The sequence below is a fragment of the Micromonospora sp. BRA006-A genome, from assembly GCF_033433935.1.
GTDB lineage: Bacteria > Actinomycetota > Actinomycetes > Mycobacteriales > Micromonosporaceae > Micromonospora > Micromonospora aurantiaca.
In genome coordinates, this window is record NZ_JANCLW010000001.1 from 2318998 (window position 1) to 2376668 (window position 57671).

General features: G+C 73.9%; 46 protein-coding genes (2 of these 46 only partly in view). 20 read left to right on the plus strand and 26 right to left on the minus strand.

The window, feature by feature from the left end:
- Positions 1–378, plus strand: partial view of a glycosyltransferase gene (locus tag NMK34_RS11100; RefSeq protein ID WP_318333311.1) — the 3' end only. It extends 1215 nt beyond the left edge of the window; 378 of the gene's 1593 nt are visible here — the last part of the coding sequence; its start codon lies off the left edge, out of view; the stop codon is at positions 376–378.
- Between the two features lie 61 nt (positions 379–439).
- Here NMK34_RS11100 and NMK34_RS11105 read toward each other — a convergent pair whose 3' ends face one another.
- Genes NMK34_RS11105 through wecB form a run of 3 tightly spaced genes read right to left on the minus strand, consistent with a single transcriptional unit; the run spans position 440 to position 5092 of the window.
- Positions 440–2563: a glycosyltransferase family 1 protein gene (locus NMK34_RS11105; RefSeq protein ID WP_318333312.1), complete on the minus strand. Its 2124-nt coding sequence runs from the start codon at positions 2561–2563 to the stop codon at positions 440–442.
- The gene (locus NMK34_RS11110; RefSeq protein ID WP_318333313.1) at positions 2560–3972 is read right to left on the minus strand and encodes a glycosyl transferase; all 1413 of its coding nucleotides are present in this window, start codon (positions 3970–3972) and stop codon (positions 2560–2562) included. Before NMK34_RS11110 ends, NMK34_RS11105 begins: the two co-directional genes overlap by 4 nt.
- Before the next feature lie 34 nt (positions 3973–4006).
- Complete coding sequence (wecB, locus tag NMK34_RS11115) at positions 4007–5092, minus strand: non-hydrolyzing UDP-N-acetylglucosamine 2-epimerase (protein ID WP_318333314.1); 1086 nt, start codon at positions 5090–5092, stop codon at positions 4007–4009.
- A gap of 439 nt (positions 5093–5531) precedes the next feature.
- On the opposite strand from wecB, the gene NMK34_RS11120 reads away from it, so the two are divergent.
- Positions 5532–7442 carry a hypothetical protein gene (locus tag NMK34_RS11120; RefSeq protein ID WP_318333315.1) on the plus strand — a complete coding sequence of 637 codons (1911 nt, stop codon included), beginning with the start codon at positions 5532–5534 and terminating at the stop codon, positions 7440–7442.
- Here NMK34_RS11120 and NMK34_RS11125 read toward each other — a convergent pair.
- Positions 7432–8622, minus strand: coding sequence for a hypothetical protein (locus NMK34_RS11125; protein ID WP_318333316.1), 1191 nt, complete (start codon positions 8620–8622; stop codon positions 7432–7434). The two genes, NMK34_RS11120 and NMK34_RS11125, sit on opposite strands and share 11 nt — an antisense overlap.
- A gap of 289 nt (positions 8623–8911) precedes the next feature.
- Here NMK34_RS11125 and NMK34_RS11130 point away from each other — a divergent pair, with 289 nt between their 5' ends.
- The 4 genes from NMK34_RS11130 to NMK34_RS11145 all read left to right on the plus strand — a co-directional run bounded on the left by NMK34_RS11130 (position 8912) and on the right by NMK34_RS11145 (position 15277).
- Positions 8912–10480: a glycosyltransferase family 4 protein gene (locus NMK34_RS11130; RefSeq protein ID WP_318336320.1), complete on the plus strand. Its 1569-nt coding sequence runs from the start codon at positions 8912–8914 to the stop codon at positions 10478–10480.
- Positions 10477–12045: a glycosyltransferase family 2 protein gene (locus tag NMK34_RS11135; RefSeq protein ID WP_318333317.1), complete on the plus strand. Its 1569-nt coding sequence runs from the start codon at positions 10477–10479 to the stop codon at positions 12043–12045. The genes NMK34_RS11130 and NMK34_RS11135 overlap by 4 nt, the downstream gene beginning before the upstream one ends.
- A gap of 3 nt (positions 12046–12048) precedes the next feature.
- Positions 12049–13332, plus strand: coding sequence for a nucleotide sugar dehydrogenase (locus tag NMK34_RS11140; RefSeq protein ID WP_135239225.1), 1284 nt, complete (start codon positions 12049–12051; stop codon positions 13330–13332).
- Between the two features lie 196 nt (positions 13333–13528).
- A complete protein-coding gene (locus NMK34_RS11145) occupies positions 13529–15277 on the plus strand; it encodes a CDP-glycerol glycerophosphotransferase family protein (RefSeq protein ID WP_318333318.1) in 1749 nt (582 codons plus the stop codon).
- Between the two features lie 54 nt (positions 15278–15331).
- Here NMK34_RS11145 and NMK34_RS11150 read toward each other — a convergent pair whose 3' ends face one another.
- Both NMK34_RS11150 and NMK34_RS11155 read right to left on the minus strand, forming a co-directional pair.
- A complete protein-coding gene (locus tag NMK34_RS11150) occupies positions 15332–15874 on the minus strand; it encodes an acyltransferase (protein WP_135239227.1) in 543 nt (180 codons plus the stop codon).
- Between the two features lie 67 nt (positions 15875–15941).
- Complete coding sequence (locus NMK34_RS11155; RefSeq protein ID WP_135239228.1) at positions 15942–16280, minus strand: DUF952 domain-containing protein; 339 nt, start codon at positions 16278–16280, stop codon at positions 15942–15944.
- Between the two features lie 84 nt (positions 16281–16364).
- Between NMK34_RS11155 and NMK34_RS11160 the strand changes: the two genes are divergently transcribed.
- Both NMK34_RS11160 and NMK34_RS11165 read left to right on the plus strand, forming a co-directional pair.
- On the plus strand, positions 16365–17021 hold the full coding sequence (locus NMK34_RS11160) for a response regulator transcription factor (protein WP_318333319.1): 657 nt from the start codon (positions 16365–16367) through the stop codon (positions 17019–17021).
- Positions 17022–17031: 10 nt separating this feature from the next.
- Complete coding sequence (locus tag NMK34_RS11165; RefSeq protein ID WP_318333320.1) at positions 17032–18420, plus strand: HAMP domain-containing sensor histidine kinase; 1389 nt, start codon at positions 17032–17034, stop codon at positions 18418–18420.
- A 6-nt stretch (positions 18421–18426) separates the two neighbouring features.
- Here the strand turns inward: NMK34_RS11165 and NMK34_RS11170 are convergent, their stop codons facing one another.
- The 4 genes from NMK34_RS11170 to NMK34_RS11185 all read right to left on the minus strand — a co-directional run bounded on the left by NMK34_RS11170 (position 18427) and on the right by NMK34_RS11185 (position 22603).
- Positions 18427–19350: a TAXI family TRAP transporter solute-binding subunit gene (locus NMK34_RS11170; protein WP_412098948.1), complete on the minus strand. Its 924-nt coding sequence runs from the start codon at positions 19348–19350 to the stop codon at positions 18427–18429.
- Between the two features lie 71 nt (positions 19351–19421).
- On the minus strand, positions 19422–20069 hold the full coding sequence (locus NMK34_RS11175) for a hypothetical protein (protein ID WP_318333322.1): 648 nt from the start codon (positions 20067–20069) through the stop codon (positions 19422–19424).
- Positions 20070–20178: 109 nt separating this feature from the next.
- Positions 20179–20982, minus strand: coding sequence for a peroxide stress protein YaaA (gene yaaA, locus NMK34_RS11180; protein ID WP_318333323.1), 804 nt, complete (start codon positions 20980–20982; stop codon positions 20179–20181).
- 16 nt (positions 20983–20998) lie between these two features.
- Positions 20999–22603, minus strand: a complete 1605-nt coding sequence (locus NMK34_RS11185; RefSeq protein ID WP_318333324.1) for a hypothetical protein — start codon at positions 22601–22603, stop codon at positions 20999–21001.
- Positions 22604–22685: 82 nt separating this feature from the next.
- Between NMK34_RS11185 and NMK34_RS11190 the strand changes: the two genes are divergently transcribed.
- Positions 22686–23762, plus strand: coding sequence for an App1 family protein (locus NMK34_RS11190; RefSeq protein ID WP_396880618.1), 1077 nt, complete (start codon positions 22686–22688; stop codon positions 23760–23762).
- A 435-nt stretch (positions 23763–24197) separates the two neighbouring features.
- Here the strand turns inward: NMK34_RS11190 and glgB are convergent, their stop codons facing one another.
- The 4 genes from glgB to glgA all read right to left on the minus strand — a co-directional run bounded on the left by glgB (position 24198) and on the right by glgA (position 30662).
- The gene (glgB, locus tag NMK34_RS11195) at positions 24198–26300 is read right to left on the minus strand and encodes a 1,4-alpha-glucan branching protein GlgB (RefSeq protein ID WP_318333326.1); all 2103 of its coding nucleotides are present in this window, start codon (positions 26298–26300) and stop codon (positions 24198–24200) included.
- On the minus strand, positions 26288–28408 hold the full coding sequence (locus NMK34_RS11200; protein WP_318333327.1) for an alpha-1,4-glucan--maltose-1-phosphate maltosyltransferase: 2121 nt from the start codon (positions 28406–28408) through the stop codon (positions 26288–26290). Before NMK34_RS11200 ends, glgB begins: the two co-directional genes overlap by 13 nt.
- 218 nt (positions 28409–28626) lie before the next feature.
- A complete protein-coding gene (locus NMK34_RS11205) occupies positions 28627–29355 on the minus strand; it encodes a class I SAM-dependent methyltransferase (protein WP_318333328.1) in 729 nt (242 codons plus the stop codon).
- A gap of 113 nt (positions 29356–29468) precedes the next feature.
- Positions 29469–30662, minus strand: coding sequence for a glycogen synthase (gene glgA / locus NMK34_RS11210; protein WP_318333329.1), 1194 nt, complete (start codon positions 30660–30662; stop codon positions 29469–29471).
- Positions 30663–30755: 93 nt separating this feature from the next.
- Between glgA and glgC the strand changes: the two genes are divergently transcribed.
- The gene (gene glgC / locus NMK34_RS11215; protein ID WP_318333330.1) at positions 30756–31988 is read left to right on the plus strand and encodes a glucose-1-phosphate adenylyltransferase; all 1233 of its coding nucleotides are present in this window, start codon (positions 30756–30758) and stop codon (positions 31986–31988) included.
- Between the two features lie 35 nt (positions 31989–32023).
- Positions 32024–33667 carry a phosphoglucomutase (alpha-D-glucose-1,6-bisphosphate-dependent) gene (pgm, locus tag NMK34_RS11220; protein WP_318333331.1) on the plus strand — a complete coding sequence of 548 codons (1644 nt, stop codon included), beginning with the start codon at positions 32024–32026 and terminating at the stop codon, positions 33665–33667.
- Between the two features lie 6 nt (positions 33668–33673).
- Here the strand turns inward: pgm and NMK34_RS11225 are convergent, their stop codons facing one another.
- A complete protein-coding gene (locus NMK34_RS11225) occupies positions 33674–34603 on the minus strand; it encodes an NAD(+)/NADH kinase (protein ID WP_318333332.1) in 930 nt (309 codons plus the stop codon).
- Positions 34604–34752: 149 nt separating this feature from the next.
- On the opposite strand from NMK34_RS11225, the gene NMK34_RS11230 reads away from it, so the two are divergent.
- From NMK34_RS11230 to NMK34_RS11255, 6 genes are all read left to right on the plus strand, one after another.
- Positions 34753–35481 carry a sugar phosphate nucleotidyltransferase gene (locus tag NMK34_RS11230; protein WP_318333333.1) on the plus strand — a complete coding sequence of 243 codons (729 nt, stop codon included), beginning with the start codon at positions 34753–34755 and terminating at the stop codon, positions 35479–35481.
- Complete coding sequence (locus NMK34_RS11235; protein WP_318333334.1) at positions 35478–36416, plus strand: NAD(P)-dependent oxidoreductase; 939 nt, start codon at positions 35478–35480, stop codon at positions 36414–36416. The genes NMK34_RS11230 and NMK34_RS11235 overlap by 4 nt, the downstream gene beginning before the upstream one ends.
- Positions 36413–37420, plus strand: a complete 1008-nt coding sequence (locus NMK34_RS11240; protein WP_318333335.1) for an SDR family NAD(P)-dependent oxidoreductase — start codon at positions 36413–36415, stop codon at positions 37418–37420. Before NMK34_RS11235 ends, NMK34_RS11240 begins: the two co-directional genes overlap by 4 nt.
- Positions 37421–37458: 38 nt before the next feature.
- Positions 37459–38739, plus strand: a complete 1281-nt coding sequence (locus NMK34_RS11245) for an O-antigen ligase family protein (RefSeq protein ID WP_318336321.1) — start codon at positions 37459–37461, stop codon at positions 38737–38739.
- 23 nt (positions 38740–38762) lie between these two features.
- Complete coding sequence (locus NMK34_RS11250; protein ID WP_318333336.1) at positions 38763–40061, plus strand: oligosaccharide flippase family protein; 1299 nt, start codon at positions 38763–38765, stop codon at positions 40059–40061.
- A gap of 61 nt (positions 40062–40122) precedes the next feature.
- Positions 40123–41457 carry a glycosyltransferase gene (locus NMK34_RS11255; protein WP_318333337.1) on the plus strand — a complete coding sequence of 445 codons (1335 nt, stop codon included), beginning with the start codon at positions 40123–40125 and terminating at the stop codon, positions 41455–41457.
- 54 nt (positions 41458–41511) lie between these two features.
- Here the strand turns inward: NMK34_RS11255 and NMK34_RS11260 are convergent, their stop codons facing one another.
- Genes NMK34_RS11260 through NMK34_RS11270 form a run of 3 tightly spaced genes read right to left on the minus strand, consistent with a single transcriptional unit; the run spans position 41512 to position 45067 of the window.
- A complete protein-coding gene (locus NMK34_RS11260; RefSeq protein ID WP_318333338.1) occupies positions 41512–42732 on the minus strand; it encodes a glycosyltransferase in 1221 nt (406 codons plus the stop codon).
- Entirely contained in the window at positions 42732–43940 is a 1209-nt protein-coding gene (locus NMK34_RS11265) for a glycosyltransferase family 4 protein (RefSeq protein WP_318333339.1), read from the minus strand. Before NMK34_RS11265 ends, NMK34_RS11260 begins: the two co-directional genes overlap by 1 nt.
- Positions 43937–45067: a DegT/DnrJ/EryC1/StrS family aminotransferase gene (locus NMK34_RS11270; RefSeq protein WP_318333340.1), complete on the minus strand. Its 1131-nt coding sequence runs from the start codon at positions 45065–45067 to the stop codon at positions 43937–43939. The genes NMK34_RS11265 and NMK34_RS11270 overlap by 4 nt, the downstream gene beginning before the upstream one ends.
- 180 nt (positions 45068–45247) lie before the next feature.
- Between NMK34_RS11270 and NMK34_RS11275 the strand changes: the two genes are divergently transcribed.
- Entirely contained in the window at positions 45248–46258 is a 1011-nt protein-coding gene (locus NMK34_RS11275) for a DUF389 domain-containing protein (protein WP_318333341.1), read from the plus strand.
- Here NMK34_RS11275 and NMK34_RS11280 read toward each other — a convergent pair.
- Positions 46221–46655 carry a hypothetical protein gene (locus NMK34_RS11280; RefSeq protein WP_318333342.1) on the minus strand — a complete coding sequence of 145 codons (435 nt, stop codon included), beginning with the start codon at positions 46653–46655 and terminating at the stop codon, positions 46221–46223. The two genes, NMK34_RS11275 and NMK34_RS11280, sit on opposite strands and share 38 nt — an antisense overlap.
- An 85-nt stretch (positions 46656–46740) precedes the next feature.
- Complete coding sequence (locus NMK34_RS11285; protein ID WP_318333343.1) at positions 46741–49158, minus strand: Tex family protein; 2418 nt, start codon at positions 49156–49158, stop codon at positions 46741–46743.
- Between the two features lie 210 nt (positions 49159–49368).
- On the opposite strand from NMK34_RS11285, the gene NMK34_RS11290 reads away from it, so the two are divergent.
- Both NMK34_RS11290 and NMK34_RS11295 read left to right on the plus strand, forming a co-directional pair.
- A complete protein-coding gene (locus NMK34_RS11290) occupies positions 49369–50829 on the plus strand; it encodes a D-glucuronyl C5-epimerase family protein (RefSeq protein WP_318333344.1) in 1461 nt (486 codons plus the stop codon).
- 49 nt (positions 50830–50878) lie between these two features.
- Positions 50879–52390 carry a dGTP triphosphohydrolase gene (locus NMK34_RS11295; RefSeq protein ID WP_318333345.1) on the plus strand — a complete coding sequence of 504 codons (1512 nt, stop codon included), beginning with the start codon at positions 50879–50881 and terminating at the stop codon, positions 52388–52390.
- Between the two features lie 7 nt (positions 52391–52397).
- Here NMK34_RS11295 and NMK34_RS11300 read toward each other — a convergent pair whose 3' ends face one another.
- The 6 genes from NMK34_RS11300 to NMK34_RS11325 form a co-directional block, all read right to left on the minus strand.
- Complete coding sequence (locus NMK34_RS11300; RefSeq protein WP_318333346.1) at positions 52398–53042, minus strand: NeuD/PglB/VioB family sugar acetyltransferase; 645 nt, start codon at positions 53040–53042, stop codon at positions 52398–52400.
- Positions 53039–53716, minus strand: a complete 678-nt coding sequence (locus NMK34_RS11305) for a sugar transferase (RefSeq protein WP_318333347.1) — start codon at positions 53714–53716, stop codon at positions 53039–53041. Before NMK34_RS11305 ends, NMK34_RS11300 begins: the two co-directional genes overlap by 4 nt.
- A 109-nt stretch (positions 53717–53825) precedes the next feature.
- Positions 53826–54971 carry an MBL fold metallo-hydrolase gene (locus tag NMK34_RS11310; protein ID WP_318333348.1) on the minus strand — a complete coding sequence of 382 codons (1146 nt, stop codon included), beginning with the start codon at positions 54969–54971 and terminating at the stop codon, positions 53826–53828.
- 102 nt (positions 54972–55073) lie between these two features.
- Positions 55074–56018, minus strand: coding sequence for an SDR family NAD(P)-dependent oxidoreductase (locus NMK34_RS11315; protein ID WP_318333349.1), 945 nt, complete (start codon positions 56016–56018; stop codon positions 55074–55076).
- The gene (locus NMK34_RS11320) at positions 56015–57199 is read right to left on the minus strand and encodes a zinc-dependent alcohol dehydrogenase (protein WP_318333350.1); all 1185 of its coding nucleotides are present in this window, start codon (positions 57197–57199) and stop codon (positions 56015–56017) included. Before NMK34_RS11320 ends, NMK34_RS11315 begins: the two co-directional genes overlap by 4 nt.
- Positions 57200–57273: 74 nt before the next feature.
- A protein-coding gene (locus tag NMK34_RS11325; RefSeq protein ID WP_318333351.1) for an isoquinoline 1-oxidoreductase crosses the window boundary here: on the minus strand, positions 57274–57671 show its 3' portion. The gene runs 175 nt beyond the window's last position; the window shows 398 of its 573 coding nt (coding positions 176–573); its start codon lies off the right edge, out of view; the stop codon is at positions 57274–57276.

Genomic DNA, 57671 nt, shown 5'->3' on the forward strand with positions numbered 1-57671 from the left:
CACAAGCCGAACCACGAGATCGCGCTGATCACCAAGTTCTTCGAGTACGCCCACGGCGGCCTGCCGATGGTGGTCAGCGACGTGCGGACGATGGCCGAGGCGACCCGGGCCACCGGGCACGGCGAGGTCTTCCGGGCCGAGGACCTGGACGACTACGTCCGGGCGGTGCGTACCGTGCTGGCCGACCCGCAGCGCTACCGGGCCGCGTACGACCGGCCGGGTGTGCTGGAGCAGTGGACCTGGGAGGCGCAGGCCCGGGTGATGGACGAGGTCTACACCCGGCTGCTGCCGAACCACCCCGGCCCGCTGCGGCCGGTGGCGGCGGACACCGCCGCCACGGCGGTGCCGAACCAGCGGACGGCGGTGCCGGTGCGCTGACCGGCGGGAAACGACAGCGGGGCCCGGCCGACCGGCCGGGCCCCGCACTCGTTGTGCCTGCTCAGTCGCCCAGCAGCAGCCGGTCGTAGTCGGCCTGGGTGACGGCCCAGTCCCAGGTCTTCAGCACGTGCTCCGAGGCGGCCCGGCCGGCCTCCGCCCACGCCTGCTCGGTGGCGGTGACCGCCAGGATCCGCTCCGCCGCCTCCGCCGGGGTGTCCGCCATCCAGTCGGCGGGGAAGAGGGTACGGGCGCCGTGCGGCTTGCCGGCGAAGAACGGCCAGTCCCGCACCACCGGCACCGCGCCGCTCGCCGCGCCCTCCACCAGACCGCAGTGGAAGCTCTCCCGCACCGAGGTGCTGAGGATGACGCCGACCTCCTGGAGCGCACCCGGCACGTCGTCGGTCTGCCCGTAACGCCGGACCGCGCCCAGCGGCTCCAGCTCGGCCAGGTCCTTGGCGAGCAGCCGGCCGTAGTCCTTCGCCGGCTTGCTGGTCCGGTTGTTGAAGTTGCTGCCGATGAGCGTCAGGTTGTACCGCTCGTCGTGCTCCCGCAGCTTCCGCAGGACGTCGATCGCCCACCGCGGATCCTTCGCCACCGAGCTGAACCCGACCAGCCCCAGCGTGAACCGGGCGTCGGCCGGCTTGGCCCGGGGATAGCGCTGCAGGTCCATCGCGTTGTCGACCACCCACAGCCGGGGGGCGCGTTCGCCGGTGAGCTGCGGCAGCACCGCGGTGGACAGGTCGCGCAGGTGCTCGGAGACGAAGACGACGTCGTCGACCCGGGAGAAGTCCACCAGGTGCGGCCAGAAGTTGAACGCCTCGAAGCTGTGCAGCCGGACGATGATCCTGGCCGTCCCCGGGTCGTGCAGCGTGAACAGCGCGGCGGTGGCCTGGCACCAGTCGACGAACACGGTGTCGGCCCAGTCCAGGTGCGGCCGCAGCCACTCCTCGATCTTGGCCCCGTACGTCGACTCGGCGCCGAGCAGGTGCTCCATCACGGTGCTGCCGCTGAGCGCCAGCGGACGGGTCACCGGATCCTCGTACAGGTCCAGGAAACGGACCTCCACGTTCGGCATGCCCCGGTAGCGCTCCAGGATCTCCTGGAGGAAGTTGTCGTTGATCAGCGTGGTGACCAGCAGCCGCAGCGGCCGGTCGGCGGGTGCCGGGGCGGCCGGGGCGAGCCGGCCCCGCGGCTCGGACAACTTCCGCGCCGCCGCGCTCTCCCGGAACGGCGCCAGGAAGGCGCCCGGGTCGTCGCTCATCGGCGAGGAGAGCCGGTCGAAGTGCAGCACCCGGTTGGACGCCAGGCTCCACGCCCGCGACACCGCCGCAGCGGCCTTCTTCGGATCCTTCGCCAGCCGGGCGTCGGCCAGCGTGAGCTGGGCGCGGATCGCGTCGTGCAGGCCGGACGGGACGTGCCCGAGGGCCAGCTCGCCCTGCGCGGCCTTGGTGAGCACGTCCGCCCGGGTGGCGGCGCTGTTGATCCGGCTGACCGCGGCCGCGGCGGTCCGGGCGGCGACCGCCGGGCGGCCCGCCTTGACGGCGCTGTCGTGCAGCCGTACCGCGAGCTTGCTGCGCAGCCGGTCCGGTACGCGGGGCGCGGCCACCGCGCGGGACCAGAACCAGGCACCGGCCGGATTGCTCATGATCCGCTGGCCGGTCGCCTTCTGGACGGTGGTGCGCACCGTCTCCACCGCCGCCCGCTTGGCGCCCCGGGTGCCGATGCCGGCAGCCGCCGCGACCTGCCGCTCCAGCCGCTTGCCGACCGGCTCGGTACGCGGCGCGTCGAGCGCCCGCTGCGCCGGCACGAGCCCGAAGTGCGCGCCGGCGCGGGTGTTGCGCTGGGCCATCTCCCACACCGTGTAGACCGACCGGGGGTCCAGGGCCACCAGCAGGTCGGCGGACCGGAAACGCTGCCGCAGCCAGGCGTGGCGCTGCGCGTGCAGCCAGATCTTGCGGTTGGCCTGCGCCCGGCCGAGCGCCCGCCGCAGCCGGGCGTCGCGCTTCTCGGCGGGTACGACGAACGACCGCACCTCGGCCAGCGCCGGGTCGACGGGGAGTTCCTCGCTGTCGAAGAAGCACGCCACCGTGACGCGGGCGCCGCGGCTGCGGAGACGTTCCAGCGCCTCGATCAGCACGGCCGGCTGCTTCGGTGCGGCGGCGGCCACGATGAGCACTGTGGTCACTGTCGGGCATCTCCCGTCGAGGAGGTCGTGGCCGGGGTGGCCGCGCCGGCGCCGGTGGGCCGGACGAGTTCGGTGAGGCGGCGGACCGCCGGGGCGAGCACAGCGGGCCGGGCGAAACGGCGGGCCAGATCCCGGGCGGCGGCCCGGTCCGCGTCGGTGGCCTTCAGGGCGAGCCGGCCGGCCTCCACGAAGGAGCCGGCGAGGCGGTGCGGGTCGAGCCCGACCGCACCGGTCCACAGCGGATGGCCGGCGAGCACGTTGCTGGCGTCGTGGTCGACGTCGTGGGCGGAGAGCACCGGCAGTCCGCTGGCCATGAACTCGTACACCTTGCCGGAGGTGACGAACCGTCCACCGACGAGCATCAGCACCAGCGCGTCCCAGGAGCCGTACGTGGCCGCCAGTTCCGCCTTCGGCACCGGGCCGCCGAAGCTGACCCCGTCGACGGCGGCCTCCTTGAGCAGGTCCATGTGCCGGTTGGCCTCACGCGACGCGCCCGCGCCGATGTGCCCGCGCACCTCGAACCGGGAACGGGCCAGCAGCGGGTCGTCGCGCCGGGCGATGCGCCAGGCGTCCAGCACCGACTCCAGGAACGCCGGGCTGAAGTTGACCGAGCCCAGGTAGCCGAAGGTCAGCCCGGCCGCCGGGTCCGGCGAACGGCCGGAGATGTCCGGCAGGCTGTCCTCGTCGTAGCCGTTGCGCACCACGTGCACCCGGTCGGCCAGGTGCGGGTACCGCTCCCGGTAGAAGCCGGCGATCGGGTCGTTGACGCACCAGACCGCGAGCGCGTTCTCCAGCACTGTGGACTCCCACCGGCCGGAGACCGAGTCGCGGGTGAACGCCTCGCCGCCGCCGATCACGTCGAGCGACCAGCCGTCGCGGAAGTCGACCGCGTACGGGACCTTGTGCTCCTCCCACAGCTTCCGGGTGGCCGCCAGGTTCACGTACGGGGCGCAGGAGGCGAGCAGCAGGTCGGCCGGGTGCTCGCGGTGCAGCCGCAGCACCGCCTTCTCCAGCTCGTACCGCCAGCCGCCGAACACCGGCTCCGGGAACGCCTGCTGCTCGCGCTTGCGCAGCCGCTTGATCCAGCCCGCCGGGTCCAGCGAACGCTCCTCGGAGAACGCCCTGATGTCGGTCTCCAGGTCCTCCCGGATCAGCGGCAGCTCGACCACCCGCACCCGCGGATCGACCTTCTCCGACAGCGTGTGGTCCAGGCCGTACTCCCGCTCCCACGCCTGCTGGCAGATCGTGATGACGGTGATGTCCCAGCCCTGGGCGACGAACTGGTTCGCCGTCTCGCGCAGCCGGTACGCGCTGCTCTTCGCCGCGGGCGGGAAGCCGATCGCGAGGTAGATGGCGTGCGGCCGCCTCCCGCCGCGCGAGCGGGGGAGCGGGACGGTGTGGTTGGTCATCGCTGATAACCGATCGTGAGGAGGGGGCGCGTCGTCATGCCAGGTGCCGTCGCAGCGTCTCGGCGACCCGCCGGGCCGCCCGGCCGTCACCGTACGGGGTGCCGCGCGGCGCCTCCGGGGCGGGACGCGTCGCGGTGGCCGCCCACCGGGCGCCCAGCTCGCGCGGATCCGGCACCAGCACGTTCCAGCCGTCGGCGAGCGTCTCGACCCACTCCGTCTCGGTGCGCAGCGTGGTGCACGGCCGGTCCAGCAGGTACGCCTCCTTCTGGAGGCCGCCCGAGTCGGTGACCACGCCGGCGGAGCCGGCCACGGCGGCCACCATCGCGGCGTACGGCAGCGGCCGGCCCGCGTGCAGCGCGCCCCGGGTCAGCTTCAGCCCGTGCTGATCGGCGCGGGCGACCAGCCGCGGGTGGGCCAGCAGCGCGACTGGCACGGGCAGGTCGGCGAGCGCGTCGAGCAGCGCGGCGAGCCGCTTCGGGTCGTCGGTGTTCTCCGCGCGGTGCAGCGTGGCGAGCAGGTACGGCGCGTCCGGGTCGATGCCGTCGGGCAGCGCCGGGCGGGGCTGCCCGGCCCGCGCCACGTCGTCGCGGACCCGGAGGCAGACGTCCACCATCACGTCGCCGACCAGTTCGGTACGGGCGGCCAGGCCCTCGGTGGCGAGGTGCCGGACGGCCTCCTCGGTGGGGGCGAGCAGCAGATCGGCGGCGTGGTCGGTGAGCACCCGGTTGTGCTCCTCCGGCATCCGCCGGTTGAACGACCGCAGCCCGGCCTCCAGGTGCGCCACCCGCAGGTGCTGCTTGACCGCCGACAGCGTGCCGGCCAGCGTCGAGTTGGTGTCGCCGTACACCAGCACCCAGTCCGGCGCCTCGGCGGCGAGCACCGGGTCCAGGGCGGCCAGGGTGTTGCCGGTCTGCACGCCGTGGCTGCCGGAGCCGATCCCCAGGTGCACGTCCGGGTCGGGGATGCCGAGGCCGGAGAAGAAGACGTCGGACAGGTCGGCGTCGTAGTGCTGGCCGGTGTGCACGATCACGTGCTCGCACCCGTCCTCGGCGAACGCCGCCGCGATGGGCGCCAGCTTCACCAACTGCGGTCGGGCGCCGACGATGCTGACGACCTTCACACGTGACTCCTCGTGATCTGCGACGGATTCTCGGTGCGGACCGGCCGCCGCCCGAGGCGGAAGGCCGTGGACCCCGGCCGGGTGGCCGGGCCGGTGCCCGCAGGCCCTAGGAATAGTAGTGCCCCACCCGCCGCCGGACGACGTACGCGGACGCGGCCGGTACGCGATGGTGGGCCGGGCCACCCGCCGTCACCGGACGCCGCCGCCCCGACGGGGAGCACGGTGACCGGTGGCGTGGAACGGGACACGAGGGACCAGCCTAACCGAACCGGCCGGATCACCCCGGTCCGGCGGGCGTCGGCCCGTCGGCTCGCGGCCGCCGCGGCACCGCCCGGTCACCGCCGGTACGTCCCGCCGCCGGGGGATCGTCGCCGAGTCTTCACCGGGCCGGGCGAGCCTGGCCCGGCGCCGCAGCCCGGCTTGCGTACACTACGGCGCCATGACCGCCCCCGGGCCCGAGACCCGTACCCGCACCGCAGACGCCGGTGGATCGGTGGCCGACGCCACCGACGAGACCGCGAAGCCGCCGGCCGCCGACGGCGCGGACCGGCCCGCCGACGCGCCGCAGCAGCAGGCGCAGCCGGAGACCACCGTGGCGGAGCGTGCCGACCGCCCCGGGCGGTGGCACCGGATGCGGCCGGATCTGCTGGTCGCGGCGATCTACCTGGCCGGCGCGTTCTGGGTGACCGCGCGGGGCTGGGTGAACCCCGACGGGCGGCTGCTCGGCAGCCGCCCGAACGACCAGGGCTTCAACGAGTGGATGCTGGCGTACGCCGCGCACGCGGTCAGCAACCTGGAGAACCCGTTCTTCACCTCGTTGCAGAACGCCCCGGACGGCGTGAACCTGATGACGAACGTCGGCATGCAGCTACCAGGGCTGGTGCTGTCCCCGGTCACCCTGCTGTTCGGCGCGCCGTTCGCGTACCTGCTGTTCATCACGCTCAACCTGGCCGGCACCGCGTACGCCTGGTACCACGTGCTGTCCCGCAACCTGGTCTCGTCCCGGGCGGCGGCCTTCGCCGGCGGCCTGTTCTGCGCGTTCGCGCCGGCGTTGGTGTCGCACAGCAACGGCCACCCGCACATCACCGCCCAGTGGCTGGTGCCGTTCATCCTCTGGCAGGTGATCCGGCTGGCCCGGGACGGCCGCCCGGTGCGTAACGGCCTGGTGCTGGGCGCGCTCGTGGTGGCGCAGTTCTTCGTGAGCCTGGAGATCCTGTTCCTGACCGCGCTCGGCTGCCTGATGATGGTCGTCGGCTACGTGATCTTCCGGCCGCGGGAGGCGCTGCGCCGGGCCGGGCCGATGCTCGGCGGGCTCGCCATCACCGGCGTGCTCGTCGGTGCGGCCTCCGCGTACCCGCTGTGGATGCAGTTCGCCGGCCCGCAGCACCGGGTCGGTCACCCGGGCGATCCGGACGTCTACGCGCTGACCCTCGGCTCGTTCGTGCGGTACGCCACCGAGTCCGTGGCCGGGAGCCCCACCAGCGCTCTGCGCTGGGGCCCGAACACCACCGAGCAGGCCAGCTTCTACGGCTGGTCGGTGGTGATCCTCGCGATCGGCGCCGCGCTGTGGCTGCGCCGCGAGATCGTGGTCCGGGTGCTCGCCGTGGTCGGGCTGATCTCGGCGGTCTTCTCGATCGGCACCACCTGGACCGTGGGCACCCGCCGCACCGACGTGCCGGCGCCGTTCGCGCTGGTGTCCGAGCTGCCGGTGTTCGACTCGGTGGTGGTGTCCCGGTTCGCGCTGATCACCACGGTGGCGCTCGGCGTGCTGTTCGCGGTGGCCGGGGACCGGGTGGCCCGGGTCCGGGCGGACGAGCCCGGCCAGTCCCGGCTGGTGCCCCGCCTGGCCGCTGTCGCGCTGTCCGCCGCGCTGCTGCCGATCCTGCCCACCCCGCTGGAGGCGCGCGGGCGCAACCCGGTGCCGGACTTCGTCACCGCCGGCGTCTGGAAGGACCACGTCGCCCCCGGCCGCACCCTGGTGCCGGTTCCGGTCGACGGCATGACGTCGCTGTACTGGAGTTCCGCCGCGCTGGCCGGCTTCGCCGTACCGGAGGGGTACTTCCTCGGGCCGGTCTCCAAGACCGACAACACCGGCCGGTGGGGCGTCGAGCCGCAGCCGACCGCGAAGCTGCTCACCGCCGTGTCGCGGGGCCAGCGGGACACCGCTGTCGGCCCGGCCGACGTCGAGCAGGCCCGCGCCGACGTGCGGCACTGGAAGGCCGACGCGGTGGCGCTGCCGGATCGGGCCCGCCGCCACGACGACCTGAAGGTGGTGCTCGACGCGCTCTACGGTCCGGGCCGGCGGGTGGCGGACGTCTGGCTGTGGGACGTCCGCCCGCTCACCCGGTGAGCGTCACGGCGACCGGGTCCAGATGAGCAGCAGGTAGCCGCCGAAGTAGGTCGAGAACGCGGTGAGCGCGACCAGTACGGTGACGGCCCGGGCCCGCCCGGGCCAGGCCGACGGCGGCCGGCAGCAGCAGCGCGAACGCCGGCACCAGGAACCGCGCCTTGGAGTGGTAGTAGCCCGCCGCGCCGAGCGTGGTGACGATCATCAGCCCGCTGAACAGCAGCAGTTCCCAGGGCTGGCGGTCGATCACGCTCAGCACGAAGAACATCAGCGCCAGCAGCAGTACCACGCTCACCACGAGCACCTGCGGCGTGGCGGACACCGCCAGCACCTCGCGTCCCCGCTGGAACGTGTCCACGCCGAAGTCGAAGTGGCTGCGCCAGCCGGCGGACTGGATGTGGAACCAGCCGTCCGGCCGCCCGGTCTGGACACCCACCCAGGCCAGGTAGGCGAGCCAGCCGGCCGGGGCGAGCAGCATCGCCACCCATGGCCGCCAGCCGTCCCGGCGCCGGACCACCGCCAGCAGCGCGGCCAGGCCGACCACCGGGATCAGCGACGAGGCGGTGGGCCGGGTCAGGCCGGCGAACAGGCAGAGCACGCCAGCGGTCAGCCAGTGCCGGCGCAGCAGCGCGTACAGCGTCCACGCGGCCAGCGCGGTGAACAGCGTCTCGCTGTAGGCCATCGACTGCACGACGGCGTGCGGCAGCGCGGCCCAGAGCGCGGCGAGTACCACGCCGGTGCGCCGGTCGTGCAGGTACGAGCCGATCGCGTACAGCGCCCAGGCCGCCACCAGGCCGGCGAGCGTGGCCACGGCGAGCCCGGAGGTACGCGGGCCGAGCGGGGTGACCCGTTCCACCACGCCGATCAGGGCCGGGTAGAGCGGGAAGAACGCCATGTCGCTCTGCACCCGTTCGTACCCGTCGTAGCCCCGCTGGGCGATGGCGAGGTAGTACGTCGCGTCGGACAGGGTCAGCTCGCGTACCGGGGAGAGGTTCAGCGACCGCGCCCAGACGTACACGGCCGCCACACCGATCAGCCGGATCACCGCGTACACCGCCAGCGCGGGCGCCGCGTCCCGGGCGGCGTCGCGCAGCCGCCGGACGGGGCCGGGCCGGGCGCGATCGGCTGTGGCCGGCTCGATCGCCGGGGCTGGTGCGGGCCGGCTGGGTTCCTCGGTGGTCACCACGTCCATTGTGCGGTCCCGTTCGCGCTGAGCTGGGGTTGGCCGAGGGCCCGCGTGGCGCGGCCGGCGACCCGGCGAACGACTCGGAGCGGGCGCCGGTCGTTGAACAGGGTGGAGGGTAGCAACAGTCACAGCAGGTCGGGGGGCACCGGCGGCGGCGGGCGTCCGGGCCCGATCCGCTGTCGTAGACTCGCTCGGGTCCGCGGGCGCGGTGCTGGCGACGACGAAACGGGCAGGAATGGGATCTGACGGCACGACCGCAGCGGCGGGCACCCGGGGACGGGTCGTGATGCTTGTGGACAACGGGGTCATCGGTGACTCCCGGGTGCAGAAGGCGGCCCGGTCCGCCGCCGACGCCGGCTGGGACGTCGTGCTGCTCGGCCGGGCGCCGGTCGGCAGCCCGCAGAGCTGGCGCCTCGGCGCCGCCGAGGTACGCCTCGTGCCGATGCCCGAACCGCTGGCCCGCCGCCGCCACGAGTTCCGCCGGGCCTGGCTGCGGCACCCGCTCGCCTACCCGCCCAGCGGTATCGCGGCGCACCGTACCCAGGCGGTCAAGGCCTGGCGCGCGGACCTGGCGGTACGCCGGGCGGCGCTCACCGTCGCGGCCCGCGAGTCCGGCGCGGGCCGGCCGGGCGGGCTGCCCTGGGCCGCGCTGCGTGCCGAGGAGAAGCTGTCCGGCCTGACCCGCAAGTGGGTCGGCTTCCGCAACCGTCAGCTCACCCGGGCCCGCAAGGGCCGCAAGCTGGACGGCCCCTGGGACCGCGCGTACACGATGTTCTGGCGCGGGCTGCGCGGCGACGGCGCGTGGCGGCGCCTGGAGCCGGGCCTGTGGGACTACGAGCTGGCCTACGGCCCGGTGGTCGACGAGCTGGCGCCGGACCTGATCCACGCCAACGACTTCCGGATGCTCGGCGTCGGCGCCCGCGCGAAGGTCCGGGCCGCCGCGAAGGGCCGCCGGATCGCGCTGCTCTGGGACGCCCACGAATACCTTCCCGGCGTGCAGCCGTGGCGCGACAACGCCCGCTGGCTACCCGGCAACGTGGCGCACGAGCGGGAGTACGTGCCGTACGCCGACGCCACCATGACCGTCTCCGGTGGCCTGGCCGACCTGCTGCGCACCGAGCACGGGCTGGCCGAACGGCCGGCGGTTGTGCTGAACGCCCCGGCGGTGGACGAGCTGCCGGCCGACCCGGCCGAGCCGGTGCCGGACATCCGCGCCCGCTGCGGGCTCGGGCCGGACGAGCCGCTGCTCGTCTACAGCGGGGTGGCCGCCGCCAAGCGCGGCCTCGGCGTGATGGTCGAGGCGCTGCCCCGGCTGCCCGGCGCGCACGTCGCGTTCGTGGTGAACAAGCCCGACTCGGCGTACGTCCGGGGCCTGGTCACCCGGGCCGGCGAGCTGGGCGTGGCGGACCGGGTGCACGTGCTGCCGTACGTGCCGCACCACCAGGTCGTCCGGTTCCTCAGCGGCGCGCAGGTCGGCGTCATCCCGATCCAGCACTGGCCGAACCACGAGATCGCGCTGATCACCAAGTTCTTCGAGTATTCACACGCCGGTCTGCCGCTGGTCGTGTCCGACGTGCGCACCATGGCCGAGACTGTCCGGGAGACCGGTCAGGGCGAGGTGTTCCGCGCCGAGGACGTGGCCGACTTCGTCCGCGCGGTCACCGCGGTGCTCGCCGACCCGCAGCGGTACCGCGCCGCGTACGACCGGCCGGGCCTGCTGGCCGGCTGGACGTGGGAGGCGCAGGCGCGGGTGCTCGACGAGGTCTACTCGCGGCTGCTGCCGGACGCGCCGCCCCGGCCGGCGCCGGCGGCGCACGCACCGGTGGAGCCGGCGCAGGTGGAGGTGGGGGCGTGAGCGGGCCGGACGTGACAGTGGTGGTCGCCGTCTACAACACCATGCCGTACCTGACCGCCTGCCTGGACTCGCTCGTCGGGCAGACCATCGGGCTGGACCGGCTGGAGGTCGTCGCCGTCGACGACGGCTCCACCGACGGCAGCGGCGCCGAACTCGACCGCTACGCCAAGCGGTACCCGGGCACGGTCCGGGTGCTGCACCAGGCCAACTCCGGCGGCCCGGCGGCGCCGAGCAACGTGGCGCTCGACCACGCACGCGGCCGGTACGTCTTCTTCATCGGCTCGGACGACCACCTCGGCCCGGAGGCGCTGGAGCGCCTGGTCGACGCCGCCGACCGGTGGGACTCCGACGTGGTGCTGGGCCGGATGGTCGGCACCAACAAGCGCTACGTGCACCAGGCCGTCTACGCCACCACCCAGGAGCGGCTCGACCTGTTCGGCAGCGACCTGCCCTGGTCGTTGTCGAACACCAAGCTGTTCCGGCGGGATCTGATCGAGCGGCACGGCCTGCGGTACCGCACGGACATGCCGATGGGCAGCGACCAGCCGTTCACGCTGGAGGCGTGCTTCCGGGCCAAGAAGGTGTCGGTCCTCGGCGACTACGAGTACTACTACGCGGTCAAGCGGGACAACGCCCAGAACATCACGTATGCCAGCCGGTTCGAGGAGCGGCTGCGCTGTGCCGAGGAACTCGTCGGTTTCGTCGCCGGGCTGATCGAGCCCGGCCCGCGGCGGGACGCGGTGCTGGTGCGTCACTTCACCTGGGAGGTGGCGAAGCTGCTCCGCGCGGAGTTCCTCGCCCTCTCCCCGGACGTGCAGCGGCAGGTCCACGACCGGATCCGCAAGCTCGCCGAGGCGTACCTGACCGACGGGGTGACCGCCCGGATGGCGCCCGAGGAGCGGCTGCGGGTCGCGGTGGCGCGTGACGGCGACCTCGACGCGCTGCGCACGATCGTCGGCCAGCACGCCGACCGGTCGCTGCCCGAGGTGATCATCGAGGGCGACCGCTGGTACGCCGGCCAGGTCGGCTTCCGCGACCCGGCGTTCGGCTACCCGGACGACTGGTACGACGTCACCGACCGCGCCGCCGCGATACTGGCCAAGCTGACCGCGACCGGGCTGGCCTGGGGACGCGACGCCGCCGGGACCCGGGCCCTGGTGGTCACCGCGCGCAGCCGCTGGGCCGAGCTGGCCGAGCTGAGCGCGGAGGCGCTGCGGGTCAGCGTGGGCGATCTGACGGGTGTCACGTCGGTCGAGGCGTCCGGCCCCGGTACCGTCGTACGGACGGACTTCGCGGTGGACCGGTTGCTGGCGGTCGCCGCGGGGACAGGTGGGCGTCGTATCGTACGCGCCGAGGTCTCCGCCCTGGGCGGGACGGGCTCGGCGCCGTTGCGCACCGACCGCCCGGTCTCCGCACCCCGGCTGGTGGCCCGGCGCGGTGTCCGCTGGCACCTCGTCACGCCCACCACGAACCACAAGGGCCAGGTGATCGTCGCGATCACGCCGGTGACCCCCGGTCGGTTCCTTGCCCGCCTGCGCCGAATCTGGCCCTCTGGAGGAAAGTAGTTCATGAACATCTGCGTCGTCGCGCTCGGCAAGATCGGTCTGCCGCTGGCCGTGCAGTTCGCGTCCAAGGGGCACCGGGTGATCGGCGCCGACGTCTCCGAGCGGGTCGTCCAGCTGGTCAACGACGGTGCCGTGCCCTTCCCGGGTGAGGCCGACCTGGACGTCAAGCTCAAGGAGGCGGTGGCCGCCGGTCTGCTGTCGGCCACCACGGACACCGCCACCGCGGTCGCCGAGTCGGAGGCGGTCGTCGTGGTCGTGCCGCTGTTCGTGGACGCCGAGGGCGTGCCGGACTTCGGCTGGATGGACGACGCCACCCGGGCCATCGCCCGTGGGCTGAAGCCGGGCACGCTGGTCAGCTACGAGACCACGCTGCCGGTCGGCACCACCCGTAACCGGTGGGCGTCGATGCTCGCCGAGGGTTCCGGCCTGACCGCCGGCACCGACTTCCACCTGGTGTTCAGCCCGGAGCGGGTGCTCACCGGCCGGGTCTTCGCCGACCTGCGCCGCTACCCGAAGCTGGTCGGCGGCATCGACGAGGCGTCGGCCGCGCACGGTGTGCGGTTCTACGAGGCGGTGCTCGACTTCGACGAGCGCCCCGACCTGGACCGCCCCAACGGCGTGTGGGATCTCGGCTCGGCCGAGGCCTCCGAGCTGGCCAAGCTCGCCGAGACGACCTACCGGGACGTGAACATCGGCCTGGCGAACCAGTTCGCCCGCTTCGCCGACACCGTCGGCGTGGACGTCACCAAGGTCATCGAGGCGTGCAACACGCAGCCGTACAGCCACATCCACTCGCCGGGTATCGCCGTCGGCGGCCACTGCATCCCGATCTACCCGCGGATGTACCTGTGGAACGACCCGGCCGCCACCGTGGTCCGCTCGGCCCGCGAGGCCAACGCGGCCATGCCGGAGTACGCGGTCGACCTGCTCGCCGCCGCGTACGGCGACCTGACCGGGGTGGGTGTGCTGGTGCTGGGCGCCGCCTACCGGGGTGGCGTGAAGGAGACCGCGTTCTCCGGCGTCTTCCCGACCGTGGAGGCGCTGCGCCGCCGGGGCGCGGTGCCGTACGTCTCGGACCCGATGTACACCAACGAGGAACTGGTCGCGCACGGCCTGCCCGGCTACGACGGCGAGCCGGTCGGCGCCGCCGTCATCCAGGCCGACCACGCGGAGTACCGCACCCTCGCCCCGGCCGACCTGCCGGGCGTGACGGTGCTGGTAGACGGCCGCCGGGTCACCGACCCGGCGCGCTGGACCGGCGTGCGCCGGGTGGTCATCGGGGGCTGACCCCAGCGGTTTCCCGGGCCCCGGCCGTTCTCGGACGGCCGGGGCCCGTCGCATGCCGTCATGGTTATGACGCCGTCCGGAGTTCACCTGCCGGACACCCCGGCAATACTTGTGTCATGTGATCCGTTTAGGGTCGCAGCCGTCGGAGATCGACTCGGACCGACATCGGCGGGGCAGGGCAGACAGGGAGCGTTCGTTGTTGAGCAGAGTACGCAGCCAGCAGGGTCTCGCCGCGGTCGGCGCGACACTTCTCGGCTACGCGGTCATGGTCCTCGCCGGAGTCCTCGGCCTGGTGGTCCCGTACGCGGTGGCCGCCGTGGTCGCCGTCGCCGGTGAGCTGGCCCTGGCCGGGCGGCACACCGGGACCGCCACGCTGCTCGACAAGGCCGGTCTCGGCACGACCTTCCGGCGGCTGGTGCGGGATCTGTCGGTGGCCCTGCTGGTGATCGCGGCGGTGCGTCCCGGCGTGGCCGGCACCGTCGCCGTCCTGCTGCTGCCCGCCGCGCTGTGGACGGTGGCCGTCGCCACAGGCGCGGTGACCAAGGTGATCGACGGCCGGGTCGACCCGCCGGCGTACACCCGCAACATCGACCTCGGCGCGCTGCGGCGGGTGCCGGTGCCGCCGGCCTGGGCGCGACGGCTGGCCGGGCTGCACATGCCGCTGCTGAACGTGCTGCTGGTGCCCGCGGCAGTGGTGGCCGCCGCGCTCGACCGGGTCGCGCCGGTGGTGGTCACCGGCCTGGTCACGCTCGCCGCCGGCCTGGTCACCGCTGCGGTGCTGGCGCTCACCGCACTGCGCGGCCGGGGCAAGGCCCCGGGTGTGCTGCCCGCCGTGCACGACTGGATGGCCCGGGAGCGGCCCGAGGTGGCGCTCTACTTCGCCGGCCCGGCCAAGGACGTCTACCAGGCCAACATGTGGCTCGCGCCGGTGGAGGCGACCGGCCGCCGCGCCGTCGTGCTGCTGCGCGCCGCGGACGCGTTCGAGCAGCTCGCCGACACCCGGCTGCCGGTCATCTGCGTGCCGGCCGGCGTGGACTTCATGAACCTGGACCTCAGCTCGCTGCGCGTGGCGCTGTACGCGGCGAACGTCGGCGCCAACATCCACCTGCTGCGGGAGCCGGGCGTCAAGCACGTCTTCGTCGGCCACGGCGACAGCGACAAGCAGGCGAGCGTGAACCCGTACAGCAAGGTGTACGACGAGGTCTGGGTGGCCGGGCCGGCCGGGCGGGAACGGTACGCCAGGGCCGACGTCGGCGTGCTGGACCGCGACATCGTGGAGGTCGGCCGGCCGCAGCTCGCCGGGGTGCACACGTTCGGCTCCGGTGCCGCCGACCACCGGTTCACCGTGCTGTACGCGCCGACCTGGGAGGGCTGGCTCGACGACGACCCGTACCACACCTCGCTCGTGCTGATGGGGGAGCGGATCGTGTCCGGCCTGCTCGCCGCCGGGGACGTGCGGGTGATCTACAAGCCGCACCCGCTGACCGGCACGCGCTCGCCCAAGGCCCGCGCCGTGCACGAGCGGATCGTGGCCCGGATCAAGGCGGCCGGCGGCGAGACCGACGCGTCCTCGCTGGACGGTGCCGGGCACCTCGTGGTCACCGGCCGCACGCCCGGGCTGTTCGACTGCTTCAACGTCACCGACCTGCTGGTCAGCGACGTGTCCAGCGTGGTCTCCGACTTCGTGCAGAGCGAGCGCCCGTACGTGGTGGCCAATCCGGCCGGCCTGTCCGAGGACGAGTTCCGGCGGCAGTTCCCGACCGCGCGGGCGGCGTACCTGCTCTCGGCGGACTGCGGTGAGCTGGCGAAGATCCTCGACGTGACCCGGGCCGGCGACGACCCGATGACCGGGGCGCGGCGGGAGCTGAAGGAGTACCTGCTCGGACCGGCCGGGTCGAACCCGATGGACCGGTTCCGGGACGAGATCGGCCGGCTCTGCGGCTGAGGCGTACCGGCGTGAGGGCGACGACCGGCGCGGTCGTCGCCCCTGGTCGTCCGGTCAGCCCTGCTGCGGCGGGTTGTCGACGTCGCGGGAGATGACCTCGCCCTTGGCGTCGACCCAGCCCTTCGGGCGGGCCGGGTTGCCGGCCACCAGCTGGTACGGCTTGACGTCGCGGGTCACCACCGAGCCGGCCGCGATCATCGCGTACTCGCCCACCTCGATGCCGCACACGAGCGTGGCGTTCGCGCCGATCGACGCGCCCCGGCGCACGAGCGTCGGGGTGATCGTCCAGTCCGGATTCTGGGCGCGCGGGCGGAAGTCGTTCGTGAACACCGCGCACGGGCCCACGAACACCTCGTCCTCGATGGTCACGCCCTGGTAGACCGAGACGTTGTTCTGGATCTTCACCAGGTCACCGACGGTGACGCCCGCGTCGACGTAGACGTTGCGGCCGATCACGCAGCCGGCACCGACCTGGGCGCTGGACCGGATGTGCGCCAGGTGCCAGACCTTGGTGCCGTCGCCGACCTGGGCGCCGGACTCCACGTCGGCCGTCGGGTGGACGAAGACGGAGGCGGACCGGTCGTTGCTGTCAGTCATCTCTACTCGCATCACATGCCAGGGCGCGTCGCGCCGTCGGGCGGGCTCGACGCAGCATAACGAGCGCTCACCCGAGTAGTTCGGCCACCGCGTCGGCGGCGGGCCGGTCGGCCGGCAACGGGTGCGCGGCGACGACCGCGTCCACCGGCAACGCGCCGTACAGGTGCGGGAACAGCGCGCCGCCACGGGACTCCTCCCAGCGCAGCGCGTCGCCGAGCCGGGACTCGTCCACCGCGAGCACGGTCAGGCCGGTGACGCCGGCGAAGAACCTCCGCGCGGTCTCCACCACCTGGTCGGCGGCGGACAGGTGGACGTAGCCGTCCTGCCGGTCCATCGCGGTGCCGGCGAACCGCCCGTCCGCCCGTGCCCGCGCCCACTCGTCGTCGGTGAGAATCTTGTAGATCACGCCAGCAGCCTAGAGCGGCCTCGCGTCCCGGCGGCGCGTCTGCCACCATTCGCAGGGCAACACGTCGAGTCGAGGGAGGAACGGGTGCGGATCCTCCTGGTCGAGGACGACCGCCGGGTCGCAGCGGCGTTGTCGTCCGCGCTGACCCGGCGCGGCTACCAGGTGGAACACGCCGCGACGGTGGCCGCCGCGCTCTCCGCCGCCCCCTGCGACCTGGTGCTGCTCGACCTGGGGCTGCCCGACGGCGACGGCACCGACCTGTGCCGCGAGCTGCGGCGGCGCAGCAGCCGGCTCGGCATCATCGCGGTGACCGCGCGCGGCGAGGAACGCGACCGGGTGCTGGGGCTGCGGCTGGGCGCCGACGACTACGTGGTGAAGCCGTTCTCGATGGTGGAGTTGCAGGCGCGGATCGAGGCGGTGCTGCGCCGGGCCGCGCACACCGCGCCGCAGCGCAACCTGATCGAGGCCGGAACGGTCCGCATCGACGTGGGTGGCCGGACCGTGACGTTGGCCGGCCGGGACGTCTCGCTGACCCGCAAGGAGTTCGACATCCTGCTGTCCCTGGCCCGCCAGCCCGGGGTGGCGGTGCCGCGCGAGCGGATCCTGCTCGACGTGTGGGGCACCACCTGGGCCGACCGGCACACCGTGGAGGTGCACGTCGGGTCGCTGCGCGGCAAGCTCGGCGATCCGACGCTGGTGGAGACCGTACGCGGGGTCGGCTACCGGCTCCGCGAGGCGTGAGGGCCGGGTCGTGCGCCGCCGGCTGGTGATCAGCTACCTGCTGCTGATGGTGCTGGTCCTGATCGCCCTGGAGACGCCGCTGGCGGCCACGCTCGCGACCCGGGAGACCGACCGGGTCCGCGCCGACCGCCTCGCCGACGCCACCCGTTTCGCCTCGCTGGCCGGGCCGGCGTTGCGGGGCGGCAGCCCCGGCCCGCTGGACGGGGAACTGGCCGCCTACGACGCGCTCTACGGCATCGGCGCGGCGGTGGTGGACCGGGACCGCCGTACCGTGGTGGCCTCGTCCGGGTGGGAGCCGGGCGCGGGCACCCGCGCGGCGCTCGACACCGCCCTGTCCGGGCAGCAGTTCAGCGGCCCGGAGTCGGTCTGGCCCTGGGTCGGCGGCCCGGTGGTGACGGCGGTGCCGATCAACGACGGCGGCGAGGTGCTCGGCGCCGTGGTCACGACCAGCCCGGCGGACGGGGTGCGCCGCGCCGTCACCGTGTGGTGGCTGCTGCTGGCGGGCATCGGCCTGCTGGCGGTGCTGGCCTGCGTCTCGACCGCGTTCGGGCTGGCCGGCTGGGTGCTGCGCCCGGTCACCGAGCTGGACGCGGTGACCCACGAGATCGCCGAGGGCCGCCGCGCCGCGCGGGTCCGCGCCGGACTCGGGCCGCCCGAACTGCGCCGGTTGGCGACCAGCTTCAACGACATGGCCGACGCGGTCTCCGACGTGATGGACCGGCAACGCGCCTTCGTCGCGCACGCCAGCCACCAGCTCCGCAACCCGCTCACCGCGCTGCGGCTGCGGGTGGAGGAACTGGGGCCCAGCCTCACCGACCCGGACGGGCGCGCCGAGCACCGGCTGGCGCTGGAGGAGACCGACCGGCTCGCCACGGTGCTCGACGCGCTGCTCACTCTGGCCCGCGCCGAGCGGGAGGAGAACGAGCGGGTGACTGTGGACGCCACCGCCACCGCCGCCTCCCGGGTGGCCGCCTGGCTGCCGCTGGCCCGGCACCGCGAGGTCACGCTCCGCCTCGACGCCGAGGACGCGCCGGCGTACGCCCGGACCGTGCCGACCGCCATCGACCAGGCGCTGGACGCCCTGATCGACAACGCGGTGAAGTTCAGCGGCGCCGGGGGTGAGGTGACGGTGACCGTACGGGCCGGCGACGGCGGGACGGTGCTGACCGTCGGCGACACCGGTCCGGGCATGACCACCAGCCAGCTCGACCAGGCCACCGAGCGGTTCTGGCGGGCGCCGGACGCGCAGAACGTGGACGGCGTGGGCCTCGGGCTGACCATCGCGGCGGTGCTCGTGGACGCCTCCGACGGCCGGCTCACCATGCGTCAGGGCGAGCCCCGGGGCCTGGTCGCCGAGCTGTGGTTCCCGGCGTCCGCCGACGAGCCGGTCCGGTGCTGACCCGCGTCAGGGTTTCGTGGCGCGATACCACTGCGCCGCGCCCGGGTGCAGCGGCAGCGGTGTGGTGACGATCGCCGACCGGGGACTCATCCGTCCCGCCGCCGGGTGCGCGGCGGCCAGTTCCTCCCGGCGGTCCATCAGCAGCCGGGTCACCTCCCGCACCAGCGCGGCGGGCAGGTCGGCGCGCACGATCAGGTAGTTCGGGTTCGCCACCGTGCTGACCGGGTCGGCCCGGTACACCGAGCGGGGCACGTCCCGGGTCACGTAGACCTGCCCGTACGCCCGGCGCAGCGGCTCGGTCCAGTCGCCCAGGTCGACGATCCGCAGCGAGGTCCGCTGGGCCAGGTCGGCGACGCCGCGTACGGGCAGCCCGCCGGAGAAGAAGAACGCGTCGATCCGCCCCTCCCGCAGGGCCGTCACCGAGTCGTCCAGTCCCAGGTGTTCCTGGCGTACCCGGTTGCCGCCGAGCTGGGCCACCTCCAGCAGACGGCTGGCGGTGATCTCGGTGCCGGAGCCGTCGGCGCCCACCGACACCCGCCGGCCGCGCAGGTCGCCGAGCGTGCGGATCGGTCCGCCGGCGCGGGTGACCAGGTGCAGCAGGTCGTCGTAGACCCGGGCCACGGCGAGCACCGACGGGTGTTCGGGCTCGCGCGGCGGCAGCACGTCGGCCTGGGTGAAGCCCAGCTCGGCCTCCCCGGCGCCGACCAGCCGGACGTTCTGCGCCGACGCGGCGGTGACCACCACCTCGGCCCGTACGCCTGGCAGCTCCCGGTTGAGCAGCGCGGCGAGCGACTGGCCGAAGGCGTGGTAGACGGCGGTCGGGCTGCCGGTGGCGATGCGGATGCGGGTCGGCTCGGACGGCTCGTCCCGGCACCCGGTGAGCCCGGCGACGAGCAGCAGCACCAGCACGAGCGGGGCGGCGGCGCGCACAGGCCAGTGTCGGCTCACGGGCTGCACTCTGCGCCGTGCACCCGCCGTGGCGCAAGCCAACGCCCGGCCGGTCAGCTCGCCGGGGCCAGCTCCGCGCTCTCGGTGATCCGCTCCCGGTGCTCGCCGTTCGGCACCACCACGAGGAAGCAACCCGACCCGGGCCGCAGCGCCGCCGGCACGTCCAGCAGCGCCGCGCCGCGTACCAGCACCGCCGCCAGGTCCCGGTCGGCGAGCCGGATGCCGAGGCAGTGCCGGCGGACGTGCCGGCCGCCCGCCAGCAACGCGGCCCGCCAGGCCGCCGCGGCCAGCCGGGGCCGCCACAGCCGCCGCGGCGCCGATGCGCCCGGGAACGGCCCGCCGAGCAGCTCCCGGCGGCCCTGCCGCCAGCCCGCGGTCAGCAGATTCGCGTACGCCGCCCGGTGCGGCGGCGGCACCGACAGCCGGTGCAGCTCGTAGCGGCGGCGCAGGCCACCGGTGGTCAGCTCGTGCTCCACCGGCACGTCGAGGCGTCCCAGCAGCTGCCGCATCCGCTGCGCCGCGTCCTCGCGGTTGAACTCGGCGATCCCGCCCCGGTGCGGTCCGGAGTCGAGACGGCGGACGCCGGCGGCCGGCGGCGGCGTGCAGCGCACCATGCAGGCGACCTCGAAGGCGTCGGTCAGGGTCAGCCAGTCCAGCGGCGGCGGCGACGGGCGCGGGCGGTCGAGCAGCGTGGTGAGCATCGGCGCGGCTCCTCGGTCAGAGTCGGGGTACCTCTACCGTCGCTGCCGAGCGCCGGGCCGGGAACCGATGCGCCCCAGCCTTGAGCAAAATTTGCGGGAAGCCCGCGGCTCAGAGTTCGGAGACCACCAGGTCGACCTGCCGCGGCCGCCCGGCCGCCCGGGGTGCCTCCTCGACCATGTACTTCAGCTCCCGCAGCGCCCCCACCAGGGCGTCGGCGGTGCGCGGCCGGGCGTCGGCGAGCAGCAGATCCCGCACCAGCCGGCCCTTCGTGGCCTTGTTGAAGTGGCTCACCACCGACCGGGTCGGTGTGCCGTCCACGATCCGTTCGTGCAGCACCCGCACCGTCACCGTGCGTTCGGCGAGCGCGCCGCGCGGCGTCCAGGTGGCCGCGTACGCGCCGGAGCGCAGGTCCAGCACCGGGCCGCGTCCGGCGGCCGGCTCCAGCACCGGGCCGAGCGCCTCCCGCCAGTACGCAGACAGCGCGCCGAGCCCCGGCAGGCGCGCCCCGATCGGGCAGCGGTACGGCGGGATCCGGTCGGCGAGGCGTACCGCGCCCCACAGGCCGGAGCTGATCAGCACCTGGCGGCGGGCCGCCCGCTGCGCGTCGGGGGGCAGCGTGTCCAGGCCGAGCGCCTCGTAGAGCACGCCGGTGTAGAGGCGTCCGGCCGGGGCGGTCGCCGCCTCCCGCAGCCGGGCGTTGCGCCGCAGCTCCCCGCGCTGCCCCTCGGTCAGGCCCAGCGCGGTCCGGGCCGCCGTCTCGTCCGGCCCGGCGCACAGGTCGACGAGCGCGGTCAGAACCGCCTCCCGGGCCGGGTTCAGCTCGGTCAGGGACAGCCGGGACAGGTCCAGCCGGCGGCCGGTGCCGGCCTCGGCCTTCCCCTCCGACGGGGGCAGCAGGATGAGCACCGACACAGCGTACGGGCCGGGGTCAGCGCCACGGCCGCACGGCACGGCCGGGGTGGTACACGCGACTGCCGCCCACCTCGGCCACCATTGCCGCGTCGGCGCGGTCGCCCAGCAGCCGCCGCAGCGTGCGCTCGGCGGGGGAGCCGACCGCCACCACGTACCCGGGCCGTTCCGCGCGCGCCACCCGCTGCCAGTACGCCGGATAGCGGTTCTGCCCCGGCGTCAGCGCCCCGTCGAGCACACCGCAGGCCACCGTCTCCCCGGTGTTGAAGATCAGCCGGTTGCAGGTCCAGTAGTCCCCGTACACCTCGTGCAGGCCGGCCTGCCGCACCGTGTCGGCCAGGCGGCGGGCGGTGCGCTCCTCGTCCCGTACGCCCGGCACACCGGTCAGGAACGCCACGGTCCCGGCGACGGTGGCGGCGGTCAGCCCGGCCAGCACCAGCGCCGCCGTGGCGCCGCCCAGCCGGGCCGCCCGCCCGGCGGTGCCCCGCACCGCGTGCGCGGCGGCCAGCCAGAGCGGCCACAGCACGGCCGGCAGCGAGATCTGGAGCACCGACAGGTAGCGGGCGTTGCCGAGCGGGTCGGTCGCGGCGAGCGGGCTGCGCACGTACGCCAGAAGTGTCAGCGCCGCGCCCACGACCAGGGCGAGGATCGCCACGGCCCGGACCCGCGCGGCGTGGCCGGCGGCCCGGCGGTACGCGACCACCCCGAGGGCGGCGGCGGCCACCAGCAGCACCGGGTAGAGCACGCCGAACCACTGCGCCCAGCGCGCGCAGCCGTCCATCGGGCACATGCCCGACGCCAGTGGCACCCCCTCCAGCAGCCCGCCGCGCAGCCGTTCGGCGAGCGACGGCGCGACCCCCTCCTTGGTGCTGATCTCGCGGAACACCGACAGCGAGTCCTGCCCGGGTGGCGCGACGAGGTTGTCCTTGACCATCGGGGCGATCCCGGCCAGGAAGCCCACCACCAGCAGCACACCGGGCCAGCCGATCAGATCCCGGGGCACCGCCACCGCGAGCACCACGGCCGCCACCAGCAGGTACGGCGCGATCAGCCAGTCCGACCACAGCGCCAGCCCGGCGAGCAGCCCGAACGCGCCGGTGGCCAGCCAGCGGTGCTTGACCCGCCGGTCGGCGAGGGCCACCGCGATCAGCAGCATCGCCAGCACCGCCGGCTTGACCTCCGGGCGGCCGCCGACCGCGGTGAGCTGGTCGCGGACCACCCGTTCGGAGCCGAGTGCGAGCAGGCCCACCACGACCACCGCGAGCCAGGGGGAGAACAGGCGGCGGGTCAGCCGGTACGCCAGCCACAGGAAGACCGCGAACAGCGCGAGCAGCGGCAGCCGCAGCACCGGCCAGCTCGGCCCGGCCCAGCCGACGAGCGGCGCGGCCAGGTACGACTCCAGCACGCCCATGTAGCGCTGGCCGTACAGGAAGACCGGCCGCTCCCGGCCGGCGGCGATGTGCAGCGCGGCCAGGCCGAACGTGGCCTCGTCGCTGTTCGACGCGGGCACCGTGAGCAGCGTCAGCACCAGCCGGTAGCCGACAGCCGCGACGCCGAGCAGCAGCGCCACCAGCGCCGGCGCGTCCGGACGCGGCCGTACCCGGTCCCGCTTCGTCGTCGACACGACAAACGCCCCCGTCGTCGTCCCGACCGCAGTCTGTCACGGCGGCGCCCGGCGCCGGGGCGGATCGGCGTGGATCACTCGCGTGGCCCGGCCGGTCCGGTTGTGGCACTGTTGCCGTGTGCCGCCCACACCACCGGACCAGCTTGCCGTTCCGCAACTGCACCGCGCCGCGCGCTTCGAGGACGCCGTGCACGGCCTGGTGGAGCGCCGGTTGCGGCGCACCGGGTGGCAGCCCAACATCATCGCGTACGCGGGCTACGGCGCCCCGGGCTGGGCGCGCGTGCTCTGCCGGGTGCTGCTGGGCCGCCCGGACACGCGGCGGCGGGGCCGGCTGGACAAGGTGCGGGGCTGGCGCAGCTTCGCCACGCTGCCCGCCAAGCACATCACGGTGACGATCGAGGCCGACGGTGTGCGCCAGGAGGTGACCGCCGACCGCAGCGGCTTCGTCGACACCGTGATCGAGGCCGACTTCGCCCCCGGCTGGGGCTGCGTACGCCTCAGCGTCGCCGACGCCGAGCCGGTGGAGGCACTGGTCCGCGTCCTCGACCCGGCGGTGCGCTTCGGCATCCTCTCCGACATCGACGACACGGTCATGGTGACCGCGCTGCCCCGGCCGCTGCTCGCCGCGTGGAACACGTTCGTGCTGGACGAGCACGCCCGCACCGCGGTGCCCGGCATGGCCGTGCTGTACGAGCGGCTGGCCACCGCGCACCCGGGCGCGCCGGTCTTCTACCTGTCCACCGGCGCCTGGAACGTCGCGCCGACGCTCACCCGGTTCCTGTCCCGGCACCTCTACCCGGCCGGGCCGCTGCTGCTCACCGACTGGGGGCCGACGGCCGACAGGTGGTTCCGCAGCGGCCGGGAACACAAGCGGGCCACGCTGGCCCGGCTGTCCCGGGAGTTCCCCGAGGTGCGGTGGCTGCTGATCGGCGACGACGGGCAGCACGACCCGGAGATCTACCGGGAGTTCGCCGCCGCGCACCCGGACAACGTGGCAGGGGTGGCGATCCGGCGGCTGTCCCCGACCCAGTCGGTGCTCGCCGGTAGCCTGCCCGCGCCGGCCGGGCGGTCGTCGTCCGGCCCGATCGGCCAGAAGTGGCTGAGCGCCCCCGACGGCGCCGGCCTGTGGAAGCTCCTCCGCGAAGCCGACCTGGTCTGACTCCTGCGGCCACCCGGCGACGGGCGGTCATGCGCCGACAGCCCGGGTGTGTGGTCGACCGCCGGATCGCGGTCACTCCGACGCCGAGCCATCACAGAGCGTAGTGCTGACCGGGAAGCGACTCTCCGAGACGGTTATGACTCAGAGGCATGAATATGCCTCTGAGTCATAGCGGGCTTGAGACGAGACGTTCAGACGGCCGGTCGGCCGGGTTGGCCGCCTCCCCCGTGACCCGTGCGTCCCTTTGGCCGCCGTCCGGGGGCTGGCTGCCGTCCGGGGTGGCCTGCCGCGCCGTGGGTCGCCCGGCCGTGCGGGTCGCTGTCCGGGTTGGCCGCGTGCAGGGCTGCGTCGCGTGGCCGCGTAGGCCGCTGGCTGCGGGTTGGTGGCAAGCACTGCGCTTCCGGCGGCGCCCGTCCGGCCGGCTGGGCTGTGCCGTCAGGCCGGGCGGAGCCAGAGGACGCCCAGCGGGGGGATGCGCAGGGACGCCGACGCGGGCAGGCCGTGCCAGGGGACGTTCTCGGCGTGCACCTCGCCCAGGTTGCCCACGCCGGAACCGCCGTAGTGGTGGGCGTCGGTGTTCAGCGCCTCGGTCCAGGTACCTGCTGCCGGCAGGCCGATCCGGTAGTCCTCCAGCGGCAGCGCGGAGAAGTTCGCCACGCACACCAGCGTCTGCCCGTCCGGGGCGATCCGGATGAACGACACCGCGTTGTTGGCGACGTCGTCCCCGGCGATCCAGCGGAAGCCGGCCGGGTCGGTGTCCTGCGCCCAGAGCGCCGGGCTGGTCCGGTAGACGCGGTTCAGGTCGGCGACCAGCCGCTGCACGCCGGCGCGGGCCGGATCATGCGTCAGGTACCAGTCGAGGCCGCGCTCCTCGCTCCACTCCCTGTCGTCGGCCAGCTCGCAGCCCATGAACAGCAGTTGCTTGCCCGGGTGCGCCCACATGTACGCCAGCAGCGCCCGCACCGTCGCCAGCCGCTGCCACGTGTCGCCGGGCATCTTGCCGGCGAGCGAGCCCTTGCCGTGCACCACCTCGTCGTGGCTGATCGGCAGCACGTAGTTCTCGCTCCACGCGTACGCCAGCGAGAACGTGAGCTGATGGTGGTGGTGCTGCCGGTAGATCGGGTCCTTCGAGGTGTAGAGCAGGGTGTCGTGCATCCAGCCCATGTTCCACTTGAACCCGAACCCGAGCCCGCCCTCCGAGGTCGGCTTCGTGACGCCGGGCCAGGCGGTGGACTCCTCGGCGATCATCAGTACGCCCGGGTGGTGCCGGTAGACGGTGGCGTTCACCTCCTGGAGGAACGCGATGGCCTCCAGGTTCTCCCGGCCGCCGTGCACGTTCGGCGCCCACTGCCCGTCGGAGCGGGAGTAGTCCAGGTAGAGCATCGAGGCGACCGCGTCCACGCGCAGCCCGTCGATGTGGAACTCGTCCAGCCAGTACAGCGCATTGGCGACGAGGAAGTTGCGGACCTCGTTGCGGCCGAAGTCGAAGACGTACGTGCCCCAGTCGGGGTGTTCGCCGCGACGCGGGTCGGGGTGCTCGTACAGCGGGGTGCCGTCGAAACGCGCGAGGGCCCACTCGTCCTTGGGGAAGTGCGCCGGCACCCAGTCCAGGAGCACGCCGATGCCGGCGGCGTGCAGCCGGTCCACCAGGTACCGGAAGTCGTCCGGGTCGCCGAACCGGGCGGTCGGCGCGTAGTAGCCGGTGACCTGGTAGCCCCACGAGCCGCCGAACGGGTGCTCCATCACCGGCAGGAACTCCACGTGGGTGAAGCCCATCTCCAGCACGTACGCGGTGAGCTGCTCGGCCAGCTCCCGGTAGCCGAGGCCGGGCCGCCAGGAGCCCAGGTGCACCTCGTACACGCTCATCGGCTCCTGGTGCGGCGCCTGCCGGGACCGGCGCGCGAGCCAGTCCGCGTCGCCCCACTCGTACCGTGACTCGTGCACCACCGACGCGGTGGCCGGCGGCACCTCGGTGCGCGCGGCCATCGGGTCGGCCTTGTCCCGCCACCGGCCGTCGGCGCCGAGGACGCGGTACTTGTAACGGCTGCCCACCGGCATGCCGGGCACGAAGATCTCCCACACGCCGCTGGAGCCGAGCGAGCGCATCGGCCACCCGTCGTCCGGCGCCCAGCCGGTGACGTCGCCGATCAGCCGCACGGCCCGTGCGTTGGGCGCCCAGACGGTGAACGCGACGCCCTCGTCGAACACGCGGGCGCCGAGCGCCGCCCAGAGCCGCTCGTGCCGGCCCTCGCCGATCAGGTGCAGGTCGAGGTCGCCGAGCGTGGGCGGATAACGGTACGGGTCGTCGTGCGTCGTGCCGTCCACCTCGACCCGGTAGTCGAGCACCTCGCCGGGGAGGACCGCCTCGAAGACACCGGCGTCGTGGACCCGCTTCATCGGGTGCCGTTCGCCGTCCGCGAGCACCGCCACCTCGCCCGCGCCCCGGCGCAGCGTCCGGATCGTGGTGCTCCCGTCGGCCGGGTGCGCGCCGAGCACGGCGTGCGGGTCGTGTACCTCGCCGGCGATCAGCTGGTCCATCGGGCGTCGTCCTTGTCGGCCGGTGCGGTCGGGGCGGTGCCGCCGGAGAGGTCGGCGGGTACGTCTTCCACTGTCAGGTCGGGCGCGGCCGGTTGCTCCGGCTCGGCGGGGGCCGCTGCGGCGGGCTGCGCCGGCTCGGGTGCGGCCGGGCGGCGCACGGTGAGCACGTGCGCCGGTTGCAGGTACGGGTCGAGGCGTACCGCGTTGCGCTGCCCCCAGTCGTACTCGGCGCCGGTCAGCTCGTCGCGCACGGTGAACCGCTCGTGCCAGTCCAGGCCGAGCGCCGGCATGTCGAGCGTGGTGTTGCCCCACTGCACCTCGCGGGAGTCGAACGAGCAGACCACGATCACCGTGTTGCCGGTCTGGAGGTCGTGCTTCGACCAGCACAGCAGCGCCGGGTTGTCGATGTCGTGGAACCGCAGGTTGCGCAGCTGGTGCAGGGCGGGGTTGTCCCGGCGTACCCGGTTGAGCGTGGTGATGAACGGCGCCAGCGACCGGCCCTGTGCCAGCGCGGCGTCCCAGTCCCGTGGCCGCAGCTCGTACTTCTCGTTGTCCAGGTACTCCTCGGCGCCCGGCCGCGCGACGTGCTCGAACAGCTCGAACCCGGCGTACATGCCCCAGGAGGGGGACAGCAGTGCCGCCAGCACCGCCCGGATCTTGAACATCGGCGGGCCGCCGTGCTGCAACGACGAGTGCAGGATGTCCGGCGTGTTGGGCCAGAAGTTCGGCCGCATCCAGTCGACCGAGGCGACCAGTTCCTCGCAGTACTCCCGCATCTCGGCCGCCGTCGTGCGCCAGGTGAAATAGGTGTACGACTGGGTGAAGCCGATCTTGCCGAGCCCGTGCATGATCGCCGGCCGGGTGAACGCCTCGGCCAGGAACAGCACGTCCGGGTCGACCTTCTTGACCTCGGCGATCAGCCAGTGCCAGAAGTCGAACGGCTTGGTGTGCGGGTTGTCCACCCGGAAGATCCGGATGCCCTCGCCGACCCAGTGCAGCACCACCCGCAGCACCTCGGCCCGGATGCCCTCCGGATCGTTGTCGAAGTTCAGCGGATAGATGTCCTGGTACTTCTTCGGTGGGTTCTCCGCGTACGCGATGCTGCCGTCGGCCCGGGTGGTGAACCACTCCGGGTGCTCGGTGACCCACGGGTGATCCGGCGCGCACTGCAACGCCAGGTCCATCGCCACCTCCAGCCCATGCTCGGCGGCGGCCGCGACGAAGTCGCGGAAGTCCTCCGGCGTACCCAGGTCGGGGTGGATGGCGTCGTGGCCGCCCTCGGCCGCGCCGATCGCCCACGGCGAGCCCACGTCGTCCGGCCCGGCGGTGAGCGCGTTGTTGCGGCCCTTGCGGTTGACCCGGCCGATCGGGTGGATCGGCGGCAGGTAGAGCACGTCGAAACCCATCGCCGCGACACCCGGCAGCCGCTGGATCGCGGTGGCGAACGTGCCGGAACGCGCGGGCGCGTCGGCGGTCGCCGGGATCGCGCCCTCGGAGCGGGGGAAGAACTCGTACCAGGCGGAGAAGAGCGCCCGCGGCCGGTCCACCCAGAGCGTGCGCTCCTCGCCGGTGGTGACCAGCTCGCGCACCGGGTGCTCCCACAGCAGGCCGGCCAGATCCAGCGCCGCGCTCACCCGCCGTGGCAGGTCCAGGTCGTCGTCGGCCAGGGCCCGCACGGCTTTGCGTACGCGCTCACGGTCGGCCTTCGGCACCAGGTCGAGCGCGGCGGTCAGCACCCGTACGCCCTCGGCCAGGTCGTTCGCCAGCTCCGCCGCGCCCTGGCCGGCGGCGAGCTTCTTGGTGACCGCGTTCTGCCAGGTGAGGTACGGGTCTCCGAACGCCTCCACGGCGAAGCGCCACAGGCCCACCGCGTCCGGGCGGATGGTGGCGTGCCAGCGGTCCTGGCCGGGCTCACCGGGGCGCATCCGGGTGAACGGGCGGGCCGCGCCGTCCGGGCCGAGCCAGACCACGTTGCATCCGAGCGCGTCGTGGCCCTCGCGGTAGGCGCGCGCCGACACCGGTACGACCTCGCCGACCACCGCCTTGGCCGGGTAGCGACCGCAGGAGACGACGGGGGAGACGTCTTCGATCGGGAACCGTCCAGTCACCCGCTCAACCTACTGCGCGAGATCCTCTCGCGCTCGGCGACTTCACCTCAGCCCTCAACCCGCGCCCACGTGGGCGTCGAGGCCCGTGCCGGCGAGGCACCCGTGCCGTTCCACCGAACGAGCGTGGGCCGCGGTGAGTGGAACGCTATGGGTGTCAAAAGGGCGCAGAGGCACCCATGGCGTTCCACCGAACGGGTGGCGGACTTCGGCGGCGACGGTCAGGTCGACCGCTGGGCGACGAAGACGAACTCCCGGCCGGGGCGGTCGGGCGCCTCGCGCACGTCGAGCACCCGGTAGCCGGCGGCCGCCAGGCTCGCCTCGACCTCGTCCCGGTCGCGGAACCGCAGCGTGGAGTCCGAGGTGAGGACCGTGCCGTCGCGCCGGAACCGGTACGTGTACCGGAAGGACACGAACGGCAGGTCGACGGCGGTGACGTCGAGGCGCCGCTGCACCGGCCCGACGCCCGGCACGTCCCGGGTCACCGGCGCGGTGTCCGCCGCCCACTCCTCCCACGCGCGGCGCTCGGGACGGCGGGTCTCGAACACGAGATGCCCGCCGGGCCGCAGCGCGCCGTGCACGCCCCGCAGGGTGCGCGCCCAGTCGTCGTCACTGAGGAAGACCTGCGCCACGTTGCCGGTCATCGCGGCCAGATCGGCGCGCAGCGGCGGCAGCGCCGTGGCGTCGCCGTGGATCCAGCTGACGCGGCCTTCCGGATCCTTCGACCGGGCGACGGCGAGGGACGCCCCGGCCGGGTCGACGCCCACGACGGTACGGCCGTGCCGGGCGAGCTGAACCGCCAGGCAGCCGGTCCCGCAGCCGACGTCGAGCACCATGCGCGCGTCCAGCTCGTCGGCGATCGCGAGGTACGCGGCCAGGTCCTCCCGGTCGCCGTCGAACGCGTCGTAGACCGGCGCGAGGCGAGGATGAGCGAAGATCGCATCCGGCATCCGGGGACTGTATCCGCCGCCGGCCGCGACCGGGCGACGTCTGCGGCGTGCCTCGGGCGGGCTGTTAAGAAGGGGCCCTTCCTCTACCGGAGGCGTTAAGAAGGTGCCCTTCCTTACACGCCCACCGAGCGGTACACCTCGACCGTCTGGCGGGCGATCGCGTCCCAGGAGAAGTGCTCCACCGCCCGCCGCCGCCCCGCCGCCCCGAACGCCGCGATCCGGTCCGGGTCGGCCAGCAGCTCGTTCATGCGCGCGGCCAGGTCGGCCACGAAACGCTCCGGGTCCAGCGGCGTGCCGGAGCCGTCGCCGGCCTGCTCGATCGGCACCAGCAGCCCGGTCTCGCCGTCGGCGACCACCTCCGGGATGCCACCGGTGGCGGTCGCCACGACGGCGGTCTCGCAGGCCATCGCCTCCAGGTTGACGATGCCCATCGGCTCGTAGACGGACGGGCAGGCGAAGACCGTGGCGTGCGTGAGCACCTGGATCACCTCGTGCTTGGGCAGCATCGCCGCCACCCAGATCACCCCGGACCGGGTGGCCCGCAGCTCCGCCACGAGACCCTCCACCTCGGCGGCGATCTCCGGGGTGTCCGGCGCGCCGGCGAGCAGCACCAGCTGGGTGTCGGCGGGCAGTTCCCGGGCCGCCCGCAGCAGGTACGGCAGGCCCTTCTGCCGGGTGATCCGCCCGACGTAGACCACGCTGGGCCTCCCCGGATCGATGCCGAGCCGGTCGAGCACGTCGGTGCCCGGGTCCGGGGCGTACTGCGCGGTGTCGATGCCGTTGTAGACCACGCGGACCCGGTCCGGGTTCACCGCCGGGTACGCGGTGAGCACGTCGCGCCGCATGCCCGCGCTCACCGCGATGATCGCGTCGGCCGCCTCGAACGCGGTCCGCTCGCACCAGGAGGAGAGCGCGTACCCGCCGCCGAGCTGCTCGGCCTTCCACGGCCGCAGCGGCTCCAGGCTGTGCGCGGTCACCACGTGCGGCACCCCGTGCAGCAGCTTCGCGGTGTGCCCGGCCAGGTTGGCGTACCAGGTGTGGCTGTGCACCACGTCGGTGCCGGCCGTACCGGCGGCCATCTCCAGGTCGACGCCCATGACGCGCAGCGCGGCGTTCGCGCCGGCGAGCGCGGCCGGCTCGGCGTACGCGGTGACGCCCTTCTCGTCGCGCGGCGCGCCGAAGCAGTGCACCCGCACGTCGGCGAGCCGGTGCAGCTCACGGGCGAGGTATTCCACGTGCACACCGGCGCCGCCGTACACCTCCGGCGGGTACTCGCGGGTGAGCAGGTCGACGCGCATCGGTGCCATGCCCGCACCCTAGTGCAGAGCGCCGCGTCGCACGCGGTGGCAAGTGTGGGCGTCCGAGTGGTGAAGTCGGTTCGAGGTGGTTAGCGTCTGAGCATGGCTGCCAAGGTGCTCGCGATCGTCCTGGCCGGCGGGGAGGGCAAGCGCCTGATGCCCCTGACGACCGACCGGGCGAAGCCCGCCGTCCCCTTCGGCGGGATGTACCGCATGGTCGACTTCGTCCTGTCCAACCTGGCGAACGCCGGCTTCCTCAAGATCGTCGTGCTGACCCAGTACAAGTCGCACTCGCTGGACCGCCACATCACCAAGACGTGGCGGATGTCGACGCTGCTCGGCAACTACGTCACGCCGGTGCCCGCCCAGCAGCGCCGCGGCCCGTGGTGGTTCGCCGGCTCGGCCGACGCGATCTACCAGAGCTTCAACCTGATCAACGACGAGCAGCCGGACTACGTGATCGTCTTCGGCGCCGACCACATCTACCGGATGGACCCCCGACAGATGGTCGAGGACCACATCGCCTCCGGCGCCGGGGTGACGGTGGCCGGCATCCGGCAGCCGCTGTCGACGGCCGACCAGTTCGGCGTGATCGAGGTCGGCGAGGACGGCAAGCGCATCCGTGCGTTCCGGGAGAAGCCCACCGACGCGGTGGGGCTGCCGGACGCGCCGGACGAGATCTACGCCTCGATGGGCAACTACGTGTTCACCACCCGGGCGCTGTGCGAGGCGGTCGAGCGCGACGCGGCGGACAAGACGAGCAAGCACGACATGGGCGGCAGCATCATCCCGATGCTCGTCGAGCGCGGCGAGGCCAACGTCTACGACTTCAAGGACAACGAGGTGCCCGGCAGCACCGACCGCGACCGCGGCTACTGGCGGGACGTGGGGACGCTCGACTCGTTCTACGACGCGCACATGGACCTGATCAACGTGCACCCGGTGTTCAACCTCTACAACTTCGACTGGCCCATCTACACCGAGCAGCCGCCGTACCCGCCGGCCAAGTTCGTGCACGCCTGGGGCGAGCGCGTCGGCCGCGCGGTCAGCTCGATGGTGTCGCCCGGCTCGGTGATCTCCGGCTCGCTGGTGGAGAACTCGATCGTGGCGCCGAAGGTGAAGGTCCACTCGTGGGCGCACGTCGACGGCGCCGTGCTGATGGAGGGTGTCCAGATCGGCCGCCACGCGGTCGTCCGGCGCGCGATCCTGGACAAGAACGTCCACGTCCCGGAGGGCGCCGAGATCGGCGTCGACCTGGAGAAGGACCGCCAGCGCTACACCGTGTCCGACAACGGCATCGTCGTCATCGGCAAGGGCCAGCGCGTCGAGCCCTGAGCAGTCCCCACCGCATCACCGAGGAGGATCCCGCAGTGGCCCACCCCCGTGCCGGCCAGCCCGCCCAGCCCGCCGACCTGGTCGACGTGCCCCGGCTGATCACCGCCTACTACGCCGAGCACCCGGACCCGGACGACCCGGCGCAGCAGGTCTCCTTCGGCACCTCCGGGCACCGCGGGTCCAGCCTGCGCAACGCCTTCAACTCCGACCACATCCTCGCCGTCACCCAGGCGCTCTGCGACTACCGCCGCGAACAGGGCCTGGACGGGCCACTGTTCCTCGGCCGGGACACCCACGCGCTCTCCGCGCCCGCCGAGGCCGACGCGCTGGAGGTGCTCGCCGCCAACGACGTCACGGTGCTGCGCGACAGCCGCGACGGCTACACCCCGACGCCCGCCGTCTCGCACGCCATCCTCACCCACAACCGGGGGCGCACCAGCGGCCTCGCCGACGGCATCGTCATCACCCCGTCGCACAACCCGCCGTCCGACGGCGGGTTCAAGTACAACCCCACCCACGGCGGGCCCGCCGACACCGACGCCACCACGTGGATCCAGGACCGCGCGAACGCCATCCTCGCCGCCGGGCTCAAGGAGGTGAAACGCATCCCGTACGCGCGGGCGCGCGCCGCCGCGACCACCGGGGAGTACGACTTCCTCGCCCGGTACGTCGACGACCTGCCCGCCGCGCTGGACATCGACGCGATCCGCGACGCCGGGGTGCGCATCGGCGCGGACCCGATGGGCGGGGCGAGCGTGGCGTACTGGGGCGAGATCGCCGAGCGGCACCGCCTCGACCTCACCGTGATCAATCCGCTCGTGGACCCGACGTGGCGGTTCATGACGCTCGACGGCGACGGCAAGATCCGGATGGACTGCTCGTCGCCGAACGCGATGGCCTCGCTGATCGCCGCCCGGGACGACTACGCGGTCTCCACCGGCAACGACGCCGACGCCGACCGGCACGGCATCGTCACGCCCGACGGCGGCCTGATGAACCCCAACCACTACCTGGCCGTGGCGATCGGCCACCTGTTCCGTACCCGGGAGCAGTGGGGCCCGGCCGCGGCGGTGGGCAAGACGCTCGTCTCCTCCTCGATGATCGACCGGGTCGCGGCCGACCTGGGCCGCCCGCTGCTGGAGGTGCCGGTCGGGTTCAAGTGGTTCGTGCCCGGCCTGCTCGACGGCACCGTCGGCTTCGGCGGCGAGGAGAGCGCCGGCGCGTCGTTCCTGCGCCGCGACGGCGGCACCTGGACCACCGACAAGGACGGCATCCTGCTCTGCCTGCTCGCCGCCGAGATCATCGCCACCACCGGCCGTACGCCCAGCGAGCACTGGGCCGAGCTGGCCGACCGCTTCGGCGCGCCCGCGTACGCCCGGATCGACGCGCCGGCCGACCGGGTGCAGAAGGCCGTCCTGGCGAAGCTGTCGCCGGAGCAGGTCACCGCGACCGAGCTGGCCGGTGAGCCGATCGCGGCGATCCTCACCACCGCGCCCGGCAACGGCGCCGCGATCGGCGGGCTCAAGGTGACCACCGAGTCGGGCTGGTTCGCCGCCCGCCCGTCCGGCACCGAGGACGTCTACAAGATCTACGCCGAGTCGTTCCAGGGCCCGGAGCACCTGGCCCGGATCCAGGAGGAGGCCAAGGCGCTGGTCGACGGCGTGCTCGCCACCGCCTGACCCGGCTCAGCGGGGCGGGGGCAGCTCCCGGCGGCTGAGCTGCTCCCGCAACCCGTCCGGCAACAGCTCCCGCAACTGGTCCGGCAGCAGCGGCAGGTCCAGCAGGCTCAGCTTGAGCTGGTTGCGCTCCTGGTAGCGGAGCGGGTCGAGACGGACCACACGGCCGGCGTCCTTGACGTACCGGATGTGCACCGAGCCCTCGGTCGCCGCCTGCCGGATCAACAGGCCGTCCATCTCCACCGCCACCGGCGCCGAGTCCGCGCGCAACTCCAGGTGCACCGTCTCGTGCGCGGAGAGCAGCACCGAGCGGGAGATCCCGGCCATCGGCGCGGACGGCGTCACCACCATCGCCTCCGTGGCCGGTGAGATCAGCGGCCCGCCGGCGGCATAGCTGTACGCGGTCGAGCCGGTCGGCGTGCTCACCACCAGCGCGTCGCACCGGTAGTAGCCGTACCGCTGGCCGTCCACCGCCAGGGTGGCCGTGACGAACCCGGCGCCGGGCTGCCGGACCAGGGCGATGTCGTTGAACGCCACCACGTCGTCGCCGCAGACGTCGCAGGCCAGGCAGGCGTGCGACTCGACGGTGAAGTCGTGCTCCACCAGCCGCTCCAGCGCCCGGGGCAGATCCGGCGGCTCCACCTCGACCAGGAAGCCGACCCGGCCCAGGTGCACTCCGAGCACCGGCTTCGGGTCGCGGACGGCCAGGCGCAGCGCGCCGAGCATGGTGCCGTCGCCGCCGATGCTGATCAGCGCGGCACAGTGGTCGGCCAGCTCGTCCGCGGCGACCGCCTCCACCGAGGCGGGTACCCGCGCCCGGTCCTCGGCGCGTACCGCGAGGGTGATCCGGTGCCGGGCGGCCCAGTCCGCGATGATCCCCACCACCTCGGAGACGTCCCGGGTGGGGTGCAGCACCAGCCCCAGCACATCTCCCGCCACCGGTACAGCTCATCACAGCGGCGTGCCGCCCGCCGGGCTTACCCGCAGGCGTGAAGCGGGGGACGTGCCCCGAACAGGTGATTTCCGTACCCGGGTGCCGGTCCGGCTCGTTGGACGCGAGGTAGGGCGTGGGGACGAGTGGAGAGTCGATGCATGTTGTGATCATGGCGGGCGGCGCGGGTGTCCGGCTGCGTCCCTACACCTCGACGCTGCCGAAACCGCTCGTGCCGATCGGGGAGAGCCACGCGATCCTCGAGATCGTGCTGCGCCAGCTCGCGGATCGCGGTTTCACCCACGTCACCCTGGCGATCAACCACCTGGGCGCGCTGATCCGGGCCTTCGTCGGCGACGGCTCCCGGTTCGGCCTGGCCGTCGACTACGTCGAGGAGGACCGGCCGCTGTCCACCATCGGCCCGCTCTTCGGCATCCGGCATCGCCTGCCCGAGCACTTCCTGGTGATGAACGGCGACGTGCTCACCGACCTCGACTACGCCGATCTGCTGGCCACCCACGCGCGGTCGGGCGCACCGCTGACCGTCGCCACCTACCGGCGCACCGTGAAGATCGACTTCGGGGTTCTGGAGCTGGCCGGCGACAAGATCACCTCTTTCTCCGAGAAGCCCGTCCTGCACTACCGGGTGAGCATGGGTGTCTACGGGCTCTCCCGGAACACCATCGCCCATTACCCGGCGGGGCAGCCGTTCGGGTTCGACCAGCTGGTGCTGGACCTGCTGGGCCGGGGCGAACCACCGACCGGCTACGAGTTCGACGGCTACTGGCTGGACATCGGCCGCCCCGAGGACTACGACGAGGCCAACCGCTGCTTCGCCGAGCTGCGGGACGTGCTCCTGCCCGCCGGCACACCGGTCGGGGCATGATGCGCGTCCTCCTCTTCGGCGCCTCCGGCTTCATCGGCGCTCACGTACGACGGGAACTGGCCGCCACGGCGGACCTCACGTGCCCGTCGCGCGGCGAGTGCGACCTGGTCACCGCGACGCCGGAGGCGTTGCGGGCACTGCTCGACCGGGCCGGGCCGGACGCCGTGGTCAGCTGCGCGGGCGCGGTGAGCGGCGCGGCCGAGGATCTCGTCCGGGCGAACACGACGGCGACCGCCAAGCTGGTGGACGCGGTCGCCGACGCCGCGCCCGGCGCACGGCTGGTCCGTCTCGGCTCCGCGGCCGAGTACGGTCCGGTGCCGTTCGGCGTCGCGGCCACCGAGGACCGTCCCCCGGCACCGGTCAGCGCCTACGGCGTGAGCCAGGCGGCGGCGACCCGGCTCATGGAGCTGGCGGCCGACGCCGGCCGGGTGGACGCGGTCGTGCTCCGAGTGTTCAACCCCGTCGGCCCCGGCATGCCCGGCACCACACTGCTCGGCCGGGTGGCGGCGCTGCTGGCCCGCCTCGCGCCGGGCGAGGACCTGCGTACCGGTCCGCTCGGGGCGTACCGGGACTTCGTCGACGTCCGGGATGTGGCCGCCGCGGTCGGGCGGGCCGTGACCGTCGCCGCGCCCGGGGCCCGTGTCCTCAACGTGGGCAGCGGCCGGGCGGTGCCGGTGCGCGACGCCGTCCACCTGCTGGCCTCGGTCGCCGGCCGGCCGGTCCGCGTCCGGGAGGACCGCCCACCGTCCCCCCGGTCCGCCGAGGTCGGCTGGATGCGCGCCGACGTCGGCCGGGCCGCCTCGGTCCTGGGATGGGTCCCCGAACACGACCTGTACGACTCGGTCGGTGCGCTGTGGAGTCAGGCGGCACCGGCTCGTGGAACCGACCCGGTACCGGTCACCGCCGGGCCGGCGCAGAGGAGGAGCGAACCATGACGGCACACTCGTCCGGCGGACCGGTGGTGGTGACCGGAGCCGGTGGCTTCATCGGGTCCCACCTGGTCGAGGCCCTCGTTGCCGCGGGCCACCCGGTACGCGCCCTCGTGCACTACAACGGCGCCGGATCGCACGGCTGGCTGGACACCTTCGACCCGGACCAGTTGGCGGGCGTCGAGGTCGTGGCGGGGGACATCCGCGACCGGGGAATGGTGCAGCGGCTGGTCGACGGCGCCTCCACCGTCTACCACCTGGCCGCGCTGGGCGGCATCCCGTACTCGTACCTCGCCCCGCAGTCCTACGTGGACACCAACATCACCGGCACGCTCAACGTGCTGGAGAGCGCGCGGACGGCCGGCGTGGGCCGCGTCGTCGTCACCTCCACCAGCGAGGTGTACGGGACGGCCACCACGGTCCCGATGACCGAGCAGCACCGGCTGCGCGGGCAGTCGCCGTACTCGGCCTCCAAGATCGGTGCGGACAAGCTGGCCGAGAGCTACCACCTCAGTTTCGGCCTGCCGGTGGTCACCCTCCGGCCGTTCAACACGTACGGCCCGCGTCAGTCCACCAGGGCGGTCATCCCCACCATCATCAGCCAGCTGGCCAAGGACGGCGGGGTGGTCCGGCTCGGCGCGCTGCGTACCACCCGCGACCTGCTCTACGTGACGGACACCGTGGCGGCCTTCCGAGCCGTCGGCACGGCGCCCGACGAGGCGGTCGTGGGTGGCGTGTTCCAGGCCGCGACCGGCCGGGAGACCTCGATCGGCGACCTGGTGCGCAAGATCGCCGCGATGTTCGGCGTCCAGCCGGAGGTGGAGGTCGCCGAGTCCCGGCTCCGTCCCGCGGAGTCCGAGGTCGAGCGCCTGCTCGGCGACGCCGGCCTGCTCCGGGCGCGGACCGGCTGGCAGCCGGCCACGAGCATCGACGAGGGACTCAAGGCGACTGTCGAGTGGTTCCTCGATCCGGCCAACCTCGCGCGCTACCGCTCCGACCGGGCGGTGTGACGGGTTCCCAGCTCGGTGCCGCAGGAGGCTCGAACGTGATGGTGATGCAGGACAACCGGCGGTCGTCGGCGATCGGTACGGTTCGCGGCGCCGCCGGGCCCGCCCGGCCGGAGGCACCGGTACGGCGAACAGGTGGTGTCGTCTCGGCGGTGCTGCGCGGCACCGCCGTGGTGCTGCTGCTCAACTTCGACCAGTTCACGCGTGAGGTCGGCCGCGGCTTCCTCATCGCCGCGGTCGTGCTCGCGGTGCCGTTGCTCCTGCACGAGATCCTCCGTCCGTCCTCCCGGGCCCGCACGGTGATCTTCTGGGTTCTGGTGGTCTTCGGTGTCCTCGCGTTGCCGGGCTTCCTGCACCCCCCGGAGACCGACTACGGCCGGCAGAAGTTCCTGCTGCTCCTGACGTTGACGATGTTCGCCACGCTGGCGGTCGCGGTGCTGCGCGGACGACGTGACGTGGAGATGTTCGCCGCCGTGTTCGTGCTGTCCGGGGTGGTGCTCGCGATCGCCACGCTCACCGGCGATCCGCAGGACGGCCGGGCCGACGGCTTCGGCTCCAACCCGATCTGGCTGGCCCGGGCCCTCGGGGGTGCGCTCGTCGCTCTCACCTGGCTCTACCTGCAGAAGCGGGTGGCGGCCTGGTGGGCGGCGGGTCTGGCGGTGCTGCTCGGCCTCGCCCTGTTCGCGACCGGCTCCCGGGGGCCGCTCCTGGCCACCGTGGTCGCCCTCTTCGTTCTGGTGCTGGCGGGGTTCCGCCTCAAGCTCCGGCGGGGTCGGCGCGAGTGGGTCGGCGTGGGCCTGATGGGTGCCCTGGTGCTGGCCGTCATCGCCATGCCGTCGCTGCTGCCGCCCCGGGTGTACGCGCTCCTGGTCGACCCGAGCGAGGAGATGTTCGGCACCGCCCGGGCGGAGATGCGTGAGGTCAGCGTGCCGATGATCGCCGAGCATCCGGGCGGGGTCGGTTACGGCAACTGGTCCGACTACTCCGGCATGTTGGTGCACAACTACCCGCACAACCTCTGGCTGGAGCTGCCGGCCGAAGCGGGCTGGCTGGTGGGCGGGGCCTTCATCCTGGCCACTCTCGTCGTGGCCGCGGGGCTCTGGCGCGCGACCCGGCGTGACCCGGTCGCCGGCTTCGTCCTGGCGGTGCTGGCGTTCAACGTGGTGGCGGTGTCGACGTCCGGTGACGTGAACGCGGGCCGTCCGCTCTTCGCCGCGCTGGCTCTCGGTGTGCTCGTGATGGCCGGTGCGACGCTGCGCACCGGTGTGCCGGTCCGCGCCGGGCGGACGCGGCCGGCCGACCGGCCGGGTGTCCCTGGGTGAGGTGGCGTGCCAGGCGGCTCGCCATGTCGAGCGGGCGGCGCGCAGTGGTGGGCATCGCCGCCGGATCGGCCGGCGGTCAGCTGCTGGCGCTGGCCGCGGCGCCGTTGCTGGCGAGGCTCTACCGCCCTGTCGATTTCGGCGTCCTCGCGGTGGTCGCCGCACTGGTGGTGATCGTGGGCACGGTGGCCGCGCTCCGGTTCGAGATGGCGGTTCCGCTGCCGGAACGGGAGGAGGACGCACGGGCGCTGGTGCGGCTCGGTCTCGCCGCGGCCGCGGGTACGGCGATCCTGGGATCTGTCGTGGTCCTGCTGGTGGGCGACCGGGTGGCCGCCTGGTTCGGTCAGCCCGAGCTGGTCCACTGGCTCTGGGTGGTGCCGCCCTCCGCCGCGGCGATGGGTGTCGTCCTGGTGCTCAACCAGTTCGCGGTGCGGAACCGTCGTTACGGCGTGATCGGCCGGCGCAACCTCCTGCAGTCCCTGGCGGTCGTGGTCACCCAGGTCGGGGCGGGGGTGGCGGGGCTCCGTCCCGGTGGCCTGGCGCTCGGCTTCGGGTTCGGTCAGGTCGCGGCCGCCGCGGTCCTGCTCCGGGGCACCGGGGAACGCGACGCGACCGCCCGGACGCCTCGGCGGCGGCCCCGCCTGCTGGCCGTGGCGCGCCGCTACCGGCGGTTTCCCTTCCTGCTGGCTCCGTCCGGCCTGCTCAACATCCTCGGCACGCAGTTGCCGGTGCTGCTCATCGCCTACTGGTACGGCTCGGCGGTGGCCGGCTGGCTGGGACTGACCCAGCGGATGATCGCCATGCCCGCCGCGCTCGTGGCGTCCGCGGTGGCGCAGGTCTACCTGGGGGAGATCGCGCGGATCGCGCGGGAGCAGCCGCGGGTCGGCCGGCGCGTCTTCCTGGACGCCAGCCGGAAGCTCGCAGTGATCGCGGGTCCCGGCGCGCTCCTCGTCGTGGTCGCCGCGCCCACGGCCTTCAGCCTGGTATTCGGCGCGCAGTGGCACAGCAGCGGCGCCTACGCCCAGGCCCTGGCCGTCTTCATGGCGGCTCAGCTCGTCGTCTCGCCACTGTCGCAGACGCTCGTCGTGTTCGAACGCCAGGCTCTCCAGCTCGTCTGGGACGCGGGCCGGGTCGTGGTGGTGGCCGGTGCCGTCTCGGTGGTGGCGCTGGCCGGCGGGTCACCGCTGACCGCGGTGTGGGCGTTCGGGGTATCCGGCGCGCTGGCGTACGGGGTCGGGTGGCTGATGTCGCTACGCGTCGTGACGGCGGCCGGACGCGACCACGGCCGTCCTCGTCCCGCGCCGCGACTCGTTCCGCAGAGCTGAGGCTGCCCTCCCGCGCTCCTCGTCGTCATGTCCCGCACCGGAAGGAATGGTTTACCCCGTTATGACGAACGACCCTTACCCGGAGCCGGCTCCGCGCCTGCTGATCGTCTCGTACCACTTCCCGCCGGCGGAGACCGTCGGTGCCCGCCGCCCCGCCGCTCTCGCGGCGTACGCGACGCGGCAGGGGTGGGACGTCCGGGTGCTCACCGCCGTCGGCGCCGACCAGGGCGGAGTTCCCGTCCCGGTGCCCGAGGACCGGCTGATCCGGATCGCACCGGCACCGCGGCTTCCCCGGCCCGGGGGCAGCGGGCACGGCCCGGCGGCGGGCGGCCCGGCGCCCGTGCGTTCCCGGCTCGGCCGGATCCGCGCGGGTGCCCGACGGCGGCTGGTCAGGGCCGGCATGGAACTGTTGCTGCCGGACCCGCAGCTCAACTGGATCCGGCCGCCGGTGCGCGACTTCGACAGGTTCGCGGCGGGCTGGCGCCCGGACGTCATCCTCGTGTCCGGCCCGCCCTTCTCCGGGTTCGTCGTGGCCGCGACGCTCGCCCGGCGGTTCCGGGTGCCCTGGGTCGCGGACTACCGGGACCTGTGGTCCGTCGGCAACGACCACTGGGTACGGACGCCGCTGCGCCGAGCCGTCGACGAGCGGCTGGAACGCCGGGTGCTGCGTACCGTGGCGGCGTGCGTGACGATCTCGGAGCCGCTGGCCGAGACGATCCGCCGCACGTTCGGGGTCCGGACGCACGTGGTCATGAACGGCATCGACCGCCGGCCCGCACCCGCGGCCCCGGCCGGTGTCGAGGCGCCGTCCGGCACACTCACGCTCGCGCACACCGGTTACATCTATCCGGGCAAGCGTGACCCCGGTCCTCTCCTCGACGCGATCGCCCTGCTCGGGCCGGACGCCGCGAAGGTGCATGTGATCTTCGCGGGGGAGGACCACGGCATCGTCCGCGCCGCCGCCGAACGAGCCGGCGTGACCGACTCCGTCACCCTCCTCGGCCAGGTCTCGCCGGAGAAGTCGTGGCGGATCCAGGCGGACGCGGACGCGCTCGTGCTGCTCATGTGGAACGACCCCCGGGACGCCGGCACGATGACCGGCAAGATCTTCGACTACCTCCAGGCCCGCCGACCCGTCCTCCTGCTCGGCTTCGCGGACGGCGTGGCCGCACGCCTGCTGCGCGATCGCGGCGCGGGTGTCGTGGCGAACGATCCGGCCGCGATCGCGGCCCGGCTGCGGGAGTGGCTGGCCGTGAAGGATCGGACCGGACGGGTGCCGGCGGTGCCGGCGACCGCGCTCGACGGACTGTTCCGTGGGGACCAGCTCGGCCGCTACCTCGACATCCTCCGAGGCGTGACCCGGGGGGACGTGCGTCCGGGACACCCCGTGCACTGAGCGGTCCCGGCCGCAAGGCGCCGGCGCACCTCGACGGTGCGCCGGCGCCGTACGTCAGCGTCCGGACCGCAGGGCGACCGGTGACCGCCGGCCCGGCCGGCCGGCGGCGACCTCGGCGACGGTCCGGTAGAACGACGCCCGGCGGGCGTCGAGCGTCTCGGCGGAGAAGTCACGGGCCCGGCGGAGGTTGCGGGCCGAGGACTCCGCCAGCCGGTCCGGGGCGGCGAGCATCGCGGTGACGGTGGTGGCGAGAGCGGCCGGGTCGTCGGGCGGCACCAGGCAGTCCGGTTCGAGCAGCTCCGGGATGCCGCCGGCGGTCGAACCCACGGCCGGGAGCGCCCTGGCCATCGCCTCGATGAGCGCCCGGGGCAGACCTTCGGTGCGCGACGGCATCACGAACAGGTCCGCCGAGTCCAGCGTCCGGCGGACCGCCTCGGCGTCGGGGAGAGGGCCGGTGAAGCTCACCCGGCCGGCCACGCCCGACCGGGCGGCCAACTGCTCCAGGTGGGGCCGGTAGGCGCCCACGCCGACGTGCACGAGCCGGGCCCGCGGCCCGTCGGCGGGCATCAGCGCCAGCGCGGAGATGAGCGTGTCGATGCCCTTGTAGAGCTGTTCGAGCGAGCCGACCGACACCAGCGTCGGCTCCGCCGGCGGTTGCCGGAGCGGCCGGGCGTGCGGGACGAACGCCGCGGGTGGCAGGTCGACGCTGGAGATGCCCGCCGTCGGCGTGGTCGGCAGCGTCGGGTACCGCAGTTGCAGGCGCCGTTCCGTCTCGTACGCCACCGCGGCGGCCTCCCGGCACTGCCTGCGCAGCGTTCGGGTGGACAGCGTCCGCAGCAGGGGCCGCAGCGGATGCCGGACGACCCCCGGGGCGAGCACGTCGTACGGATCGCCGATCACCTCGAGCGCGTACGGGAGGCGGGCCCGGCTGCGTGCCCGGGCCAGAAGCGCGCCGATCGGCGACGGCACCCGGAGCACCACGGCGTCCCGGGGCGCCGCGGCGGCGGTCACCGCTTCGGCGAGCGCCCGACGGCCGAGCAGGTAACCCCGTGGCCCCACGTAGTACGGCAGTGCCCAGACCTCGACGCCGTCCCCGTCGACCCGGGAGGCGGCCGCCGGCCGCTGCGCGACGTCCCGGACCCGGGCGGCGACGCGGACGCGGTCGAAGGCGACCAGGTACCGCCGCCAGATCGTGTGGTCCGGGCCGGCCTCGACCCACACCGCACCGTCCGGGGTCCGGCTGAAGCGCGACTCCGACGTCACGACGACCCGCATCAGGATCTCCCGCCGGTCCGGCAGGTGGCCTCCACCACGTCGGCCACGGCGGCGGCGGCCACCGTGTCGTCGAAGTGCCGCAGGGCGAACTGCTGGGCCCGCTCACCCCGCAGGCGGAGCCGGCCGTCGGTGAACTCCCGGTGGGCGTTCCGCAGCGCGGCGACCAGCGCCGGCACGTCGTTGCGCGGCACCACCCACCCGGTCGTCTCGTCGACGGTCTCGGGCAGGCCGCCGGCGTCGCTGACGACGCTGGGCACCCCGGAGGCTCCCGCCTCGCAGGCCGCGCCGTGCCCCTCGGAGAGGGAGGGGCTGACGCTCAGGTCGGCGGCCCGGTAACAGTCCCGCACGTCCGACACCGACGTCAACCACGTCACGCTCGGATCCCGGTCGACCTCGAAGCGCCGGATCAGCTCGCGCCGGTGTGTCTCGCCGGCCGGGGAGAAGCCGGCGCCCACCAGGAGCAGCCGGGCGTCCGGGTGGTCGGCGCGGAACTCCCGCCAGGCCGCCAGCAGCACGTCGTGGCCCTTGATGCCGCGGCCCTTGTGGACCAGTCGGCGCGGCGGATAGACGTAGGCGACCATGATGACGACGAACGCGTCCTCCTCGATGCCGAGTTCGGCGCGCGCCTTGGCGCGCACCTCCCGCCGGCCGGCCGAGCCCTCGAGTTCGGCGAAGTGCGCGGCCCGGGCGCCGTAGGTGACGACCGGACGCCGGGGCGCGGGACACCCGAGTGCGCCGTAGAGGCCGGAGGTGTGGCCGGTGCCGCAGATGGTGACGTGGTCGAGCCGCCACAACGCCCGCTCCACGATCTTGATCAGCGGAGACTCGAGGTAGAGCGGCCCGGCCACCATGTGGACGCGGCGCAGCGGCAGGCGCAGGCTCGCGAAGCGGGCGGCGAGCGCGGACGCGTACAGGTGGTACTTGAGGGCGTCCGGGCGGAGCCGGCTGATCAGGCGGCGGAGCCGCCACAGGTCCCGCAGCGTCGACGGGCGCGGCCGGAAGCGGAAGTCGAACGGCGAGTCGTGCACCTCGACGCCGCGCTGCCGGAGTTCCCCGGTCAGGCGCCCGGTCGCGCGCGGCAGGATCGCGACGACCTGGTGCCCGCGGCGGCGGAGTTCCTCGACCTGGGGGAGGATCCAGAGCCCGCCCTGGTCGGTCTTCAGCAGGACGGCGATCCGCAGCGGACGCGCGCCCGCGCCGGCCGTCACCGGGCGTCCAGGAACTGCTCGACGGCACCGATGACCCGCGCCGCCCGGTCGTCGTCCAGGGCGGAACCGCTGGGCAGGGTGAGACCCTGGGCGAACAGCCGGTCCGCGGCGCCCGTGACGACCGACCGGCACCCGGCGAAGACCGGCTGCCGGTGCATCGGCTTCCACACGTGCCGGGTCTCGATGTCGCGGGCGGCCAGGTGCGCCCCGAGGTCCGCCGCCGGCCACCCGGTCCGCTCGGGGTCGACCACGATGCTGGTCAGCCAGCAGTTCGAGCCCTCGTCCCCGTCGCCGAGCAGCCGGACGCCGGGGACGCCGGAGAACAGCTTGGCGTACCGCTCGCGGAGCATCCGGCGGCGCCGCATCATCCCGTCCAGCCGGTGCAGCTGCGCCCGGCCCAGGGCTGCGAGCAGGTTGCTGAGCCGGTAGTTGTAACCCACGTCGACGTGTTCGTAGTGCGGCACGGGTTCGCGTGCCTGGGTCGCCAGGTGTCGGCAGCGGGCGAGCAACGCCTCGTCGTCGGAGAGCAGCATCCCTCCGCCGGACGTTGTGATGATCTTGTTGCCGTTGAACGACAGCGCGTTGAGCCGCCCGAAGGAGGCGGCCGGACGCCCGCGGTAGGTCGCGCCCAGCGCCTGCGCGGCGTCCTCGACGACCGGCACACCCGCCGCCTCGCACACCGGCAGCAGTGCGTCGTAGTCGGCGCAGGTGCCGAACATGTCCGCGATCAGCACCGCGGCGACCTTCTCGCCGGCCCGGCCCAGCCGGTCGAGCATCTCGGCGAGCGCGGTCACGTCCATGTTGCCGGTCGCCGGGTCGCAGTCGACGAAGACCGGTTCGGCACCCGTGTAGACGGCGGCGTTCGCGGTCGCCGCGAAGGTCATGGTCGGCGCCACCACCACGCTTCCCGGCCCGGCCCCCAGGGCGAGCAGGGCCAGGTGCAGCGCGGACGTACCGGAGTTCAGGGCCAGCGCGTGAGCCGCCCCGACACGCTGCGCGACCTCCCGCTCGAACGCCTCCACCTCGGGGCCGAGCGGCGCGACCCAGCCCGAGCGGATCGCGCGGAGCACGTAGGACTCCTCCAGGGGCCCGACATCGGGCGGGGACAGGTAGATCCGGCCGGTCATCGAGCCTCCGTCCCGGCGGTGGGATCACAGTCGTGGCATCGAAGGGTCACGGACGGTAAAACGGACGACCTGCCGAGGGGTGATGGCGTACGCCGGGTTCGTGCCGAAAAGCACACGATCGGGCCGGGGCCGAGTAGAGTTCGGCGGCCCCGCCCGGAATTGACGAGCCAGGAGCCCCGAGTGCTGCACCTGAGGGTGATCGCGCCGAGTGACCAGTCGTCGGCGGTCGTGGAACTGCTGGCCGCCGATCCCGGCGTCACGCACCTCGTGGTGCTGCCCGGCGCCGCCCGCCAGCCCGCGGGTGACTACGTCACCTGCGACGTCGTCCGGGAGAGCGCCGACGGCGTGCTGAGCCGGCTCCAGGAGCTGGGTGTCGAGGCGCACGGGGCGATCGCGGCCGACGACGTGGAGCTGACGCTGTCCGAGGCGGCCGACCGGGCCGCCGAGGAGGCGCCGGGGCACGGCGAGGACGCCGTGGTCTGGGACGAGATCGCCGCGAAGACCGGCGAGCAGACGGTGCTCACCGGCACGTTCCTCGCCCTGATCGTGGTGGCCACCATGATCGCCGGCATCGGCGTGCTGCTCGACCAGCCGATCCTGATCGTCGGCGCGATGGTGGTCGGCCCCGAGTTCGGTCCGCTCGCCGCGCTCTGCGTGGCGCTGCTGCGACGGCAGCCGCGCGTGGCCGGCCGCTCGGTGCAGGCCCTGACCGTCGGCTTCCTGGTCGCCATGGCGGCGACCGTGCTGAGCACCTGGGCGCTCACCGCCGCCGGCCTGGTCGGCCGGGACATGCTGCTGGCCGAGCGGCCGCTGACCGACTTCATCTGGCGCCCGGACGCGTTGTCCTGGGTGGTGGGCCTGCTCGCCGGCATCGCCGGCATGCTGTCACTGACGTCGAAGAAGTCCGGCTCGCTCGTGGGCGTGCTGATCTCGGTGACCACCGTGCCGGCGGCGGCGAACGTGGCCGTGGCGTCCGCGTACGGCGTGTGGCACGAGGCGGCCGGCTCGGCCCTCCAACTGGTGATCAACCTGGCCGCGATCGTGCTCGCCGGGCTGCTCACGCTCGTGGTGCAGCTGTGCTGGTGGCGGCACGTCGCCCGGCGTGCCGCGCGTCCGGTGCCGCGGCAGCGGGCCGATCAGCGGCCGGCCGCCCTCAGCGCCAGTCGTCGCCCGCGTCGAGGCGCCGGCTGAGCAGCGTCGCCAGCGGCACCGACTCGCCGTCGCGCCCGCCCCGGCCGACCACCAGCGGTGGTGCGCTGGGCCGCGGGTCGGCCCCGAACAGCCGCGCGCGCAGGCCGGGCGTCACGGTGAGCAGGTAGAAGCGCCCGTCGGTGTCCACCGCGCGGCTGTGCGCCCGGTCCACGTACCACCCGGTCAGTCGGGTGCGGTAACGCCCGCGCCCGTCGTGGCCGGTCGCGGTCAGCCGGTCGGTGCGCAGCCCGCGCCGCAGCGCCTCGGCGGCGAACCGGGCCACCAGTTCCGTGGCCTCCGCCTGCTCCGCGGCGCGTTCCCGGGCAGCGGCCTCCGCGTGCGCCCGCACCGCGTGGCGTCGTCGTTCCCGCCACCGCTCGTCGTCCTCGCCACCCACGACCGCGAGGGTACGCGCGCCGCGCGCACGGCGCGCTGCCGAGCTGAGTCGTCGGTGACGTCAGCTCGACAGCGCGCCCGGGAGATCAGGCCAGCCCGGCGCGGCGCAGCGCCTCGGCCATGGCGTCGTTGAGCGGGGCGGAACCGCCGCCACCGCGCCCCGGCCGCTGCTGCTGGCCGCCGCGCGACGCGCCCCGATCACCCCGCTGGCCACCGCCGCCCTGACCGCCCCGGCCCTGGCCGCCGCCCTGACCGCCCCGGCCTTGGCCGCCGCCCTGGCCGCCCCGGCCCTGGCCGCCGCCCGCCGGGCGCCCGCCGCCGGCCGGCGCCTCGTCGTCCAGCCGCAGCGTCAGCGAGATCCGCTTGCGGGGCACGTCCACGTCGAGCACCCGGACCTTGACCACGTCGCCGGACTTCACCACGTCGCGCGGATCCTTCACGAAGGTGTGCGACATGGCCGAGACGTGCACCAGGCCGTCCTGGTGCACGCCCACGTCGACGAACGCGCCGAACGCGGCCACGTTCGTCACCACGCCCTCCAGCACCATGCCCGGCGTCAGGTCACCGATCTTCTCCACGCCCTCGACGAACGTCGCGGTGCGGAACTCCGGGCGCGGGTCACGGCCCGGCTTCTCCAGCTCGGCCAGGATGTCGGTGACGGTGGGCAGGCCGAACGTCTCGTCGACGAAGTCGGTCGCGCGCAGGCCGCGCAGGATGGCCGACTTCCCGATCAGGCCGCGCAGGTCCTGCCCGGTGGAGGAGAGGATGCGGCGCACCACCGGGTACGACTCCGGGTGCACGCTGGAGGAGTCGAGCGGGTCGTCGCCGCCGGGGATGCGCAGGAAGCCGGCGCACTGCTCGAACGCCTTCGGCCCGAGCCGGGGCACCTTCTTCAACTCGGCGCGGGTGCGGAACGGCCCGTTGGCGTCGCGGTGCAGCACGATGTTCTCGGCCAGCCCGGCGCCGATGCCGGAGACCCGGGTGAGCAGCGGCGCGGAGGCGGTGTTGACGTCCACGCCGACCGCGTTGACGCAGTCCTCGACGACCGCGTCGAGCGAGCGGGACAGCTTCACCTCGGACAGGTCGTGCTGGTACTGCCCGACGCCGATCGACCGCGGGTCGATCTTCACCAGTTCGGCCAGCGGGTCCTGGAGGCGGCGGGCGATCGACACCGCGCCGCGCAGCGAGACGTCCAGGCCGGGCAGCTCCTGCGAGGCGTACGCCGAAGCGGAGTAGACCGACGCGCCGGCCTCGGAGACCACCACCTTGGTCAGCTTCAGCTCCGGGTGCCGCTTGATCAGGTCTGCGGCGAGCTTGTCGGTCTCCCGGCTGGCGGTGCCGTTGCCGATCGCGACCAGTTCGACGCCGTGCGCGGCGGCGAGCGTGGCGAGCGTGTGCAGCGATGCGTCCCACTGCCGGCGCGGCTCGTGCGGGTAGATCGTGTCGGTAGCGACCACCTTGCCGGTGGCGTCGACCACCGCGACCTTCACACCGGTCCGCAGGCCCGGGTCGAGGCCCATCGTCGTCCGCGCCCCGGCCGGCGCGGCCAGCAGCAGGTCACGCAGGTTGGTGGCGAAGACCCGCACGGCCTCCTCCTCGGCCACCTGCCACAGCCGCATCCGCAGGTCCGCGCCGAGGTGGATGAGGATCCGGGTACGCCAGGCCCAGCGCACCGTGTCGGCCAGCCACTTGTCGGCGGGCCGTCCCTGGTCGCTGATGCCGAAGCGTCCGGCCACGGCGGCCTCGTAGCGGCTCGGTCCGGTCGCCGCGTCGGCGTCGCCCTCGGGGTCCATGGTCAGCTCCAGCACGCCCTCCTTCTCGCCCCGGAACATGGCGAGGATGCGGTGCGAGGGCAGCTTCGGGTACGGCTCGGCGAAGTCGAAGTAGTCGGCGAACTTCGCGCCGGCGGTCTCCTGGCCGTCGCGTACCCGGGAGACCAGCCGGCCCCGCGACCACATCTGTTCGCGCAGCGTGCCGATCAGGTCGGCGTCCTCCGCGAAGCGCTCGATCAGGATGGCCCGCGCACCGTCCAGGGCGGCCGCGGCGTCCGCGACGCCCTTGTCCGGGTCGGCGAACCCGGCGGCGACCGTCTTCGGGTCCTGCGCCGGGTCGGCCAGGAGCGTGTCCGCGAGCGGCTCCAGCCCGGCCTCGCGGGCGATCTGCGCGCGGGTGCGCCGCTTCGGCTTGTAGGGCAGGTAGATGTCCTCCAGGCGGGACTTGGAGTCGGCGGCGAGGATCTGCGCCTCCAGCGCCTCGTCGAGCTTGCCCTGGCTCCGGATCGACTCCAGCACCGCCGCGCGCCGCTCGTCCAGCTCGCGCAGGTAGCGCAGCCGCTCCTCCAGCGTGCGCAGCTGCGCGTCGTCGAGCAGGCCGGTGGCCTCCTTGCGGTAGCGGGCGATGAACGGCACTGTGGCGCCGCCGTCGAGCAGCTCGACTGCCGCCCGCACCTGCCGTTCGGCGACGCCGAGTTCCTCGGCGATGCGCTGGTGCACTGACTGGGTCACGATCTGATCCGCCTTCTCGGGTGGGTTCCCGTGCATTCTGCCGTCCCGGCCCGCGACCGGCGTCCGCGCCCGCCCTCGCCCGCCGGTGCGTCGGTAACAGTCACGAGGTTTCATGTTATGTGCGTCTATTCCACGCATGATGAAAGGAGGCTGGCAAAAGCGACATGCGGTTGCTGGGATGGGAGGACACTCCCGACCTTTGGAGGTCCCATGAGGATCCGGCTGTCCTGGCGCGCGTGGGTGGCGGCGGTGCTCGCCGTCGGCCTGACGGGGACGCCGGTGACCGGCGCGGCGGCCGCCACCGCACTCCCCGGGCGGAGCGCGACGCTCACCGCGTACGCCCGGGACGGCTACCTGCCGCGCCTGCTGCCCGGATCGGTCTCACCGACCTCGCGGCGGACGACCGTCCCCCGTACCGACCCGTTGCCGCACGACGCCTCCGGCGTGCGGCTGTTCACCTGGCAGGGCGTCCTCTACGACCACCCGGTGGTGCAGGCCGACTGGGGACTGGACAACCTCAACGCCTACCAGGTCACCGGCGACCGGTTCTTCCTCGACCGGGCGATCGCGCAGGCGCGGCGGAACCTGGACCGCAAGGTGGAGTCCCGCGGCGCGTGGTGGTACTCGTACCCGTTCGACCTGCCCCGGTGCACCGGGCTGGTGCTCCAGGCGCCCTGGTACAGCGCCATGGCCCAGGGGGAGCTGCTCAGTCTGTTCGTCCGGCTGTACGAGGTGACCGGCGACGCCACCTGGCGTACGGCGGCGGACCGCACGTTCCTCAGCCTCACGCTCGGACCGCAGCTCGGGGTGCCCTGGGTGAGCTGGACCGACACGGATGGCTACCTGTGGCTGGAGGAGTACCCGGACAGTCCGGGTGTGCGCGGGGAACGGGTCCTCAACGGCATGATCTACGCGTTCTATGGCGTGTACGACTACTGGCGGATCACCTGGGACAGCCGGGCGGTGAGCCTGATGGACGGGACGGCCACCACGGTGCGGCGCTACGTGCCGGCCACGCTGCGCGTCCCGCAGTGGGCCAGCCGGTACTCGGTCGGCTGCGCCCGGTCCTACCCGAGCTACCACCAGGTGCACACCCAGCAGATGCTGGCGCTGCACCAGCTCACCCACGCCGGAGTGTTCGCCGCGTACGCCGACGTGCTGCGCGCCGACTACCCGTACCCGCCTGTCGACGGCATCGTGTGGTTCGGTCCCGGCTCCCATGTCGCCTACCAGTTCGACGCCGCCGGCCGGGTCGTCGCGCAGAAGTCGATCAACCTGATCCGGTTCTCCACCGCCACCGCCGACCAGCGGGTACGGGTGACCGGCCGGGGCGTGCACTACCGCATGGCGAACGGGGTGTTCGCCGGCATGTTCGTGGCGGAGGACGCGCAGAACCGGTGGCTCGCCGGGAAGGTCGTGGAGCACACGTACGCGCCCACCCGGCTGCTGACCGTCGAGCCCGGGACCTACACCGGCTACGCGTACGACAGCAGGTGGCAGGTCGTCGGGTCCAAGACCGTCACCTTCCCGCGCGCCTCGGGCGCGTTCATCAGCGCCAGCGCCTGGGTGAACGGGCGCCTGAGCTACCAGGTCACCGCCGGTACCTACCTCGGCTACTGGCTGCCGGCGGCACCCGGTCTGGTGCTGGGGGACGCGCCCCCGCTGGCCTAGGCACAGGTCGCGCCCCGCCGGCCGGTACGGCTGCGCTAGCGTGGCGATCATGGAGGTACCTGCGGATCCGCGGGCCCGGCGGCTCTTCGGAGGCAGCGCCCGGGCGCTCGGCGACCTGGCCGCCGGCCCGTTCCGGGCCGACCGGGACCGGATCGTCGGGTCGCCGTTCTTCGCGCGGCTGGGCGGCGTGACCCAGGTGATCAGCCCGGGCGGATCCGGGCTGCTGGTGCACAACCGGCTGACCCACAGCCTGAAGGTGGCCCAGGTGGCCCGCGCGATCGCCGAGCGGCTGACCGCCGATCCGGCGCACCGGGCCCTGCTGGACAAGCTCGGCGGCTGCGACCCGGATGTGGTGGAGGCCGCCGCGCTCGCGCACGATCTCGGGCACCCGCCGTTCGGGCACCTGGGGGAGCGGGTGCTCGACCGGCTGGCCCGGCAGCGGCTCGGGCTGGCCGACGGATTCGAGGGCAACGCCCAGTCGTACCGGATCGTCACCAGCACCGAGATCCGTGGCGCGGCGACCACCGGGCTGGACCTGACCGCCGCGGTCCGGGCCGCCATGCTGAAGTACCCGTGGACCCGGCTGGACCATCCCGACCCGCACCCGCGCCACCTCGAACCGGCGCCCCGGGGCGCGGCGGCCCCGCCGGAGGACCCGGAGAGCGGTTCGGTGAAGTTCGGCGCGTACCGCACCGAGCTGGACGACCTGCGCCAGGCGCGGGAGCCGTTCGCCGGGCGGATCCCGGACTGGCAGCAGACCCCCGAGGCGTCGGTGATGGACACCGCCGACGACATCGCGTACGCGATCCACGACGTGGAGGACTTCTACCGCGTCGGGGTGCTCCAGCAGGGCACCGTGGCGGCCGAACTGATGGCCTGGCAGCGCGAGTGCGGGCACCTGCGGTCGATCACCGCCTCGGCGCTGGAGGCGGCGGGCCGGCGGCCGGGCGCGGCGATCGAGCGGCTGCGCCGGCAACTGCACCGCAAGGACGGCTGGATCGCCGACGACGAGGCGTTCGCCGACGCGGTCGAGCATGTGCGCGAGGAACTGGTGGAAGGGCTGCTGGCGCTGCCGTTCGACGGCTCGATCGAGGCGGAGCAGTACGTCGCCCGGTTCTCCGCCCGCTGGTCCACCCGTTTTGTGGACGCCATCACCGTGACGCCGGACCCGGACGTCCGCTCCGGCTACGTGCTGCTGGCGAAGGCGCAGTGGCACGAGGTGCAGGTGCTCAAGTTCGTGCACCACCGGTTCGTGCTGGCCCGGCCGGACCTGGCCCTGCACCAGCGCGGCCAGGCCCGGCTGCTGGGCACACTGGTGGAGGCGCTCTGGGAGTGGCTGCTGGACCCGGACGAGGAGTCCCGGCTGCCGCGCCGGCTGCACGACCTGGTGGAGCTGGCCGAGGCGGAGCTGCACCCGCGTACCCCGGACCGGATCGGCCGGGCCCGGGGCCGGGCCATCATCGACTTCGTCGCGCAGCTCACCGACGGTCAGGCGGTGGCGATGCTGGACGCGTTGTCGGGCCGCTCGGGGGCGCTGTGGACGGACGCCTTCGTGCTCTGAGGACCGCTCAGCGCGCCGGCACGCCCTTGACCACTGTCCGCGCCGGCACGTCGCGCACCACGCACGCGCCGGCGCCGACCGTCGCCCCGGCGCCGACGCGCAGGCCCTGGAGCACCACGGCGCCCGCGCCGATCAGCGCGGCGGTGCCGAGGCGGCAGTCGCCCGACACGGCCGCGAGCGGATGCAGGGAGACGTAGTCGCCGACCACGCAGTCGTGCGCGAGCGTGGCGTTCTGGTTGACGTGCAGGTGCCGCCCGGCGGTGACGTTCGTGGTGATCCGGCCACCGGCGAACACCACGAGACCCTCGGCCGACACCAGGTCCGGGCCGACTGTGGCGTCCGGGTGGACGAGGCTCGCCGCCGGCCTGCGGTACGTGTCGATCCGCGCGGCCACCTTCTGCCGGACCCGTGGGTCGCCCACCCCGATGACGACGTGGGTCTCCGGCGGCAGCTGACCGAGTGCCGCCAGGGTCCCGAGGAACGGGGCGCCGCACGCCTCGGCGCGTTTGCGGTTCGACTCGGACGGGTCGTCGTCGACGAAGCCGGCCAGCCGCCAGGGTGGCCGGGCCGCGGACTCGTTCACCGCCGCCACGATCTGGGCGATCTCCCGGCCGTGGCCGCCGCACCCGACGACGACGAGGTCGAGGCTCACCGGGACCCGCTTCCCGCGGTCGCCGCCACGGCCTGCTCCGAGGCGGTGCCGCGGAACTCGTGCGCGGTGGCGGCGCCGGGCGCGCTGATGCCCTGCCGCCGGAGCACGGCGACCGCGGTCCGTGCCAGGATGCGGGCGTCCAGCCGCAGGCTCCAGTGCTCCACGTAGTGCAGGTCGTAGGCGAAACGCTCCGCCCAGCCCAGCGCGTTGCGGCCGTTGACCTGCGCGAGCCCGGTGAGGCCGGGCCGGACGTCGTGCCGGCGGAACTCCTGCGGTGTGTAGAGGTCGCGGTAGCTGGTCGGGAACGGGCGCGGGCCCACCAGGCTCATGTCACCGCGCAGGATGTTCCAGAGGCTGGGCAGCTCGTCCAGGCTCGTGGCCCGCAGCCACCGCCCCAGGGGCGTCAGCCGCGCCTGGTCGTCGCCGGGGGAGAAGCCGTCGCCCCCGCCCGCCATGGACCGGAACTTCAGGATGGTGAACTCCCGGCCGTGCCGGCCGATCCGCCGCTGCCGGAAGATGACCGGGCGGCCCATCCCGAGCAGCACCGCGACCGCGACCACGGCGAGGACCGGCGCCGCCACCAGCAGGGCCGTGGCCGACACGAGGACGTCGACACCCCGCTTGACGGCCGCGGCGCCGCCCGTCGGCGGGTTGGGTGTACGGAGATCTTCCACGCCTGGGGAGAGGCGAACCTGCATGCTGTCCTCCGGCCGCTGACTCGTCAGCGAACAGAGTACGCAAATATGCGCAGAAGAATGCCTTGTCCGGTTTTTTCGGCGCGTCTCAGGCGACTGCCTGCCACCACCCGTCCACCGCCGGCGGCTCGTCCACCACCACCCGCTCACCGGGACGCGGCACGGCGAGCCGGACGTCGCGCGCCTTCGCTTCGGCCCAGAGCCGGTCCACCGGCTCGGACCAGTCGTGCAGGGCCAGGTTGAACGTGCCCCAGTGCACCGGCACCAGCAGTCCGCCGCGTACGTCGAGGTGGGCGGCGACCGCCTCCTCCGGGAACATGTGGATGTGCGGCCACGCCCTGTCGTACGCGCCGATCTGCATGAGCGTCAGGTCGAACGGGCCGTGCTCGGCGCCGATCGCGGCGTACCCGTCGAAGTAGCCGGAGTCGCCGGTGTAGAAGACCTTCCGGTGCGCCCCGGTGATCGTCCAGGAACTCCACAGCGTGCCGTCGCGGCGCAGGCCGCGCCCGGAGAAGTGCTGCGCGGCGGTGGCGGTGAGCGTCAGCCCGCCCACCCGGTGGCTCTCCGCCCAGTCCAGCTCGACGATGCGGTGCTCGGGTACGCCCCAGCGGGCCAGGTGGGCGCCGACGCCCAGCGGCACCACGAACGGCGCGGATTGGAGGTCGGCCAGCGTGCGGACGGTCTCCATGTCGAGGTGGTCGTAGTGGTCGTGCGAGATCAGCACCGCGTCGAGCGGGGGCAGGTCGGTGAGGCGGACCGGCGGCTCGTGGATGCGCCGCGGGCCGACCAGCCCGGACGGGGAGCACCTGTCGCTCCACACCGGGTCGAGCAGCACCCGGTGCCCCTCGATCTCGACGAGCGTGGAGGCGTGGCCGTACCAGACGACGTTCAGCTCGCGGGCCGGGTCGGCGGCCGGCGCGGCGCCGGGGCGCAGCAGCGGCACCGGGCTGCCCGGCCGCCGCTTCTGCTTGCCGAAGACCAGCTCCCGGAGCAGGTTGCGGCCCGGGTCGGCGACCATCGTGGCGCTGGCGCCGGCCGGGTTGTGGAACGTGCCGTCGCGGAAGCGCGGTGACCGGGCCGCCCGTTCCGCCCGGGTGCCGGTGAGCCGACCGCCGAGCTGCGCCGGTACGTCCCGCGCCGCCCAGGCCAGCCCGGCGACGGCGGCCAGCCCGGCGAGCTTCCACACCCGCCCGCCGCGCGTCCGGTCCGGTTCCAGCCCCGTCGGTTCCCGCATGTTCGTCCCCTCCGCCGTGTCCCGTCGTACACGGTAACCACAGTCGTCCCGGTCCGCCCACGCGACGGCCCGCCCGCGCGACAGCCACCCCCCCCGCGACGGTCAGGGCAGCCGGCGGCGCACCGCGGACGCCACTGTGGCCGCGCGTCCGCCCACGGCCCGGACCACCTGGGACACGTCGGGCAGCCATCCGCCCCGGACCGCCTCACCGGCCGGGTTGGGCGTGAACACGATGCCCTGGTGCGCGGCGACCGGCGTCCGGGTCAGCCCGGCCAGGCGCATCAGCGGACCGACCAGCACGTCGTACACGCCGGGCAGGACGGTGAAGCCGAAGCGCATGACCACGTTGAGCCGGCCCACCGACACCTCCCGGCGGGGCCGGTCGAGGCATCCGACGATGGCCCGCGCCACCCGTTCGGGCGAGGCGATCGGGGGCGGCGGCCGGCCGACGCGGCCCAGGTAGTTGGCCGCCTGCCGGTAGACGGGCGTGTCGACGCTGCCCGGGTTGACCAGGCAGATCGCGACGCCGGGTGTCTCCCGCGCCTCCTGCTGGAGCGTGCGGGCCAGTCCCTGCAGGCCCCACTTGGCGGCCACGTAGCCGCTCATGTAGGGCGCGGTGATGTGCCCGAGCACCGAGCCGGTCAGCACGAGCGTGCCGCCGCCGTTGGCCCGGAACCGGCGCAGCGCCTCCCGGGCCACCGCCGCGGCGGCCAGCAGGTCGGTGCGGACCACCTGCTCGAACACCTCGGCCGGGGTCTCGTCGAAGCGGCCGTAGGACATCACCGCGGCGGTGTGCACCCAGGCGTCGACGCGGCCGTACTCGGCCCGCGCCGCGTCGGCGAGCGCGGCCACCGCGCCGGGCTCGGTCACGTCCATCGGTACGGCGATCGCCCGCGCGCCGGCCGCCCGGCACTCGTCGCGTACCTCGTCGAGCGTGGCGGGGGAGCGGGCCGCGAGGACCAGCCGGTCCCCGCGGCCCGCCAGCTCCAGAGCGGTCGCCCGGCCGATCCCGCTGGTCGCGCCGGTGACGACCACCGTCCGGGTCACGGCGCGAGCACGACCTTGACGCAGCCGTCCTCCTTCTTCTGGAACATCTCGTACGCCCGCGGCGCGTCGGTCAGCGGCAGCCGGTGGGTCCGCAGGTCCTCCACGCCCAGCGGGTCGTCGTCGCGCTCCAGCAGCGGGATGATCTCGTCGACCCAGCGCCGCACGTGGCACTGGCCCATGCGCAGCTGGATGCCCCTGTCGAACATCTCCATCAGCGGCATCGGATCCTGCTCGCCGCCGTACACGCCGGAGATCGACACGGTGCCGCCGCGCCGCACGGCCTTGAGCGCGGCGTGCAGCACCACGAGCCGGTCCACGCCGGCCTTGTCGGTCATGGCCTGGGCCAGCTTGTCCGGCAGCAGCCCGGCGGCGGTCTGGGCCATCTTGCCCAGCGGCGCGCCGTGCGCCTCCATGCCGACCGCGTCGATCACCGCGTCCGGGCCGCGTCCGTCGACCAGGTCGATGAGCGTGCCGGGCACGTCGTCGAGCTGGCTGACGTCGAGCACCTCGATGCCGTGGCGGCGGGCCATCTCCAGCCGCTCCGGCACCAGGTCGAGCCCGATCACCCGGCCGGCGCCCAGGTGGCGGCCGATCCGGGCGCTGAACTGCCCGACCGGGCCGAGCCCGAACACGGCGAGCGTGCCGCCGGGCGGGACGTCCGCGTACTTCACCGCCTGCCAGGCCGTGGGCAGGATGTCGGAGAGGTAGAGCCAGCGCTCGTCCGGGCCGCTGTCCGGGATCGTGATCGGGCCGAACTGGGCCTGCGGCACGCGCAGGTACTCGGCCTGGCCGCCGGGGATCGAGCCGTACAGCGAGGTGTAGCCGAACAGGGACGCGCCCTTGCCCTGGCTGGTCACCTGCGTGGTCTCGCACTGCGCGTAGAGCTGCCGCTCGCACATCCAGCACGAGCCGCAGGAGATGTTGAACGGGACGACCACCCGGTCGCCCTTCTTGAGCCGGGTCACCCCGGGCCCGACCTCCTCGACGACGCCCATCGGCTCGTGCCCGAGGATGTCGCCGGGCTTCAGGTACGGCCCGAGCACCTCGTACAGGTGCAGGTCGGAACCGCAGATGGCGGTCGAGGTGATCCGGACGATCGCGTCGGTCGGCTCCTCGATCCGGGGGTCCGGGACGTCCTCCACGCGGACGTCCCGCTTGCCGTGCCAGGTCAGTGCCTTCATGCCTGTATGTCCCCTCTCCGGTGCCGTCCATCGGACTGCTACCCGGTAGCGGGCCGTTGAATCGGCGGCGCCGGTCACCGTGGCGTGAGGTCGACAGCCACGGCGATCGTGCTGTTGCTGGCGGCGGTGGCGGCCAGCGCGCCGATGTCGAGGCGGCGGCCCGCGCGGTCGGTGACGGCGCCGCCGGCCAGCCGCAGGCAGCCGACGGGCGTGCCGAGCGTCGCCGACGCGGCCTCCAGCAGCCGCCGCCGGGCCACCGCGACGGCGACCCGGACCGGGGTACGGGTTCCGGCGGCGGGATGGGGTGCGCCACGCGTCCGGCCCGCTGCCGGCCGTGGTGGTGGCACGCGGACGCGCCGGCGCGGCACCGACAGCCCGTCGGCGATCAGTTCGGCGGCCGCCGTGTCGCCGTCGTACCGGTCCGGCGGCAGCGTGAACGAGACGGTCCCGTCCGCGCCGACCTCGACGGAGA

Coding starts and splice junctions, on each gene's coding strand:
- NMK34_RS11110 (WP_318333313.1), bottom strand. CDS start 3,972: ATGACCAACCACACCGTCCCGCTCCCCCGCTCGCGCGGCGGGAGGCGG.
- NMK34_RS11120 (WP_318333315.1), top strand. CDS start 5,532: ATGACCGCCCCCGGGCCCGAGACCCGTACCCGCACCGCAGACGCCGGT.
- NMK34_RS11130 (WP_318336320.1), top strand. CDS start 8,912: ATGCTTGTGGACAACGGGGTCATCGGTGACTCCCGGGTGCAGAAGGCG.
- NMK34_RS11140 (WP_135239225.1), top strand. CDS start 12,049: ATGAACATCTGCGTCGTCGCGCTCGGCAAGATCGGTCTGCCGCTGGCC.
- NMK34_RS11150 (WP_135239227.1), bottom strand. CDS start 15,874: ATGACTGACAGCAACGACCGGTCCGCCTCCGTCTTCGTCCACCCGACG.
- NMK34_RS11175 (WP_318333322.1), bottom strand. CDS start 20,069: ATGCTCACCACGCTGCTCGACCGCCCGCGCCCGTCGCCGCCGCCGCTG.
- glgB (WP_318333326.1), bottom strand. CDS start 26,300: ATGGACCAGCTGATCGCCGGCGAGGTACACGACCCGCACGCCGTGCTC.
- NMK34_RS11205 (WP_318333328.1), bottom strand. CDS start 29,355: ATGCCGGATGCGATCTTCGCTCATCCTCGCCTCGCGCCGGTCTACGAC.
- glgA (WP_318333329.1), bottom strand. CDS start 30,662: ATGGCACCGATGCGCGTCGACCTGCTCACCCGCGAGTACCCGCCGGAG.
- glgC (WP_318333330.1), top strand. CDS start 30,756: ATGGCTGCCAAGGTGCTCGCGATCGTCCTGGCCGGCGGGGAGGGCAAG.
- NMK34_RS11230 (WP_318333333.1), top strand. CDS start 34,753: ATGCATGTTGTGATCATGGCGGGCGGCGCGGGTGTCCGGCTGCGTCCC.
- NMK34_RS11235 (WP_318333334.1), top strand. CDS start 35,478: ATGATGCGCGTCCTCCTCTTCGGCGCCTCCGGCTTCATCGGCGCTCAC.
- NMK34_RS11240 (WP_318333335.1), top strand. CDS start 36,413: ATGACGGCACACTCGTCCGGCGGACCGGTGGTGGTGACCGGAGCCGGT.
- NMK34_RS11245 (WP_318336321.1), top strand. CDS start 37,459: ATGGTGATGCAGGACAACCGGCGGTCGTCGGCGATCGGTACGGTTCGC.
- NMK34_RS11250 (WP_318333336.1), top strand. CDS start 38,763: ATGTCGAGCGGGCGGCGCGCAGTGGTGGGCATCGCCGCCGGATCGGCC.
- NMK34_RS11255 (WP_318333337.1), top strand. CDS start 40,123: ATGACGAACGACCCTTACCCGGAGCCGGCTCCGCGCCTGCTGATCGTC.
- NMK34_RS11260 (WP_318333338.1), bottom strand. CDS start 42,732: ATGCGGGTCGTCGTGACGTCGGAGTCGCGCTTCAGCCGGACCCCGGAC.
- NMK34_RS11270 (WP_318333340.1), bottom strand. CDS start 45,067: ATGACCGGCCGGATCTACCTGTCCCCGCCCGATGTCGGGCCCCTGGAG.
- NMK34_RS11290 (WP_318333344.1), top strand. CDS start 49,369: ATGAGGATCCGGCTGTCCTGGCGCGCGTGGGTGGCGGCGGTGCTCGCC.
- NMK34_RS11295 (WP_318333345.1), top strand. CDS start 50,879: ATGGAGGTACCTGCGGATCCGCGGGCCCGGCGGCTCTTCGGAGGCAGC.
- NMK34_RS11310 (WP_318333348.1), bottom strand. CDS start 54,971: ATGCGGGAACCGACGGGGCTGGAACCGGACCGGACGCGCGGCGGGCGG.
- NMK34_RS11320 (WP_318333350.1), bottom strand. CDS start 57,199: ATGAAGGCACTGACCTGGCACGGCAAGCGGGACGTCCGCGTGGAGGAC.